General features: G+C 70.7%; 28 protein-coding genes and 1 tRNA gene (2 of these 29 only partly in view). 20 read left to right on the top strand and 9 right to left on the bottom strand.

Annotation, left to right across the window (positions count from 1 at the left end; genetic code table 11):
- Positions 1 to 861, bottom strand: the start of a protein-coding gene (locus tag AB0B96_RS00655) for a bis-aminopropyl spermidine synthase family protein (RefSeq protein ID WP_362895294.1). The gene continues 1137 nt to the left of window position 1, outside the view; the window shows 861 of its 1998 coding nt (coding positions 1–861); its start codon is at positions 859 to 861; its stop codon lies off the left edge, out of view.
- Between the two features lie 199 nt (positions 862 to 1060).
- Between AB0B96_RS00655 and gltB the strand changes: the two genes are divergently transcribed.
- The 12 genes from gltB (at position 1061) to AB0B96_RS00595 (ending at position 26023) form a co-directional block, all read left to right on the top strand.
- Positions 1061 to 5566, top strand: coding sequence for a glutamate synthase large subunit (gene gltB, locus AB0B96_RS00650; RefSeq protein WP_362895292.1), 4506 nt, complete (start codon positions 1061 to 1063; stop codon positions 5564 to 5566).
- A 79-nt stretch (positions 5567 to 5645) separates the two neighbouring features.
- The gene (locus AB0B96_RS00645; RefSeq protein ID WP_362895290.1) at positions 5646 to 7124 is read left to right on the top strand and encodes a glutamate synthase subunit beta; all 1479 of its coding nucleotides are present in this window, start codon (positions 5646 to 5648) and stop codon (positions 7122 to 7124) included.
- A gap of 274 nt (positions 7125 to 7398) precedes the next feature.
- A complete protein-coding gene (locus tag AB0B96_RS00640; protein WP_362895288.1) occupies positions 7399 to 9204 on the top strand; it encodes a S8 family serine peptidase in 1806 nt (601 codons plus the stop codon).
- Positions 9205 to 9491: 287 nt separating this feature from the next.
- Entirely contained in the window at positions 9492 to 9911 is a 420-nt protein-coding gene (locus tag AB0B96_RS00635; protein WP_350948175.1) for a hypothetical protein, read from the top strand.
- Positions 9912 to 10249: 338 nt separating this feature from the next.
- Positions 10250 to 11680, top strand: coding sequence for a pyruvate kinase (gene pyk / locus AB0B96_RS00630; protein WP_350948176.1), 1431 nt, complete (start codon positions 10250 to 10252; stop codon positions 11678 to 11680).
- A gap of 204 nt (positions 11681 to 11884) precedes the next feature.
- The gene (locus AB0B96_RS00625; protein ID WP_362895285.1) at positions 11885 to 12292 is read left to right on the top strand and encodes an acyl carrier protein; all 408 of its coding nucleotides are present in this window, start codon (positions 11885 to 11887) and stop codon (positions 12290 to 12292) included.
- Entirely contained in the window at positions 12289 to 17151 is a 4863-nt protein-coding gene (locus AB0B96_RS00620; RefSeq protein WP_362895283.1) for an amino acid adenylation domain-containing protein, read from the top strand. Before AB0B96_RS00625 ends, AB0B96_RS00620 begins: the two co-directional genes overlap by 4 nt.
- Positions 17152 to 17236: 85 nt before the next feature.
- Positions 17237 to 18148, top strand: coding sequence for a thioesterase domain-containing protein (locus AB0B96_RS00615; protein ID WP_362895281.1), 912 nt, complete (start codon positions 17237 to 17239; stop codon positions 18146 to 18148).
- Entirely contained in the window at positions 18127 to 19164 is a 1038-nt protein-coding gene (locus tag AB0B96_RS00610; RefSeq protein ID WP_362895279.1) for an LLM class F420-dependent oxidoreductase, read from the top strand. Before AB0B96_RS00615 ends, AB0B96_RS00610 begins: the two co-directional genes overlap by 22 nt.
- A gap of 397 nt (positions 19165 to 19561) precedes the next feature.
- Entirely contained in the window at positions 19562 to 20371 is an 810-nt protein-coding gene (locus AB0B96_RS00605) for a HipA family kinase (RefSeq protein WP_362895277.1), read from the top strand.
- The gene (locus AB0B96_RS00600) at positions 20368 to 21237 is read left to right on the top strand and encodes a DUF3037 domain-containing protein (RefSeq protein ID WP_362895275.1); all 870 of its coding nucleotides are present in this window, start codon (positions 20368 to 20370) and stop codon (positions 21235 to 21237) included. The genes AB0B96_RS00605 and AB0B96_RS00600 overlap by 4 nt, the downstream gene beginning before the upstream one ends.
- 217 nt (positions 21238 to 21454) lie before the next feature.
- Positions 21455 to 26023, top strand: coding sequence for a molybdopterin-dependent oxidoreductase (locus tag AB0B96_RS00595; protein ID WP_362895273.1), 4569 nt, complete (start codon positions 21455 to 21457; stop codon positions 26021 to 26023).
- A 231-nt stretch (positions 26024 to 26254) separates the two neighbouring features.
- On the opposite strand, the gene AB0B96_RS00590 is transcribed toward AB0B96_RS00595, so the two are convergent.
- The 7 genes from AB0B96_RS00590 to AB0B96_RS00560 form a co-directional block, all read right to left on the bottom strand.
- Positions 26255 to 26464 (bottom strand): MbtH family NRPS accessory protein, encoded by a 210-nt coding sequence (locus tag AB0B96_RS00590; protein ID WP_350948187.1) that lies wholly within the window; start codon positions 26462 to 26464, stop codon positions 26255 to 26257.
- Positions 26461 to 32103 (bottom strand): SDR family NAD(P)-dependent oxidoreductase, encoded by a 5643-nt coding sequence (locus AB0B96_RS00585; RefSeq protein ID WP_362895271.1) that lies wholly within the window; start codon positions 32101 to 32103, stop codon positions 26461 to 26463. Before AB0B96_RS00585 ends, AB0B96_RS00590 begins: the two co-directional genes overlap by 4 nt.
- Positions 32104 to 32305: 202 nt before the next feature.
- Entirely contained in the window at positions 32306 to 37546 is a 5241-nt protein-coding gene (locus tag AB0B96_RS00580; protein ID WP_362895269.1) for an amino acid adenylation domain-containing protein, read from the bottom strand.
- Positions 37547 to 37855: 309 nt separating this feature from the next.
- A complete protein-coding gene (locus AB0B96_RS00575; RefSeq protein ID WP_362895267.1) occupies positions 37856 to 41017 on the bottom strand; it encodes an amino acid adenylation domain-containing protein in 3162 nt (1053 codons plus the stop codon).
- The gene (locus AB0B96_RS00570; protein WP_362895265.1) at positions 41014 to 47961 is read right to left on the bottom strand and encodes an amino acid adenylation domain-containing protein; all 6948 of its coding nucleotides are present in this window, start codon (positions 47959 to 47961) and stop codon (positions 41014 to 41016) included. Before AB0B96_RS00570 ends, AB0B96_RS00575 begins: the two co-directional genes overlap by 4 nt.
- A 146-nt stretch (positions 47962 to 48107) precedes the next feature.
- Positions 48108 to 48722, bottom strand: a complete 615-nt coding sequence (locus tag AB0B96_RS00565; RefSeq protein ID WP_362895263.1) for a GNAT family N-acetyltransferase — start codon at positions 48720 to 48722, stop codon at positions 48108 to 48110.
- Between the two features lie 346 nt (positions 48723 to 49068).
- A tRNA-Leu gene (locus tag AB0B96_RS00560) sits at positions 49069 to 49145 on the bottom strand.
- Positions 49146 to 49258: 113 nt separating this feature from the next.
- Here AB0B96_RS00560 and AB0B96_RS00555 point away from each other — a divergent pair.
- The 6 genes from AB0B96_RS00555 to AB0B96_RS00530 all read left to right on the top strand — a co-directional run bounded on the left by AB0B96_RS00555 (position 49259) and on the right by AB0B96_RS00530 (position 55377).
- Positions 49259 to 49861 carry a response regulator gene (locus AB0B96_RS00555; protein WP_362895261.1) on the top strand — a complete coding sequence of 201 codons (603 nt, stop codon included), beginning with the start codon at positions 49259 to 49261 and terminating at the stop codon, positions 49859 to 49861.
- 340 nt (positions 49862 to 50201) lie between these two features.
- Positions 50202 to 51371, top strand: coding sequence for a branched-chain amino acid ABC transporter substrate-binding protein (locus AB0B96_RS00550; RefSeq protein WP_362895820.1), 1170 nt, complete (start codon positions 50202 to 50204; stop codon positions 51369 to 51371).
- A 218-nt stretch (positions 51372 to 51589) separates the two neighbouring features.
- Entirely contained in the window at positions 51590 to 52558 is a 969-nt protein-coding gene (locus AB0B96_RS00545; RefSeq protein ID WP_350948194.1) for a branched-chain amino acid ABC transporter permease, read from the top strand.
- Entirely contained in the window at positions 52555 to 53724 is a 1170-nt protein-coding gene (locus tag AB0B96_RS00540; RefSeq protein ID WP_350948195.1) for a branched-chain amino acid ABC transporter permease, read from the top strand. Before AB0B96_RS00545 ends, AB0B96_RS00540 begins: the two co-directional genes overlap by 4 nt.
- Positions 53725 to 53804: 80 nt before the next feature.
- Positions 53805 to 54569, top strand: a complete 765-nt coding sequence (locus tag AB0B96_RS00535; RefSeq protein ID WP_350948283.1) for an ABC transporter ATP-binding protein — start codon at positions 53805 to 53807, stop codon at positions 54567 to 54569.
- Positions 54559 to 55377: an ABC transporter ATP-binding protein gene (locus AB0B96_RS00530; RefSeq protein WP_362895258.1), complete on the top strand. Its 819-nt coding sequence runs from the start codon at positions 54559 to 54561 to the stop codon at positions 55375 to 55377. Before AB0B96_RS00535 ends, AB0B96_RS00530 begins: the two co-directional genes overlap by 11 nt.
- A gap of 284 nt (positions 55378 to 55661) precedes the next feature.
- Here the strand turns inward: AB0B96_RS00530 and AB0B96_RS00525 are convergent, their stop codons facing one another.
- On the bottom strand, positions 55662 to 56231 hold the full coding sequence (locus AB0B96_RS00525) for a DUF4352 domain-containing protein (RefSeq protein ID WP_362895256.1): 570 nt from the start codon (positions 56229 to 56231) through the stop codon (positions 55662 to 55664).
- Positions 56232 to 56501: 270 nt separating this feature from the next.
- On the opposite strand from AB0B96_RS00525, the gene AB0B96_RS00520 reads away from it, so the two are divergent.
- A complete protein-coding gene (locus AB0B96_RS00520) occupies positions 56502 to 57335 on the top strand; it encodes an ABC transporter substrate-binding protein (protein WP_362895254.1) in 834 nt (277 codons plus the stop codon).
- 3 nt (positions 57336 to 57338) lie between these two features.
- Positions 57339 to 57671 carry the beginning of an amino acid ABC transporter permease gene (locus AB0B96_RS00515; protein ID WP_362895252.1) on the top strand. The gene runs 516 nt beyond the window's last position, so the window shows 333 of its 849 coding nt (coding positions 1–333); its start codon is at positions 57339 to 57341; its stop codon lies off the right edge, out of view.

The following is a 57671-nucleotide window of genomic DNA, read 5'->3' as shown; positions in this document are numbered from 1 at the left end:
GGCCAGCGAGGTCAGATCGTGGTCGCCCACGCACAGCAGCCGGGCGCCGTCCAGCCAGAAGCGGGCGTCCAGCAGCAGCGCCCGCCTGACCACGGTCTCGCCGGTCGCGGCGACGTGGTCCAGCGTGTGGCGGCCCCGGGGAGCCTTGGCGATCAACTCGTCCATGCGCGCGACCAGGTCGGCGCGGTCGGGGAGCAGGTGGGCGACCGGGTCCGCCGGTGCGAGGGTGCTCGCTCGCGGCCCGGCCGGTGCGGTACCGACCGCTCGTGGTGCGGCCGGTGTGACGTTGCTTACGCGCGATCCGGTCGGTGCGGGGCCGTCCGCTTCTGATCCGGCCCGGGTGGGGCCGCTCGCCCGCGGTCCGTCCGGTGAGGGGGCGCCCTCCTCCCGTGCCGGGGCCGACCAGGCGGGAGGGGCCGGGAGCCTGAAGCGGTCGCCCGATCGCTCCAGTTCGCCGTCCACCTCGCGCAGCAGCGCCTCGATGGTCCGCCGCGAGGTCGCGGTCTCCCTGACCAGATCGGCGAGTGTCCACCAGCGACCGCCGCCCAGGGCGGTCAGCGCGTTCCTCAGCCGCCTGCCGTCGACACCCGCCCGTGCGACGAAAGCCTCGACTCCACCGCCGTTCTCGTCCTCGGCCTCTCCTTCGGTGCCGGCTCCACGCCCGGCCCCGGTTCCGGCCCCGGCTCCCGTCCGGGACCCACGCCCGGCCCCGCTCTCGGTTCCGGCTCCCGTCCCGGCCACCGTTCGGTCGCCGGTCCCGGCGGAGGCGCCGGGGGGGCCGGAAACGCCGGAGACATCTGAAGTGCCGCTGCCTGTCAGACCGGTGGAGGCGCCCAGGCCGGTGGGATCGGTCGGTTCCATTGGGCCACCCTAGGGCCAGGACCTGGAATGTTGTGCCATCGCGGTGTGTTTAATGAACCGGGCGAACCTGCACTAATTCGGCGGGATCTCACCGGGTAGGCAGGTATCCGGCAGGGTACGGTAATCTCTACCCACCACGCAGCAGGGCCAACGTCGTCCCTTGCTTGTTCGAGAGAAGCAAGACGACGGGAGGGATTCAATGCCTGCTGCCCACCTCGGCTTTCCCGAGCCTCAGGGCCTGTACCACCCCTCGCACGAGCACGACGCCTGTGGTGTCGCCATGGTCGCGGACGTTGCCGGTCGCCGTAGCCACGGCATCGTCGCGAAGGCCTTGACCGCGCTGTGCAACCTTGATCACCGGGGGGCCCAGGGTAGCGAACCGGACACCGGCGACGGGGCCGGGATCCTGACGCAGATCCCCGACGTCTTCTTCCGCGTGGTGGCGAACTTCCCCCTGCCCACGGCCGGCTCCTACGCCGCCGGTATGGCCTTCCTGCCCGCCGAGGAGCGGGCCCGTGAGGCCGCCGTGCGGCTGATCGAGGAGATCGCCGCGGAGGAGGGCCTCACGGTCCTCGGCTGGCGCGACGTTCCCACCACCCCCGACCTTCCCGGGCCGAGCGCCCGCGCGGTGATGCCGTTCTTCGGCCAGCTGTTCGTGGCGTCCCCCGACGGTGAGAGCGGTCTTGAGCTGGACCGGCTCGCCTTCTGCCTGCGCAAGCGGGCCGAGCACGAGGCGAAGGTCTACTTCCCCTCGCTGAGCTCCCGGACGATCGTCTACAAGGGCATGCTCACCCCGCTGCAGGTCGAGCAGTTCTTCCCCGACCTGAGCGACGAGCGCTACGAGACCGCGATCGCGCTGGTCCACTCGCGTTTCTCCACCAACACCTTCCCCTCCTGGCCGCTCGCGCACCCGTACCGCTACGTCGCCCACAACGGTGAGATCAACACGGTCAAGGGCAACCGCAACTGGATGCGCGCCCGCGAGGCCATGCTGGAGACGGCGAACCTGCCGGGCGACCTGTCGCGGCTCTTCCCGATCTGCGACCCGGCCGGTTCCGACACCGCCTCCTTCGACGAGACGCTGGAGCTCATCCACCTCGCGGGACGCAGCCTGCCGCACGCGGTGCTGATGATGATCCCCGAGGCGTGGGAGAGCCACACCGAGATGGACCCCGCGCGGCGGGCGTTCTACGAGTTCCACTCCACGATGATGGAGGCCTGGGACGGCCCGGCCTCGATCACCTTCTCCGACGGAACCCTGGTCGGCGCGGTACTCGACCGCAACGGCCTGCGCCCCGGACGGTTCTGGGTCACCGCGGACGGCCTGGTCGTGCTCGCCTCCGAGGCGGGCGTGCTGGACATCGCCCCCGAGGACGTGGTCCGCAAGGGCCGCCTGCAGCCCGGCAAGATGTTCCTGGTCGACACCGCGCTCGGCAAGATCATCGAAGACGACGAGATCAAGGCCGAGCTGGCGGCGGAGCTGCCTTACGCCGACTGGCTGCACGCCGGTCTGGTCCGCTTCGAGGAGCTGCCCGCCCGCTCGCCCGAGGGTCTGTCGCACGAGACGCTGATCAAGCGGCAGCAGACCTTCGGCTACACCGAGGAGGAGCTGCGGATCATCCTGGGGCCGATGGCGAGGACGGGCATCGAGCCGATCGGCTCGATGGGCACCGACACCCCGGTCGCCGTGCTCAGCGAGAAGCCCCGGCTGCTGTTCGACTACTTCAGCCAGCTGTTCGCGCAGGTCACCAACCCGCCGCTGGACGCGATCCGCGAGGAGCTCGTCACCTCCCTGGCCAGCACCATCGGCCCCGAGGGCAACCTGCTCGCCCCGGGTCCCGCCTCCTGTCGCCAGCTCGTGCTGCCGTACCCGGTGCTCGACAACGACGAGCTCGCGAAGATCATCCACATCAACGACGAGGGCGCGCTGCCGGGCTTCCACCCGCACGTGGTCTCGGGCCTGTACGAGGTCGCGGGTGGCGGCGAGGCGCTGCTGCACCGCATCGAGGAGATCCGCGCCGAGGTCTCCTCGGTAATCGAGGGCGGGGCGCGGATCATCGTGCTGTCCGACCGCGGCTCCTCCGACGTCCTGGCGCCGATCCCCTCGCTGCTGCTCACCGGTGCCGTCCACCACCACCTGATCGCCGAGAAGACCCGCACCAAGATCGGTCTGGTCATCGAGACCGGCGAGGCGCGCGAGGCGCACCACATGGCGCTGCTCGTCGGCTACGGGGCGGGCGCGGTCAACCCGTACCTCGCCATCGAGACCGTCGAGGACATGGTCGACTCCGGCGTCCTGAAGATCGACAAGCACAAGGCCGTGCGCAACCTCATCAAGGCGTACGGCAAGGGCGTGCTGAAGGTCATGTCCAAGATGGGGGTCTCCACGGTCGCCTCCTACACCGGGGCGCAGATCTTCGAGGCGCTCGGGCTGAGCCAGGAGGTCGTGGACGTCTGCTTCACCGGGACCACGTCCCGGCTGGGCGGCGTCGGCTTCGACGTCCTGGCCGAGGAGGCCGCGCAGCGTCACCTGCGCGCCTACCCCAGGGCCGAGAACGCCCACCGCCGCCTCGAGGTCGGCGGTGAGTACCAGTGGCGTCGCGAGGGCGAGCCGCACCTGTTCAACCCCGAGACCGTCTTCAAGCTGCAGCACGCCACCCGCTCGCGCCGCTACGAGATCTTCAAGGAGTACACCGGCCTGGTGGACTCCCAGGCGGAGAAGCTGATGACGCTGCGCGGCATGTTCAAGCTGCGGGAGGGCGTCCGCGAGCCGGTGCCGATCGACGAGGTCGAGCCGGTCAGCGAGATCGTCAAGCGGTTCTCCACCGGCGCGATGTCGTACGGCTCCATCTCGATGGAGGCGCACGAGACGCTCGCCATCGCGATGAACCGGCTGGGCGGCAAGTCCAACACCGGTGAGGGCGGCGAGGACCCCGAGCGGCTGCACGACCCGGTGCGCCGTTCGGCCATCAAGCAGGTGGCCTCCGGCCGGTTCGGTGTGACCTCCGAGTATCTGGTCAACGCCGACGACGTGCAGATCAAGATGGCCCAGGGCGCCAAGCCCGGTGAGGGCGGTCAGCTGCCCGGCCACAAGGTCTACCCGTGGGTCGCCAAGACCCGGCACTCCACCCCGGGCGTCGGTCTCATCTCGCCGCCTCCGCACCACGACATCTACTCGATCGAGGACCTCGCCCAGCTCATCCACGACCTGAAGAACGCGAACCCGGCCGCCCGCGTGCACGTCAAGCTCGTGGCCGAGGTCGGGGTCGGAACGGTCGCTGCGGGCGTGTCCAAGGCCCACGCGGACGTCGTGCTCATCTCCGGTCACGACGGCGGCACCGGCGCCTCCCCGCTCACCTCGCTCAAGCACGCGGGCTCCCCCTGGGAGCTGGGCCTGGCCGAGACCCAGCAGACGCTGCTGCTCAACGGCCTGCGCGACCGCATCGTCGTGCAGGTGGACGGCCAGCTCAAGACCGGCCGCGACGTGATCATCGCCATGCTGCTCGGCGCCGAGGAGTTCGGCTTCGCGACCGCGCCGCTGGTCGTCTCCGGCTGCGTGATGATGCGCGTCTGCCACCTGGACACCTGCCCGGTCGGCGTGGCCACCCAGAACCCCGAGCTGCGCAAGCGGTTCACCGGCAAGCCCGAGTTCGTGGTCAACTTCTTCGAGTTCGTCGCCGAGGAGATCCGCGAGTATCTCGCCGCGCTGGGTTTCCGCAGCATCGACGAGGCCGTCGGCCACGCCGAGCTGCTGGACACCACCCCGGCCGAGAACCACTGGAAGGCCTCAGGACTGGACCTGGCGCCGATCCTGCACCAGCCGGAGCTGCCCGAGGGCGCCTCGCTGCGCCGTACCGTGGAGCAGGACCACGGGCTCGCCAAGGCGCTGGACAACACGCTGATCCAGCTCGCCGAGGGTGCGCTCAAGGGGGGTTCCAGGGTCACGCTCGACCTGCCCATCCGCAACGTCAATCGTACGGTCGGCACCATGCTCGGCCACGAGGTGACCAAGCGGTACGGCGGAGCGGGCCTGCCCGACAACACCATCGACGTGCGTTTCACCGGCTCCGCGGGCAACTCCTTCGGCGCCTTCCTGCCCAGGGGCATCACGCTGAGGCTGACCGGCGACGCCAACGACTACGTGGGCAAGGGCCTGTCCGGCGGCCGGATCTCGGTCCAGCCGTACGACGCGGCCCCGCTCGACGGGCACATCATCGCCGGAAACGTCGGCCTGTACGGCGCGACCTCCGGCGAGGCCTTCATCCGCGGCGTCGTGGGGGAGCGGTTCTGTGTCCGCAACTCCGGTGCCACCGCGGTGGTCGAGGGTGTCGGCGACCACGGCTGTGAGTACATGACCGGCGGCAAGGTGGTCGTCCTCGGCCCGACCGGCCGCAACTTCGCGGCGGGCATGTCGGGCGGCGTCGCTTACCTGCTCGACCTCGACGCCGAACGGGTCAACCGGGAGATGGTCGAGATCGAGGAGCTGGAGGAGGCCGACTCCGAGGCGCTGCGCGAGATCGTCGAGGCCCACCTCACCGAGACGGGCTCCACGGTGGCGAAGGCACTCCTCGCCGACTGGGACCCGTCCCGCTTCAGCAAGATCATGCCGACGGACTACAAGCGGGTCCTGCTGGCCGCCGAGTCCGCCCGGCTGGAGGGCCGCGACATCGACGAGGCCGTCATGACCGCCGCGGTCCAGGGGTGACGCCGATGTTCGCGATCACTCATGCCGTCCGGTTTTTCCAGTCATTTCAGGCTTTTCAGGGATAAGGGAGGTACGACCGATGGCTGACCCCAAGGGTTTCCTCGCTCACGGACGCGAGCTGCCGGCGCGCCGCCCGGTGGACGTGCGCATCCGCGACTGGCGCGAGGTCTACGAGGACTTCCCCAAGCCCGCGCTGACCAGGCAGGCCGCGCGCTGCATGGACTGCGGCATCCCGTTCTGCCACAACGGCTGCCCGCTGGGCAACCTGATCCCCGAGTGGAACGACCTGGTCTACCGGGACGACTGGCAGGAGGCGATCGAGCGCCTGCACGCCACGAACAACTTCCCCGAGTTCACCGGACGCCTGTGCCCGGCTCCGTGTGAGGCGGCGTGCGTGCTCGGCATCAACTCCGACCCGGTCGCGATCAAGCGGGTCGAGGTCGAGATCATCGACCGTGCCTTCGACGAGGGCTGGGTCACCCCCCAGCCCGCCGCCACCAAGACCGGCAAGCGCGTCGCGGTCGTCGGCTCGGGCCCCGCGGGCCTGGCCGCAGCCCAGCAGCTCACCAGGGCCGGGCACGACGTGGTCGTGTTCGAGCGGGCCGACCGGATCGGGGGCCTGCTCCGCTACGGCATCCCCGAGTTCAAGATGGAGAAGCGGCACATCGACCGCCGTCTCGCCCAGATGCGGGCCGAGGGGACCGAGTTCCGTACCGGCGTCAACGTCGGCGTGGACATCACGGCGGCACAGCTGCGCGAGGAGTTCGACGCGATCGTCCTGGCCGGTGGCGCGACCCAGTGGCGGGACCTGCCCGTCGCCGGGCGCGACCTGAAGGGCGTCTACCAGGCGATGGAGTACCTGCCGCCCTCCAACAAGGTTCAGGAGGGCGACTTCCCGGTCTCGCCGATCAGCGCCGAGGGCAAGCACGTCGTCGTGATCGGCGGCGGCGACACCGGTGCCGACTGCATCGGCACCGCGATCCGGCAGGGGGCCGCCTCGGTCACCCAGCTGGAGATCATGCCCCAGCCTCCGGCGAGCCGTCCGGGCAGCCAGCCGTGGCCCACGTTCCCCATCCTGTTCAAGATGGAGAGCGCCCACGAGGAGCTGGCCGACGGTGACGGCGCCCGGGTCTACGCGGTCTCCACCACCGAGTTCGTCGGCGACGCCGAGGGCAACGTCAGGGCGCTGCGCCTGGTCGAGGTGGAGGGGCCCGCGGCCGGGTTCAAGCCGGTGCCCGGCTCCGAGCGGGAGATCCCGGCCGAGCTGGTCACGCTGTCGATGGGCTTCGTGGGTCCGGAGAAGAAGGGCCTGCTCGAAGAGCTCGCCGAGGTCGCCGGTGGCGAGTTCTACGACGCCAGGGGCAACGTCGCGAGGGACAAGGGCTACATGTCCTCGGTCGACGGCGTCTTCGTCGCCGGGGACATGGGCCGCGGACAGTCGCTGATCGTGTGGGCGATCGCCGAGGGCCGCTCCGCGGCCTCGGCCGCCGACCGCTACCTCACGGGCCAGACGGCCCTTCCGGTGGCGATCCCGCCGACGGCGCGGCCGCTGGTCTGAGTGGAAGCTGGCCTGACATGTCATGACCGGTCTGGGTATGTCATGGTTGATCCATGCGTACCCGGGCCGGTTCATGCATGTCAGGGCCGGTTCATGTGCTCCATCGCTGGTTTGGTCAGGCCACGGTTGGTCTTCGGCACCCCCCGACAGTTCGGCATTCCGGATGTCTTACCGACTGCTTCAGGGAAAAATGCGCAGAGCGGGGTTTCGAATTGCTTTGGCGTACATATGCCTGAAAGATAAATTTCTTGATCGGGTCAGGTGCGGAGGATCGATGAATCGCGGGACCAGAAGCCTGACGGGCGCGGCGACGGCGCTCGCCCTGGCGGCGACCCTCACGGCGGGAGCCCTGGGCGGCGAGGCCACGACCGGCGCGGGCCAGACCCGCGAGTACCTGGTCTTCTACGCGGACGGCGCCCGCGACCGGGCGATCGACGCGATCGACGCGAGCGGCGGCACCGTCCTGTCGACCGACACCAGGATCGGTTACGTCCTCGCGGACGGTCCCGGCACGGGCTTCGTGGAGAGCCTGGCCGGCAGTGACGCCGTCGAGGGAGTCTCCTCCGACCGCAGGATCGGCTTCGCCAGTGCGATCCGCGCCGCCGCACCCGCGGCCGGGGCCTCCGCGGGCGGGTCCGCCTCAGAAGCCGGGATCTCCGGCACCGGGGCCACCTCCGGGACCTCCAGCGCCGGGACCGCTCCCGGGACGGTCTCCGGCGTGGGAACCCCGCTCGCATTCCCCTCCGCAGAAGCCCTCGGGCAGGCGGGCACCCGCCGCTCCGCCGACACACCGGAGCCGCTCGCCGGGCGGCAGTGGGACATGAAGATGATCGGCGCCACCGCGGAGGGCTCCTACGCCACCGAACCCGGTGACAAGCGGGTGCTGGTCGGCGTCATCGACACCGGCATCGACGGCAAGCACCCCGACATCGCCCCCAACTTCAACCGCGCCCTGAGCCGCAACTTCGTGACCGACCGACCCAAGGACCCCAACGGCAACGTCCTCGACGGCCCCTGCGAGTTCAAGGACTGCAAGGACCCGGTGGACTGGGACGACGACGGCCACGGCACCCACGTGGCCAGCACCATCGCCTCACCGATCAACGGCCTGGGCATCGCCGGGGTGGCACCCCAGGTGTCCCTGGTGAACCTGCGCGCCGGTCGCGACTCGGGCCTGTTCTTCCTCAAGCCCAGCGTCGAGGCGCTCACCTACGCCGCCGACGCCGGGATCGACGTGGTCAACATGAGCTTCTACGTCGACCCGTGGCTGTTCAACTGCAAGGCCAACCCGGCCGACTCCAAGGCGGAGCAGCTGGAGCAGCGCGGCATCATCACCGGCATGCAGCGCGCCCTCGACTACGCGCGCAAGCGCGGGGTCACCCTCATCAGCGCCATCGGCAACGGCGCCACCGACCTCGGCAAGCCGAGCAAGGACGAGAGCAGCCCCAACTATCCCAAGGGCAGCGAGCACACCCGCAAGGTCGACAACTCCTGCCTCAACGTTCCCGCCGAGTCCAAGGGTGTGATCTCGGTCACCTCGGTGGGGCCGACCGGGCGCAAGGCGTACTACTCCGACTACGGCGTCGAGCAGGCCGACCTCGCGGCCCCCGGCGGGGACGAGTTCGACGGCAGCAGCACGTACGACCCCACCAAGGGCATTCTGGCCGCCGCGCCGGAGAACGCGCTCAAGGCCAAGGGACAACTCACCGCCGACGGCACGCCGAAGTCCGACTCGATCATCCGGGAGTGCGAGGGCGGCACCTGCGCCTACTACCAGTACCTCGTCGGCACCTCCATGGCCGCACCGCACGCCACCGGTGTCGCCGCCATCCTGATCAGCCGGTTCGGCAAACCCGGCAAGGGCGGCCTCACGATGCCCCCCGCGGACGTCCAGCGCCAGCTGTACTCCACGGCCACCAAGAAGGCCTGCCCCTCACCGCGCGGGTACGCCTACAAGATCGACCTCGCGTTCGTGGACGAGGTCCACAAGTGCGAGGGTCCCAAGAAGCGCAACGGCTTCTACGGCCGCGGCCTCATCAGCGCCGAGAACGCCGCCAAGGCCGAGCCGCTCGCTCCCTGACAGCCTCCCTGACGGCGCGGGGGCGCCCAAGGCGCCCTCACCCCGTCTCGGCCCCTGGGTGAGGGGCCGAGACGGGGTGAGGGCGGTCGCCTCGCGGTTCGGCCTCGGCGGAAGCGTCATCCCGGGCACAGGCCGGATCTCCCCAAGAGACGATCAACAGACGGGTGAAGGGGACGAAAGGGGGAAGAAGAACGACTCCGGTTCCATCCCGTCGCTCTTGTCACCGTGAGGATCATCGGCTTCCTCCTCGCGCCTGAAGGCGGGTTCTCCACGCAGAAAGGACTCATATGAGGTTCCTGTCGCGTCCGCACCAGCTTCCGCCCCGGATCGCCGCCGGTTTGATCATTCTGAATTCGGGACTGACCAAGAGAACCGCGGGGGAGGAGAGCGCGAAGGGATTACACGGGATGGCCTCCGGGACCTACCCGTTCCTCAAGGACATGGACTCGGTGAAGTTCACGAGGCTGCTCTCCACGGCGGAGATCACCCTCGGTACCGCCCTGCTGGTCCCCGTGGTGCCGCCGCTGCTGGCGGGCGCCGCGCTGACCGCCTTCGCCGGAGGGCTGCTCGGCCTCTACCTCAAGACGCCGGGACTGCGGGAGGAGGGCAGCCTGCGTCCCTCACAGCAGGGCATCGCCGTCGCCAAGGACGTCTGGCTGCTGGGCATCGGCGCCGGGCTGGTCGCGGAGGAGATCGTCCGCGACTGACCCGGGAATCCGCCGGCCGGTCCGGGGTTCCGGCGCTCGGCCCGAAGCCGCCGTTGCCGAGGCGGAGGCGCGGTGACCGTCTCGAAACTCCGGGCGGCCGACGCGGAGGCGCGGTGACCGCTCGGAAGTCGTGATCGGTCCGGTGCCCCGATGACCGACCAGGCTCGGGGCACGCTCGCGGGTGCCCCGTACTCCTGGGACGGCTGACCTCAGGAGTGAGCGCGAGGGACGATTCGTAACCTGCCGTTCATGCTAGGTGGCTTTGTGTCACCGAATTTTTCATCGGCGCTACGGCTAACGTCGCGACCAAGTGGTCTGTACCAATTAGGGTGGGATCCGTGACTCGTCGCGCGAAAATCGTCTGCACTCTCGGCCCCGCCACCTCATCTCCCGAACGCCTCCGCGAACTCATCGCGGCCGGGATGGACGTGGCCCGTTTCAACCTCAGCCACGGCAGCCACGAGCTGCACAGGGAGGTTTACGACAGGTTGAGGGAGGCGGCCGCCGAGCTCGGGCGTGGCGTAGGTCTGCTGGCCGACCTCCAAGGCCCCAAGATCCGGGTCGGTAAGTTCGAGGAAGGTCCCGTCCGTCTCGGCTTCGGTGACGTCTTCACGATCACCACCGAGGAGGTCCCCGGCGACCGTGACCAGGTCTCCACGTCCTATCTGGGGCTTCCCAAGGACGTCAGCCCCGGCGACAGCATCCTGGTCGACGACGGCCGCGTCCGGCTGGAGGTGACCCGGGTCGACGGCCAGCGCGTCACGACCCGCGTGGTCGTCGGTGGCATGATCTCCGACAACAAGGGCCTCAACCTCCCCGGCGTGAACGTCAGCGCCCCCGTCCTGACCGACAAGGACGAGACCGACCTGCGCTGGGCGCTGCGCGCCGGCTTCGACCTGGTCGCCCTCTCCTTCGTCAGGCGTCCCTCCGACGCCGACGTGGTGCGCAACATCATGGAGCAGGAGGGCATCCGCCTCCCGCTGCTCGCCAAGATCGAGAAGCCGCAGGCCGTGGAGCGGCTCCCGGAGATCATCGAGGCCTTCGACGGCATCATGGTCGCCCGCGGTGACCTCGGTGTCGAGCTGCCGCTGGAGGAGGTGCCCATCGTCCAGAGGCGCGCCATCGAGCTCTGCCGCGAGAAGGCCCGCCCGGTCATCGTCGCCACCCAGATGCTGGACTCGATGATCACCTCTCCGCGTCCCACCCGCGCCGAGGCCTCCGACGTCGCCTACGCCGTCATGGACGGCGCCGACGCGGTCATGCTCTCCGGGGAGACCTCGGTCGGCAACTACCCCATCGAGGTCGTCGAGACGATGAGCCGCATCGCCACGACCGCGGAGAAGAGCTCCCTGCAGGCCACGCACAGCCTCGACCGGCTGCCCGAGACCACCGGTGGCGCGATCGCCCGTGCCGCGGCGGAGGTCGGGGCGATCGTCGGCGCCAAGGCGCTGGTGGCGTTCACCATGTCCGGTGAGACGGCCCGCCGTCTGGCCCGCTACCGCTCGCCGATCCCGCTGCTCGCGTTCACCTCCGCCCGCCACGTCCGCAACCAGCTCGCGCTGACCTGGGGTGTGGAGACCTTCGAGGTGCCGTTCGTCCACCACACCGACGACATGGTCCGTCAGGTGGAGGCCTCGCTGCTCGCCAACTCCCGCCTGGAGAAGGGTGACAAGGTCGTCATCGTCGCCGGTTCGCCTCCCGGCACCGCCGGCTCCACCAACGCCCTGCGCGTGCACACCATCGGGGCGGCGGTCTCCAACCCCGCCTGATCCTCACCCGATCCGCGAAAACGCGTACGGCCACCGCTTCGGCGGTGGCCGTACGCGTTTCCGGGGTCTTCCACGCGTTCGGCGATCCAAAAAAGCCGAAAAATACGCTCTTGTCGTGTCCGAATAGGTGTCAGAAGATCGGTGCACGGCATGCCCGAAAAGGGGCTGCCCGGTGAACCAGACAAATTTCACGAAAGGCGCCGGATGATCCAGGGCAGTCGGCCGGTGGGAGCGGAGCGGCAACACGAGGAGGACGAGGGGCGGCCTCCAGGCCAACCGGGTCGCCCGGGGCAGCGGGTGTCGGCCGCCGACACGGTCGCGGGAATGATCGAGGCCCGCCTGGGCCGGACGGTCGACCCCGACGAGAACTTCTTCGAAGCCGGGCTCAACTCGATGGCGCTGGTCGAGCTGCACGCGGACATCACCGGGGCGCTCGGTATCGACATCCCGGTCACCGCGATGTTCGCCCGGCCGAACGTACGGGCGCTCAGCCGCCTCGTCGCGGGCGCGCAGGAACCCGTCAGGAGCGAACCCGCGCGCCCGCGCCCCACGGGAGGCAGCCGCAGGGATGTGCGCGCCCGTATCCGCAGGGACGGCGGGTCGTCTCGGTGACGAGGACCGCGCCGATCGCGGTGATCGGTATGGGCCCGCGTGCCCCGCTCTCTCCCGGTCCCGTCCCGATCGAGGTCGTCGAGGCCACGATGGAGAACGCCGGACACGGCCCCGCGCGCCCACCGGGCGTGCTCGCCGTCCACGACACGGCCGAGGCCGCCTGCCTCGCCCTCGCCCTGGGGATCTGCGACCTCGCGATCACCGTCTCGGGGCCGAGCCTCGGCGCCGTCGCGGAACGGGGAACCGCGATCGCGCTCAGGCGCCTGGACGACGCCCTCCTCGACGGCGACCTCGTACGCGCCGTGATCGAGACGACGACCGACCCGGGTGCCGATCCGGCTCTCGACGTGGTCGCCGACACGGCGACCACCCCGGTGACCGACCGGGTCGCCGACACAGCGACCGGCCCGATGACCGCTTCCCGGCCCGGCACCGGTCCCGCCCGCAGCGGGCCCGGCGGCCGATCGCCGACAGGAGGACCGACCGCGCGTCCGCGTGATCCGTTGACGGTGAAGGACGGCTTCCCGCCGGTCCACCTCCCCGCGGACCACCGGCCCCGCGTCGTCGCCTGGTCGGGACGGCACCGACAGGAGGCCGACGCCGTACGGGAAGGCCTGGCGGGATTCTTCGCCACCCTCGCCCCCGACCGGTTCGCCGACGCCGTGGCCGTCCTCCAGCGGGGCCGCACCCCGCATCCCGTACGGGGCGCGATCGTCGCGACCACCCCCGCCGAGGCGTCCGCCGCCCTCGCCGCCGCGCGGACGGCCTCTGCCGAGGAAACGGCCGGGCACGAGCCGCCTTCCCGCGACGCGGCCTGGACGGGTGTGCGGTTCGTCTTCCCCGCCGGCGGCGCCGGTCGGCTGGGGGCCTCGCTGTACGGGGTCGAGCGGCTGTTCAGCGAGACGATGGACATCTGCCTGGAGGCTTTCGAGCGGCACGGCGTCGACTTCTGCGACGCCTGGCTCGCCGGGGAGCGCGACGACGACCCGGTGACGTTCGCGGTCACCTACTCCCTGGCGGCCACCCTGACCGGCTGGGGTGTCACCCCCGGAGGGTGCACGGGGGAGGGGGTCGGAGAACTCACCGCCGCCGCCTTCTCGGGAACGCTCGAACTGGACGAGGCGATCGCCAGGGTGGCCGCCGCCGACGCGGCGCCGGAGCGGGTGCCCGGATACGCCTTCCACGAGGTGGAGGCCCGTCGCGGGACGGTCGCGGGGCAGGACCCCTCGTCCGAGGCGGGAGCGGGACCGAAGGCCGGTGGCGCACGAGGCGCGCCGTCCCTCCTGCTCGGTGCGGCGGGGACGGGGACGGCAGGGACGGCAGGGACGGCAGGGACGGCGGGAATATCGCCGGGCGAGGAGACGATCCGCTGCGGGGACGACCGCCGGGGTCTGCTCACGGCGCTCGCCCGGCTGTGGACGCTCGGCTGTCCGGTGGACTGGGTCGCGCTCGACCCCGACCACCCTCTGCAGCGACTGCCCGTCCCCGGCGGGCACCGCCCCGCCGAGGTGACGCCCGTTCCCGTACCGGCTCCCGAAGTGCGGGAACGCGGGAATGCGTCGCCGGCTCCCGAGGCGCGGGAACGCGAGAGCGCGTCACGGCTCCCCGAGGGCCTGCCGGAGCCCGCGGAGCCACTGCGCAGGCCCGAGGCGGTCCCGTACTCGTTCTGGGTGCTGGAGCAGCTCGCCGGGTCGAGCGGGGTGTCCAACCTGGCGGTGGCGTTCAGGACCCGGCAGCCGCTGCGCAGGCTCCCGCTGCAGATCGCGGTGAACCGCCTGCTCAAGCGGCACCCGGCGCTGCGCCTGCGGTTTCCCGAGGTGGACGGCGCGCCCGTACGGCACCTCACCGCCCCGAAGGACGCGCAGATCAAGCTGGTGAACGGCGAGACCACGCCGGAGACGCTCGTCGCCGACCTGCAGAGTTTCCTGGACGAACCCTTCGACCTGGGCCGCGACCTGCTCTTTCGGGCCGGGCACTTCGCGCTGCCCGACGGCGGAGGGAGCGTGGTCTGCCTGGTCGCGCACCACATCGTGATCGACGCCACCTCGATGCAGTTCCTCGTCGAGGAACTGGGCGGTTTCTACGACGCGCAGACGAGCCAGGAGCCGCTCCCCGCCGCGCTCGCGGGCACCGCGCCCATGCTGGAGCCCAAAGCGGCCTCCCGGGAGTCGCTGGACTACTGGCTCGACAGGCTCGGGGACGTCGACCCGGCCGCGATGGTGCTCCCCGGCAGCAGGCCGTCGCCCGCCCGGCCCACCTTCGCCGGGCACACCTGCTCCTGGGAGGTGGACGCGGACACGCGCCGGGCGCTCGACACGCTGCGAACCGGCCTGCGCACCACCGACAACATCGTGCTCGCCGCCGCGTTCATGCTCACCCTGCGCGCGCACGGCGCCGGTCCCGAGCTGGTGGCCGCGATGCCGGTCACCACCAGGACGGCCGCGATGCGCGGACATGTCGGCTACGGCGTCAGCACCCTGCCGATCCGGGTGCGCGCCGATCCGGAGGAGGGGTTCGCGGCCCTGGTCAGACGGGTCGAGGACGTCTTCTTCGAGGGCGTAGAGCACGCGGACGCCTCGGTGGAGGCGGTGCTGGTCGAGCGCGGGCACGGCACCGGCGACTGGAGGGTGCCGCTGTTCCGGCACATGTTCAACTACCGGCCGTGGACCGACGACCAGGTGAGCATCCTGGGCTCCGTCCCCGAGTACGTCGAGGACCTGTTCGACCGCAGCCGCCTGGACCTGCAGTGCATCGCGGTGCAGGAGCCCGGCAGGCTCACGCTCAGGGTCTGGCACAGCACGGAGGTCCACGACGAGGCAGAGATCGCCGCGTTCGTCGCGCGGATGACCGCGCTGCTGCGGCGGGCCGCGAAGGACGCGCACCGGCCCCAGCGGGAGCTGGACTCCCTCTCGGCGGACGACCGGAGGCTGCTCGACCGGCTCAACGACACCGCGCGGACCTGGGAAGGACCGGCCACGTTGCTGGAGCGGATCGTCACCCGCACCGGGAGCCTCGAAATCGGCGACGGGCAGGTCGGCCGCGAGCGCGGTGCCGGGGCGGTGACCCGTGACGGTCTCCCGGAGGTCGTGCGCGGGAGCGATGCCCAGGCGGTCATCGGTGACGGCGATCCGGAGGCCACCCGCGAGCCTCGCACCGTGACGGCGATCCGTGACGGCGACCGAGAGGTCACCTACGGCGAGCTGCTCGACTGGGCGGCCTCCGTGCGGGACACCCTCGTCGCGCACGGCGCGGGCCCCGGCGACATCGTGGCGCTCGGCCTGAGCCGTTCGGCGGAGATGGTCGCCGCCGTGCTCGGCGTCTGGGCGGCCGGAGCCGCCTACCTGCCGCTGGACCCGCACCAGCCCGAGCTGCGCCTGGCCTACCAGGTGGAGGACTGCGGTGCCCGCCTGGTCGTCGCCGACTCCGAGGCTCCCTGGGCGGGGGAGACGCCCGTGCTCCCCATGCCGCAGGCCCCCGCGTCCGGCGCCGAGGCGGATCAGGGGTCGCGAAGACCGCTGGACGCGGCCGAGGTCTCCGCGACGATCTCCGGGGAGTCGATCGCCTACGTGATCTACACCTCGGGGTCCACCGGCAGGCCCAAGGGAGTGGCCGTCACCCACGGCAACCTGGCCAACCTCGTCCTCGACTTCGCCGACCGGCTGGGAGCGGGCGCGGCCGACGCGGTGCTGTGGTCCACCACGACCTCCTTCGACATCTCGGCCCTGGAGCTGATGCTCCCGCTCACCGTCGGCGGCACCCTGGTCGTCGCCTCCGACGACGACCAGCTGCAGCCGCGCAGGTTCCTGGAACTCATCGCGGCACGGGACGTACGCGTCGTGCAGGCCACCCCGACGGCGTGGCGGCTCATCGCCCCCGAGGCGCGCGACGAGCTGGCCGGGCGCGTCGTGCTCTGTGGCGGAGAGCCCATGCCGGCCGCGCTCGCCACGGACCTGCTGGGCCTGGGCTGCCGGTTGTTCAACGTCTACGGGCCGACCGAGACGACCATCTGGTCCACCGCCGCCGAGATCCTCGGCCCCCCGGCCGATCCGGTGCCGATCGGGGTGCCGCTCGCCAACACCCGGATCTTCGTCAGGGACGCCGACGGACGCGAGGCCCCGCCGGGCGTGCCCGGTGAGCTGTGCGTGGCGGGCGACGGGGTGAGCGCAGGGTACGTCAACCGTCCTGAGCTGACCGCGGAGCGGTTCGGCGAACATCCCCGCCATGGGCGCTTCTACCGGACAGGGGACATGGCCAGGCTCAGGCACGACGCGACCCTGGAACTCCTCGGCCGCGACGACCGCCAGATCAAGCTGCGCGGACACCGCATCGAGCTGGGCGAGATCGAGGCGGTGCTGCACCACCACGACGCCGTCAAGGTCGCGGCCGTCATCGTCCACGACGAGCGGCTGGTGGCGTTCGTGCAGCCCACGGACCTGCCCGACGGGGAGACCGAGGCCGCGCTGAGGGAGGAGCTGTGGAGGTACGCGGGGACGCGGCTGCCGGACTACGCGGTCCCCTCGGGGATCGTCCTGGCCGGGGAGTTCCCGACGACCGCGAACGGCAAGATCGACTATCGGGGGCTCACCGTCCCCGAGGACGCCTCCCCGTCCGCCCCCCGTGCCCCGGCGAGCTCGGAACTCGCCGAGGGGGTGCTGCGGCTCTGGCGGGAGGCACTGCGCCGCCCGGGACTCGGTGAGCACGACAACTTCTTCCTCAACGGGGGGCACTCGGTGCTCGCCGTACGGCTGATCGCCCCACTGGAGGAGCTCGCGGGCCGGGCGATCAACGTCCGCGCGGTCTTCGACCATCCCACCCCGGCCGAGCTGGCCGCGTTCATCCAGGAAGGGGCGGGTTCGTGACCTCCATCCCCGTCGTACGGCTCCCGGCCTCCTGCGCGGGGCCGGGCTCCCCGGAGTCCGGCGTCTCGGCACCGGAAGGAACGCGATGACCGCGCCGTGGTTCGTACCGGTGGGGGAGCGGCAGGGGGACCGGATCCGCCTGTACACCTTCCCCAACGCGGGCAGCGGTCCCGCCTCGCTCACCGACCTGGCCGGACGTTTCCCCGACGAGGTCGACGTGTGGTCGGTGAACCTCCCCGGCCGCCAGGCCAGACTGGCGGAACCGCCCGTCGAGGACCTGGACGCGCTGGTCGACGTCCTGGCCCGCGACCTGCTGACGAACGCCCGCGAGCCGTACGCGCTGTTCGGCTACTGCAGCGGCGCGCTGCTGGCCTACCTGGTCTGCCGTCGCCTCACCGAACTCACCCCGGCCTCCGGGCCGTCCGGAACCGTACCCCCAGGGTCATCCGAGACCGTGAGCCCGAAGTCGTCCGGACCCGTACCTCCGGAGTCGTCCGGGCCCGCCGTACGCGCAGAAGGCCCGCCACCGGAGTCCGCCGGACCGGATCCAGCGGCCGAGCCGGGAGGGCGGTGGCCCCAGCGGCTGCTCGTGGGGTCCTTCGCCGCGCCGGACGTCACGCTCCTGCTGCGCAGGCTGCCCGCCCTGCCTTCGTGGCTGTTCTGGGACCAACTGATCGAGCTGGGCGGGGTTCCGGCGGAGGTGGCCGAGCGCGAGGTGCTCAGGCCGATCCTCGAACCCGCACTCCGCGCCGACTTCGGGATGCTCGCCCGATACCGGCACCGGCAGGGGCCGCCGCTGCCCGTACCCGTCACCGTCCTGTACGGCAGCCGCGACGGCTCCATGTCGCGCGGCGGGCTGCTCGGCTGGCGCAGGCAGAGCGTCTTTCGGCTGTCGATGCGCGAGCTCGACGCCTCACACTGGCTGGCGGAGGAGACCCCCGACCTGCTCGCCACCGTCATCGCAGAGGAGATCGGATGCGTCTCGGTTACAGCATGAGCTACTGGGGCGGTGCCGGGCTCGGCCCCGCCGACCACCTCACCCTGGTCCGCGAGGCCGAGAGGCTGGGCTACGAGTCGGTGTGGGCCGCCGAGACCTACGGCACCGACCCCGCGAGCCTGATGGCGTGGATCGCGGGCCGGACCGAGCGGATCGCGCTGGGCACGGGCGTGCTGCAGATGTCGGGCCGCAAGCCCACGGTGGCGGCGATGACGGCCGCGACCATCGACCAGATCTCCGGCGGCCGGGCCCGGCTGGGCGTGGGTGTGTCGGGACCGCAGGTCGTGGAGGGCTGGCACGGTGAGCGTTTCGACCGGCCGGTGGCCCGCGCCCGCGACTACCTGTCGGTGCTGCGTCTCGCCCTGGCCGGACGCCCGGTGAGCTACTCGGGCGAGACCGTGACGCTGCCGCTCCCCGGCGGGCAGGGCAAGGAGCTGTCCCTGGGCGTCTCCCCGGTCCAGAAACACCTTCCCGTCTATCTCGGCGCGATGGGCCCGCAGACGACCGCGCTCGCCGGGGAACTGGCCGACGGCTGGCTCGCGATCCACTTCCCGCCCGAGCACCTCGCCGAGCGCACGGCCCAGCTGCGCGCCGGCGCGGCACGGGCGGGCCGCACCCTGGACGGCTTCGACGTCGCCCCGATGATCCTCACCCTCGTCGACGACGACGAGGAACTCGCCTTCGACATGATGCGGCCGATGCTCGCCCTCTATCTGGGCGGCATGGGCTCGCGCCGTACCAACTTCTACAACCGTCTGGCCCGCTCCCTCGGCTTCGAGAAGGAGGCCGAGGCGGTCCAGGAGGCTTTCCTGGGCGGGCGTCAGGGCGAGGCGATGTCGCTGCTCCCCGACGGCCTGGTCGACGCGATGACGATGTGCGGGCCGCCCGGCAAGCTCCGCGAACGGGTCGCCGCCTACCGCGAGGCGGGCGCCACCTCCCTCGTCGTCGGCCTGGTCACCCCGACCCTCCGCCTCCGCCTGGAACAACTGGAACTCGTCGCCGACCTGGTCACCTGAGTTCCCATCGGATCCGCCGGGATCGTACGACCCATGGCAGAGGATGCGCCTGCCTCAGGTTGCCCTCCAAGCGGGATGCCGTCACTGATGCAATCGACCATTCTTTCGATTATTTACCCATTTAGAGTGTTAGATATATCGCTTGGATAATCTGTGTTTTTTCGTGGCGACTCTTGAGGGTTACATCGTCCGTTCGGATCGACAAAAATCATGATCTAACGTGCTGAAAAAGAAAAAAATGTGGATCGACCGAAATTTGATGCGCTCTCGCCTGCGGTTAATTCGAAAAGGTGAGGCCAGTGGATTCTTGTATGGCAAAATCAGGTGACGGGTCACCGCTGCTGTTCTATGGTTACGGCAGGCCAAGCCCTTCGGGTCGATTAAGAAAAGGGCGGTCGTGTTGGCTGAGCTTGAGGACTGGGTTGGGCTGGTCAGCAGTCGAGACGACAGCTTCAACGATTTGATTATGACCATGCCCTTAAGTCCGGGTGGGAACACTTTCGCGAGCCCGTTTCTGGCCGTTGCCAATGATGATCGCCGTTATTGGGTCAAATGCGTTGACGCCTGCGAAGCTCACACCAGGATGTCGGTGGCTATCGAGTATGTGGTGTCGAGTGTTGGTCGACTGATCGGCGCGCCTGTGTGTGACAGCAGCCTCATCCGCATTCCTGAGGAATTCGTCGGCTGGCCGGTAGGGCAAGGACACCTTGAAGCAGGGCTCGCACACGCCAGCCTCGCCATCCCCAATGCGATCGAACGCCGTCTCGTCTTGGCCTCCCGTTCGCGAGACGACAACCAGAGGCGACAGGTGGCCGTGTATGCGTTATGGGACTGGTGCTTCGGCTGCGACCCGCAGTGGCTGTACGACCTCGAAAACGACGAAAGCATCTACAGCCATGATCATGGCCTGTACTTTCCGGCGAACGATGGACAGTGGAAGAAGCCCTACCTGATCCAGTGTGCCGACGAACCCAACGAGCTCCCCGACGCCTCGGATGGTCTCAGCGAGGAGGCGGTCGAGCAAGTGGCGGCAGCACTTGAGAAAATCAACCGTGATGCTCTCGTCAACGTCCTGCGTGGCGTGCCAGCATCGTGGCCAGTTAGTGACGACGATCTGGAGGCACTCGGCTGGTTCCTTGAGTACAGGGCACCTGCTGTTGCCGATCGCGTTCGAGCACTGATGGGAAGGGAGGCCGAGTCAAGATGAGCCGTTACCTATATTCGATCATCAGGTGTCTTCCCGATCCACGCACGGGCGAGTTCGTCAACTACGGGGCGATAGCCGGAGATCCCGTCACGGGGGACTGGGAGATCCGTCAACTCAGCAAGACTGACCGGATACGCAAGTTCGCGCCTGTCGCGGTGCTGGAGATCGCCGGTAGCTTCATGCTGCAACTTGGTGCGGACATCGACGCGCATCGCGCGCTCATGGAAGAGGGTGGCGAACCTCTGGGCGAGGAGTGGTTGCAGAGGCTACACCACGACCATCGCAACGTTGTTCAGCTCAGCCCGCCGACGCCGATCCTGGCTGACAACGCCCGCGAGGCGCTGGAACGCGTGTTCCAACACGTGATCATTGATCCTGTCACCCAACCCCGCCTGGGAGTGACAAAGGACGTCCTCACTCGTCGGTTGCGTGATGTCTACCATCGTGCGGACATCGACGAGTCGTTGATACACCACCGTCCCCATGTGTTCGTCGGCGCTCATGTCAACTACACGATGGACTTTGCGATCGCGAACGGTCGCGCGGTGCAGTTGACGCAGGCATGGTCGTTCAGGCGATCGAGCTTGGATGGGGTGTCCATGCAGGTCAAGGCGTGGGGATACGCCATAGACAGACTCCGTCAGGGCGATGAGGCTCGGGTGATCGACTCGAACAATCAGCGAGTCAGCACAATCGACAGGAACGTGGACCTGCAGGTGGTCATCGCTCCCCCTGAGACATCGGCGCAGGAACATGTCTTTGAGGAAGCTCAGGAAATTTTCGCCAGCCTGGCCGCTCAGGTTCACTCACTCGATGACGTCGAAGCTGTGGGCGCTCGCGCCGAGATGCTTTTGAGGCGTTTGTAACCGACGCCCTTCTCGCCCCGGCCGGGTTCACCGCCGGCGTCGCGTGGCCGGGGGAGATCGGCGGTGATGTGGATGTAACAGGCGGACGTGGACAGATGTGACATCTACGTAACGCCTGTTTCTTATGTTTCCGTCGTTGGATCCGCCCGATGCGGCTTTGGTGTCCCCGCTGTTCGGCGGAGGGCGTCACGGGCCCCTGCTCAGGGAGAAGGGACCTATGGCGGCGTCAGAGAAAGTGAAGACGGTCTGCTCGTACTGCGGTGTCGGCTGCGGGATCGTCCTGGAGGTGGACGGGCGGCGCCGGGTCGTCAAGGCCTCCGGTGACAAGAGCCACCCGGCCAACGCCGGTCGGCTGTGCACCAAGGGGGCGACCACCGCGGACATGCTCGCCGCCCCCGGCCGCCTGGAAAGCGGGCTGGTCAGGCCGGATCGGGGCGCCGAGCCCGCGCCGACGAGTGTGGACGCGGCGATCGGCGAGACCGCTCGCGGGCTGCGGCGGATCCTGGACGAGCACGGGCCGGACGCCCTGTCGTTCTACGTGTCCGGTCAGATGACGCTGGAGGCGCAGTATCTGGTCAACAAGCTCGCCAAGGGCTTCGTCGGCACCAACCAGATCGAGTCGAACTCCCGGCTGTGCATGGCCAGCGCGGGCAGCGGCTACAAGCTGTCGCTGGGGTCGGACGGCCCGCCGGGCTCCTATGAGGACTTCGACCGCGCCGACCTGTTCTTCGTGATCGGCGCGAACATGGCCGACTGCCATCCGATCCTGTTCCTGCGGATGATGGAGCGGGTCAAGGCCGGTGCCAAGCTCATCGTGGTCGATCCCCGCCGTACCGCCACCGCCGACAAGGCCGACCTGTTCCTGCGGATCAGGCCGGGCACCGACCTCGCCCTGCTCAACGGGCTGCTCCATCTGCTGGTCGAGGGCGGCCACGTCGACCACGAGTTCGTCGAGCGGCACACCGAGGGATGGGAGGCGATGCCGGACTTCCTGCGGGACTATTCCCCCGAGACGGTCGCCGACCTCACCGGTATCCCCGAGGACGACCTGCGCCGGGCGGCCGAGTGGATCGGCGCGGCGGGGGAGTGGATGAGCTGCTGGACGATGGGGCTCAACCAGAGCACGCACGGCACCTGGAACACCAACGCGCTGTGCAACCTGCACCTCGCCACCGGCGCGATCTGCCGCCCCGGCAGCGGCCCGTTCTCCCTGACCGGTCAGCCCAACGCGATGGGCGGACGCGAGATGGGCTACATGGGGCCGGGCCTGCCGGGCCAGCGCTCGGTGCTGGTGGAGGAGGACCGCCGTTTCACCGAGGAGCTGTGGAATCTGCCGTCCGGCACCCTGCGCACCGAGGTCGGCCAGGGGACCGTGGAGATGTTCTCCCGTATGGCCGAGGGCGAGATCAAGGCGTGCTGGATCATCTGCACCAACCCGGTCGCCAGCGTCGCCAACCGCAGGACCGTCATCGCGGGCCTGGAGGCCGCCGAGTTCGTCGTCACCCAGGACGTCTTCGCCGCCACCGAGACCAACGCCTACGCCGACGTGGTCCTGCCCGCGGCCATGTGGGCCGAGACAGAAGGCGTGATGGTCAACTCCGAGCGGAACCTCACCCTGCTGCGGCAGGCCGTGGAACCTCCGGGACAGGCGCTGCCCGACTGGCAGATCATCGCCCGCGTCGCCTGCGAGATGGGCTTCGAGGACGCCTTCTCCTACACCTGCGCGGAGGAGGTGTTCGAGGAGATCAAGCGGGCGTGGAATCCCAAGACCGGCTACGACCTGCGGGGCGTCACCTACGAGCGGCTGCGCGAGACCCCCGTCCAGTGGCCGAGCGCGCCCGACGGCGGTGAACGCAACCCCGTCCGCTACCTCAACGACGGCACCAGCCAGGCGACGCTGACCCGGCCCGACGGCAGCCGTCCGCGTCTCGCCTTCGCCACCCCGAGCGGCAGGGCCGCCTTCCTGCCCCGACCGCACCTGCCCGCCGCCGAGCTGCCCGACGACGCCTACCCGTTCCTCCTCAACACCGGCAGGCTGCAGCACCAGTGGCACACCCTGACCAAGACGGGAAGGGTCGCCAAGCTCAACAAGCTCAACCCCGGGCCCTTCGTCGAGATCAACCCGCGCGACGCCGCCGAGCAGGGCATCGGCGAGGGCGACCTGGTGGAGATCGCCTCCCGGCGCGGCAGGGCCGTGCTGCCCGCCCGCCTGACCGACCGGGTCATGCCGGGCAACTGCTTCGCGCCGTTCCACTGGAACGACCTGTTCGGCGAGTATCTCAGCGTCAACGCGGTCACCAGCGACGCCGTCGATCCCATCTCGTTCCAGCCCGAGCTCAAGGTGTGCGCGGTCTCCCTCACCAGGATCGCCTCCGAGGCGTCCCCCGTGGCTCCCGAGCACGGGGCCTCCTCGGTTTCCGGGCACGCGGGGAGGGTGGGATCCCCCGCCGTCCCCGAGCACGCCGGGACTGCCGCGTTCCCTGGGTTCCCTGCGGTTCCGGGGTACGCGGGGGCGTCAGCGTTCTCAGCGGTCCAGGGACACCCCGGAACCGCGCCGGAGAGTTCCCGGCCTGCCCGGATCGCCGCGCTGGCCGGTCTGCTCGGGGTGGCCGACCTGACGCCGCCGGTGCTCGCCGACCACGAGCGCCGCTACATGGCCGGTTTCCTGTCGGCGCTCGACGGCGCGGCGTTCGCCATGGAGGGAGCGGGGTCCGCTCACGACGGTTCGGCGTCCGCGGGTACGCTCGTGCCGGTCCTGCCGGACCACGCCCCCGTCGATCCCGCCCACGCCCCGTGGATCAACGGGGTGCTGGCCGGGATGTTCTCCCGGACCCTCGCGCCGCCACCCGGGCGAGCGAGCGGCGATCCGGTGCCGCCGACGCGCGACATCGTCGTCCTGTGGGCCTCCCAGACCGGAAACGCCGAGGAGTTCGCCGTCGCCAGCGCCGACAGGCTGACCGGCGCGGGGCGCGCCCCCCGGCTGATCAGCATGGCCGACTGCGCTCCGGACAGCATCCCCCGTGGCGCGGACCTGCTCGTCATCTCCAGCACCTTCGGTGACGGCGAGGCCCCCGACAACGGCGTCGGGTTCTGGGAGGCCCTCATCGGGTCCGGCGCGCCCCGGCTCGACGGCGTGCGCTACGCCGTACTCGCCTTCGGCGACTCCAGCTACGACGACTTCTGCGGTCACGGCCGGCGGCTCGACCAGCGCCTTGAGGAGCTGGGCGCCCAGCGCCTGGCACCCCGGGTGGACTGCGAGCCCGACGACCACTCGCGGGCCCTCGGCTGGCTTGAGCGGTTGCTCACCGCCCTCGCCGAACCTTCAGTCCCCTCCCCGACGACACCTTCCGCCTCCTCCCCGGCGAGTTCGGCGCCCGAGCCCACGCGCGCGGGGCCGGGAACGACGCTCTCACCTTCCGATCCGGCCCTCTCGGGCCACGGATCGACACTTCCGGGACTCGATCCGTCTCCCTCGGATTCCGGTCCGATGCCGGGCTCCGGTCCGATGCCGGGCTCCGGTCCGATGTCAGGTCCCGGACGCACGTCAGGTCCGGGTCCGATGTCAGCCGCCGGCTCGACGTCGTCCGGGCCTGAGCCGACGTCCCCGGGTCTCGGGGTGACGCCAGCGGAGCCGGGGGCGGTGCCCTCGGGCACCGAGTCGTCGACGGGGTCCGGCAGGGCCGCGCCGTTCGGCGCGCCCCTGGCCGGTAACCGGCTGCTCAGCCTGCCGGGGTCGGCCAAGGAGGTGCGGCGGTTCACCTTCGACACCGGGGGCGAGCTGACCTACCAGGCCGGCGACGCGCTCGGGGTGCTGCCGGTCAACGGCGCCGACCTGGTCGCGGAATGGCTCGCCGTGACCGGCCTCGATCCCACGGACATCGTCGAGATCCCCGACGTCGGCCCCCTCCCGTTCGGTGAGGCCCTGCGGAGCCGACTGGAGATCACCAGGATCACCCCCGGCCTGCTCAGGTTCGTCGCCGACCGTACCCGCGACCGCGACCTCACCCGGTTCCTGCGTCCGGGCAACGGGGGCGAGCTGGCGAAGTGGACGTGGGGCCGCCAGGCCGTCGACGTGGTCGGTGAGCTTCCCGTCCGGGCCACCGCCCAGGAGTGGGCGGACGTACTCAAACGCCTGAAGCCGCGCCTGTACTCCATCTCCTCCAGCCCGCTCGTCGACCCCGACCGGGTGAGCCTGACGGTCTCGGTCGTCCGGTTCGAGAACCCGCGGGGTACGGAGCGCAGGGGGGTGTGCTCGTCCTTCCTCGCGGACAGCCCTGAGCACACCCCGGTGCCCGTCTTCGTCCAGCGCAACAGGCACTTCCGCCCTCCCGCGGATCCGGCCGCGTCGATGATAATGATCGGTCCGGGTACGGGCGTCGCGCCCTTTCTCGGTTTCCTTGACGAGCGCCGGGCACTGGGGCACTCCGGCCGCAACTGGCTCTTCTTCGGCGAGCAACGCCGCTCCACCGACTTCTACTACCGCGACGAACTCGACGCGTCGTACCGCGCCGGGCTGCTCACCCGGCTGGACCTCGCCTTCTCCCGCGACCAGCGCGCCAAGGTCTACGTCCAGGACCGCATGCGCGAGCACGGCGGCCGGCTCTGGTCCTGGCTTCAGGACGGCGCCCACCTGTACGTCTGCGGCGACGCCAGCCGGATGGCCAAGGACGTCGACCGGACCCTGCGCGAGATCGCCGTCACCCACGGCGGCCTCGGCGACGACGAGGCCACCCTCTACGTCAAACAGCTCGCCGCGAGCAGACGCTACGTGCGCGACGTGTACTGAGCCCTCGCCGCCCTCGCCGCCCTCGTTTTCGCGAGGGCCGATGCCCGGACCACCGGGGGAAGCGGGACATCCGAGATGCGCCGACCGGTGCGGATCGACCGGTCGGCGCGCTCGTCGGTATGAGCACGCCGATGTCGTGGACGGCGGACTCGGGTTCGAAGCGGGCGGGAACCACGTTCGTTCCCGCCCGGAACCCGGAGGAGAACGGGAAGACGTCCGCCCCCTATTCGGTCATCCCGCCCCTCCCGCGTTCATCGCCTCGCGCAGGCTGCGCGGACGCATGTCGGTCCAGACCTGCTCGATGTGGGCCAGGCACTCGTCCTTGGTGCCGGTGAAGCCCGCGTCGTGCCAGCCGTCCGGATTGTCGCGGCCCGAGGGCCAGATGGAGTACTGCTCCTCGTCGTTGAGGACGACCTTGGTGTCGGGAAGGGATTCGGTCACTGCTGCTCACTCCTGCGGGGGAGACGGGGGATCGTGGACTGGGTGGACTGGTTCGCGGCCGGGGCGGTCTCCGCCGCCGGCGTGGTGGCACGGGCCTGCTCGATCAGCGAGGTGACCCCGGCCACCGTGGGCTCCTCGAAGAGGCTGCGCATCGGCAGCCGCACGCCGAGCTCCTTGCGGATGAGGGCGATGAGCTGCACGGCGATGAGCGAGTTGCCGCCGAGCTCGAAGAAGTCGTCGTCGACGCCGATGCGCTCGCCGCCGAGCACCTCGCTCCACAGCCGGGCGATGGCGGCCTCGACCTCACCGCGCGGCGCCACGTAGTCGTCGGTCGCCGAGCCGGTACGGGGACGGTCCGACACGGCGGCCGGGTCCAGCTCCGTCTCGACCGTCTCCTGGGTGACCGACCCGACACCGGCCAGGTAGGCGGCGATCGGGGTCGCGGCGATCACCACCTGCGCGCCGAGCGGGGTGGCGAGCAGCCGGTGGAACGCCTCGGCGCCCTCGGCGGGGCGGATGCCGACCGCGTCGGGTCCTCCGGCGGCCGTCGTGACCTGGCCGCCGGAGTCGGGGGCGGCGACGGTGCCGGTGCCGGCCCGCTGGGCTCCGGCGTCGGCCGTCACCCCGGCCACCACGGCGTCGGTGTTGATGCGGCGCAGCACGTAGTCGGAGATCTCGGTGACGATCGTGCCTTCGGAGTCGATGAGCGTCACGTCGACCGCGAGCACCTCGTCGGTGCCGCTGTCGCGGAAGCGCATGTGGCTCCAGAACCTGCCGGGCAGCCGGTCCCTGACGGTGATGCGGCCGTAGCCGAGCGGCAGATAGTGGCCGACGACGTCGACCCAGGTGAAGGAGGTGGCGCTGTCGAGCAGTGCCGGGTGCAGGCCCCAGCCGTCCAGGTCCTCGGACAGCTCCTCCGGCAGATCGAACAGTCCCAGGGCCTCGTTCTGGCCGATGTACCACTTCTGCATGTGACCCCAGTGGGGGCCGAGCGTGAGCAGCCCGGACAGCGGCACCCCGCCCTGCTCGTCGGACGCGAGGGTGCAGCGGTCGATGATCGCCGCCACGTCGGCGTGCCCGGCGGATCCGGCGTCGACCTTGGCCGCGGTGCCGCGCGCGTGGGTGCGCTGCTCGCCGCCGATGACGCTGCGCACCTGGAAGTCGGCGCCGTCCGTTTCGGTGCTGAACGTCACGCGTATCTCGGCGGAGGCGCCGTCGGCCACCGAGAGCGGTTCGACGAACACCACGTCGCGCAGCTCGATGGCGCCGGTGCCGGGCAGCACCACCTCTCCGGCACAGCGGGCCAGCTCCAGGTGACCGGTGCCGGGCAGCACCGGCACCCCGGAGATGCGGTGCCCGTCGAGCGCCCAGTGGGTGTCGGGGGAGAGGCTGCCCCCGGCCCAGCCGAGCCCTTCGCCGTCGGCCTCGTGCCAGGCGGACAGCACGGGGTGGTCCACGGCCCTGATCCGGTCGCCGCGCTGCAGCGCCACGAACCCGGCGGGCGCGGCGACCTCGGCCGCCATGCCGACCTCGAGCCACTTGCCCCAGTTGGCGGAGACGACCGTGGCCGCGCCCCAGCCGTGCTCGCCCCTGGCGTGCGCGTCGAGGAAGTTGTTGGCCGCGCAGTAGTCGACCTGGCCGAATCCGCCCGCGACCGCGGTGATCGACGAGCAGAGCACGACGGCCTCCAGGTCGAGGTCGCCGAAGGCCTCGCGCAGCGCGAGCGTGCCGATCACCTTGGGTGCGAGCACCTCCTCGGCGGCGGCCCGCTCCTTGATCTCGGCCATGCCGCCGCCGGGCAGTCCCGCGGCGTGCACGATCACGTCCACCCGGCCGAACCCGGCGACCGTCTCCTCCCGCACCCTGCGCATGTCGGCGGGGGAGGTGACGTCGGCGGCGAGCACCAGGACCTCGGCCCCGGCCTCCTCCATCCTGCGGATCGCGGCGATCGCCCGGCCCGCGCGGCCGGTCTCGTGCGCGTCCCACTCCGCCCGGTCGGGCAGCCCGGTCCTGGACAGCAGGACCAGCCGTACCCGGGCCCGCGCGGCGAGGTCCTCGGCGAGCGAGACACCGATGCCACCCAGGCCGCCGGTGATCAGGTAGACCTGTCCGTCCCGGGGGCCCGCCTGCCCGCCGACCTCCGGTGAGGATGTCCCGGCCGCGGACACCTCCAGCTGCTCGTAGTGCTGCAGCCAGCGGCGGCCACCCCTGATGCTCACGGTGGGCAGCAGTCCCGCCTCGTCCGGTTCCGGCCTCCTGCCCAGCTCCGCGGCGGCGTGCCTGACCCAGTCGCGTCCCTCGACGTCGACGTGGCGCACCCGCAGCCACGGCGTCTCCAGCGGCACCACCCGGGGGAACCCGGCGAGGGTCGCGTGCTCGGGGCGGAGCAGGTCGCCGCCGGTGACGTCCTGTGCCCCCGAGGTGAGCAGGGTCAGCTCCACCCCGCCGGTGGAGTCGGCGGGCTGCGCCGAGGTCAGCGCCTGCACCAGCGCGAGCACGCTGAAGAAGCCGCGGTCCTGCGCCCGCCAGGTCCCCTCGGCACCGGCGGCCGGCTCATCGCCGACGGTCCACGCGTGGACCACCCGCCCCGGCACCTCGCCCACGGCCGCCAGCAGCGCGTCGTAGTCGGCGCGCTCGGCGGGACGGACGGTGTAGACGCCGTCGGAGCGCTCCGCGGAGAACCCGTCGCCCGGCCTCACCTCGACCACCTCGGCCCCCGTCGCGCGCAGCGCGTCCACCAGGGCGGCCGAGCCGTCGTCGGCGAAGACCAGGGCGCGGGTGACCGGCGACAGGGGCGCCGGCCCCGGCGGGACCTGCCGCCACACCGGCACGCTGAACCAGCGGTCCAGCGGCAGGTCCTCCTCGACCGGCGCGTGGTTGGCCACGCCGCCGACGAACGCCCCGTGCGGGTCGGGGTCGATCCAGGCGCGCCGGCGCTCCCACGGGTAGGTCGGCAGCGAGACCCGGTGCCCCTCCTCGCCGAACGCCTCCAGCGCGACACCGTTCACCCACAGGGTGCCGTACGCGGCCGACAGCACGCCCACGTCGCCGGCGGCGTCCTTGGGGCCGGGCAGGGAGGGCAGCGGCGCGACCGCGCCCGGCGGGGTCTGCGCCCTGGCGAGCCCCGCCAGCTGCTTGCCGGGGCCGCACTCGATCATGATCCAGTCGCCCTCGGCGAGCAGGGCCGTCACGCAGTCGCCGAACAGCACCGGCTCGCGCATGTGCCGCGCCCAGTACGACGGGTCCGTCGCCTCGGCCGCGGTGATCCAGGTGCCGGTCACGTTCGACAGGAACGGCAGGCTCGGCGCCGACCGCTCGACACCGGCGACCAGCGCGCGGAACTCACCCAGGATCGGGTCCATCATCGAGGAGTGGAAGGCGTGCGAGGTACGCAGCTCCATCCGGCCGATGCCCTCCTCCTCCAGCATGTCCGCCAGCTCGGCGATCGAGGCACCAGGACCGGCCACCACACACGTCCCGGGGCCGTTGACGGTCGCCACCGACACGCCGTCGGGCAGCAGCGGCCCGATCTCGTCCGGTGCGAGCTGCACGGCGAGCATCGCTCCGGCGGGCATGCTCTGCACCAGGCGTCCCCTCGCGGCCACCAGCCGCAACGCGTCCGGCAGGCTGAAGACCCCGGCCACGGTCGCCGCGACGTACTCGCCGATGCTGTGGCCGATCATCCCGGCGGGCTCGACGCCCAGCGAGCGCCAGAGCGCGGCCAGGGCGTACTCCACGGTGAACAGGGCGGGCTGGGTCAGCGCCGTCTGCCGCAGCCGCTCGCCGGCCTCCTCGCCGGTGGCGAAGATCAGCTCACGCAGGTCCTCGCCCAGCACGGGTCGCAGGATCTCGGCGCACTCGTCGACCGCGTCCCTGAAGACCTCCTCGGCGCGGTACAGCTCGGCGCCCATGCCCGCGTACTGCGACCCCTGCCCCGAGAACAGGAACGCGATGCTCGGGGTGCGCCGGGAGGCGGCACCGGAGATCGTCCGCTTGGGGTCGCGGAGCGCGGCGATCGCGTCGGCGACGTCGGAGGCGACCACCGCGCTCCTGCGCGACAGTTCCCTGCGCCCCACCCGCAGGGTGTGGGCGACATCGGCCAGGTCGACGCCGGGGTGGGCCTCCAGGTGCGCGGCGAGGCGCTCGGAGGCGGCGGCGAGCGCGGTGTCGGTCCTGCCCGACAGCCGCAGCAGGTGCGCCGGGCGGGGGTCACGCTCCTCGCGGACCGGTGCCGGAGCCTCCTCCAGCACGATGTGCGCGTTGGTGCCGCCGATGCCGAACGAGCTGACGCCCGCGCGCCGGGGGAAGCCGTTGCGCTCCCACTTGGTGGGCGTCCCCGTCACGTAGAACGGGCTCCTGGGGAAGTCGATCTTCGGGTTGGGGCTCTCGTAGTGCAGCGTGGGCGGGATCAGACCGTTCTCCAGGGCGAGCACCGCCTTGATGATGCTCGCGATGCCCGCCGACTGGCCCAGGTGTCCGATGTTGCTCTTGACCGAGCCGATGCCGCACCACTGGGTGTCGTCGGTGTCCTGGCCGAACACGCTGCTCAGCGCCGCGACCTCGATCGGGTCGCCCAGCGCGGTGCCCGTGCCGTGCGCCTCGACGTAGGTGACCGTGCGCGGGTCGACCCCGCCCACCCCGAGCGCCTGGGCGATCACCGCGGCCTGGCCGTCCATGCTGGGCGCGGAGAACCCGACCTTGCCCGCGCCGTCGTTGTTGATCGCGTTGCCCAGGATGACGGCCCGGACGTTGTCGCCGTCCTCGATCGCCTCCGACAGCCGCTTCAGCACGATCACACCGCCGCCGCTGCCCCAGATCGTCCCGGCCGCCTTGGCGTCGAAGGCCCTGCAGTGGCCGTCGGGGGAGACGATGCCGTCCTCGTCGTACACATATCCCTGGCCCTGCGGCAGGTCGAGCATCGCGCTGCCCGCCAGGGCCATGTCGCACTCGCCGTTGCGCAGGGCCTCGGCGGCGACGTGGATCGCGACCAGCGAGGTCGAGCACGCGGTGTGCAGGGTGTAGCTCGGGCCACGCAGGTCCAGTTTGTACGACGACAGCGTGGCGCAGTAGTCGACGTGGTTGCCGACCATGACGGCGAGCCAGCCCGCGTTCGCGTGGGCCTGCGCGTTGCTCCTGATGTTGATCCACTGGTAGAAGTCCGAGCCGGAACCGGCGTAGACGCCGATCTCGCCCGGATACCTGAACGGGTCGTAGCCCGCGTCCTCCAGGGCGGTGTGCGACAGTTCGAGGAAGAGCCGGTGCTGCGGGTCCCGGATCTCCGCCTCCCTGATCGACATGCCGAAGAACGCGGCGTCGAACCCCTGGTGGTCGTCGAGCATCATCGCGGCCGGTACGAAGTCGGGGTCGTCGAGAACGTGGTCGGGCACGCCGAGCGCGCGCTGTTCCTCACGGGTGAAGTGCGTCAGCGACTCGACGCCGTCGGCGAGGTTGCGCCAGAACTGCCTGGCGTCCCCGGCTCCGGGCACCCGGCACGAAAGGCCGATGATCGCGATCGGTTCGACGGTGGGCTCCTCGGCCATGCGGGGGTCCCTTTCTTCCTTGCCGGTCGCGGTCGGCTCCGGCGCGGGGGGTTGGACGGGCATCAACTCGGTCTCCGGCGGGGTCGCCGGTTCGGTCACCGGCTCGACGGTCTGCCGGGGCGCCGGTCGGGTCAGCGGGTCGGTTCGTGGCTCGGTTCGCGGTGCGGGACGTCGTGCGGTCGCCGGTCGGGGCGCCGCCCCGGTCGCGGGAGAGGGCGGGGGGACGGGGTCCGGTCCGGCCGCGAGGGCCGGAGGGGGGCGGACGTCGGTTCGAGGTCGGATACGGGGGATCGTGCGGTTGTCAGCTCGGCTTCCTTGAGCGGTCCTTGAGGCGGTCTCGCCGTACGGCGAGCCGCCGTGCGGCGCGGTCGAGGCCGGCGGTGGGGCCTGCGCCGTCGAGGTGCGCGGCGAGGGCGCGGATGGTCGGGTGGCGGAACAGGTCCACGATCGGGATCTCCCTGCCGAGGGCCTTGCCCAGGCGGGCCTGGACGGCGGCGATCGCGAGCGAGTGGCCGCCGATCTCGAAGAAGTTGTCGGCCGCCCCCACCCGAGGCACGCCGAGCACGGCCCGCCACACCTCGGCCACGGCCCGCTCGGTCGGGCCGGACACCTCCCCGCCCGCCTCGCCTCCCGGCCGGGACACGGGCCGGCGCAGCGCGGCGCGGTCGACCTTGCCGTTGGGGGTGAGCGGGAGCGCGGGAACCACGAACACCTCGGCGGGCACCGCGTGCTCGGGCAGTACCGCGCGCAGGTGGTCGAGCAGCCCCGGCGGGGCCGGACCCGGCCTGCGCGGCACCGCGTAGGCGTGCAGCACCGTCTCGCGCCGCTCGTCCCGGTCGGCCACCGCGACGGCGGCGCGGACCTCGGGGTGGGCCGACAGGGCCGCCTCCACCTCGCCCAGCTCCACCCGGAAGCCGCGGATCTTCACCTGGTCGTCGCGCCGTCCGGCGATCGTCACGGTCCCGTCGGGGTTGAGGCGGCCGAGGTCGCCGGTGGCGAAGGCGTCACCGGTGAAGCGGAGCCGGGTGAGTTCGGCGTCGAGATAGCCGTTCGCCAGGTTGGCGCTGCGGACGACCACCTCGCCCAGCTCACCCACCCCGGCCCGGCCACCGTGCTCGGCGGTCACGACCAGCTCGCTGCCCTCGATGCCGCGTCCGGCGGGGACGGGTTCGGCGCTCTCACGCACCCCGGTGGGGATCTCGTACCAGGCGTGGGCCTGCGGGGTCTCGGTGGTGCCGTAGAAGGCCACCAGCCGGGCGGCGGGGACGAGGCGGCGCAGCCGCGCGGCGTCGGCGTGGGTGAGCCGGTCGCCGCCGGTCGCCACCAGCCGCACCTCGGGCAGCACCGCGCCGGTCCCGCAGAGCATCCTGGCCAGCTGCGGGGTGAGGTGCGCCACGGTGACGCGGTGCTCGCGCAGCCACGCGACCAGCCGGACGGGGTCGCGGAGCAGTTCGCCCTCCGGCACGCACAGCCGGGCGCCGGTGGCGAGCGGTACGAACACGTCGCGCAGCGCGGGGTCGTGCGCCAGGCCCGACAGCAGGGCGAAGCGGTCGGCGGGGGTCACCGCGAAGGTCGCCGCGTACCAGGCGACGAAGTGGGCGAGCGGCCCCTCACCGGTCACCACCGGCTTGGGGTCGCCGGTGGTCCCCGAGGTGAGCGAGAGGTAGCCCCGCTCGGGGTGCGGCGTGGTTCCCGGCGGCGAGGTCTCCGGGAGCGCGATCTCCGGAAGACCCGACAGAGGGGGCGCGCCCGGACAGCGCAGTGCCGCCACGGCGCCGGCGGCGGCGGCCTGGCGGGCCAGCACCGGAGCCGGGTGCGCCGGGTCGAGGATCACCCAGCGGGCCCCGGCGGCCAGCACTCCCAGCAGCAGCCCGGGAAGCTCGGGGACCCGCGCGGCGAGCACCGCGACCGCCTGGCCGGGTTGCACCCCGGCCGCGCGCAGTGCCGAGGTCGTACGGTGGCGCAGCATGGTGAGCTCCGCGTGTCCCAGGGTCCGCCCCGCTCCCTCGGCCACGACGTCGCCGTGCAGGGTGTCCAGCGGCCCGGGACCGTCCCAGACCGGCAGCGCGGCGGCCGGTTCTCCCGGGGTGAGCCGGGCCTCGCGCGCCGCCTGTCCCGGGTCGGCGAGCAGGTCGCCCAGCAGGTGCGCGTAACCGGCCAGCAGGGCGTCCATCCTGGCGGCGGAGAACAGGTCGGGGTTGTAGACGAGCTGCAGGGCGTATCCGTCGCCGCGCTCGCTGACGTACATCGTCAGGTCGAACAGCGCGCCAGGCAGCCCGGCGGGCAGCGGTTCGGTCACGCACCCGGGCAGGTCCAGCTTGGCCTCGGCGAAGTTGTACATGTTGAACAGCACCTGCGTCACCGGGTTGCGTCCCAGGTCGCGCGGGACGCGCAGCGCCTCCACGACGCGCTCCAGCGGTACGTCGCCGTGGGAGACGACCTCGGCGAGCTCGTCGCGGCAGCGCCTCACGTGCTCCTCGAACGAGACCCCGGGGTCCTGACGCAGCCGTAGCGGCAGCATTCGCACGCACATGCCGATCAGCGACTCGAACGCGACGTGCCCCCGGTCGGCGTACGGGGTGCCGACGAGCAGGTCCCGCTGCCCGGACAGCCTGGAGAGCAGCTGCGCGAAGGCGGCGAGCAGCACCGGGTACGGGGTGACCCCCAGCCGGACCGCGAGCCTCCTGACACGATCTGCGGTCTCGGTGTCAATCTCCGCTGTTCGGAGCGCTCCAAAAAAAGTCTGGACGGGAGGGCGCGGGGTGTCCCTGGGCAGGTCGAGCACCATCGGGGCGTCCTTCAGGTGCTCACGCCACCAGTCGACCCCGTCGCCGTCCGACCGCTCCCTCGCCCAGCGCGCGTAGTCGGCGAAGGACGCACCCGTCGGCCCCTGGAGGTCGCCGCGGTAGGCGGCACTCAGGTCCCGGTAGAAGACGTCCTGGGACCAGCCGTCGAAGACGATGTGATGCGCGGTCACCGCGAGCACGTGGTCGTCGTCGGCCAGCCGGATCAGCCTGGCCCGCAGCAGCGGATCGCGCGCCAGGTCGAACCGGGTCCGCGCCTCCGTCTCCAGAATCGTTTCAAGAGCTTTCTGCAGTGCGGTCTCCAGAGCCGCCTCCGGTGTGCTCTCCGGAGCGGTCTTCGGCGTGGTCTCAGGAACCGCTTCCGGCTCGCGCTCCGAAGCCGGTTTCGACGTGCTCCCCGGAGTCGTCTCCGGAGCGGCCTCGGGATGGGCGAGCGCCGAGAGGTCGTCGAGCGGGAGCGGCACCTCGCCCGGCGGGACGACCGACACGTGGGGCACGCCGTCGCGGGAGGTGATCCGCCAGCGCAGCGTCTCGTGCCTCGCCACCACCGACTCCAGGGCGCTGCGCAGCGCGCCGTGGTCCAGCGGGCCGCGTAGGCGCTCGGCCATCGCGATGTTGTGGGCGGGGGTGTCGGGGGCGAGCCGCTCCACGAACCACATGCGTCGTTGCGCGGGCGACAGCGTGGGGGGCGCCGAGCCCGCCGAGCTCGCCGAAGTCCTCGCCGACGGGGTCTCTCCCGCCGGCGCGGCGTCCTGCGCGCCGGCGTTCTCGACGCCGGACGAGAGGATGTTCTCGACGTCGGAGAAGGGGGCGTTCTCGACACCGGACGAGAGGGCGCCGTAGGTGCGGGCCGTGTAGACGTCCTCGACCGAGACGTCCCTGCCGAGTTCCGCCCTGATGGCCGACACCAGGCGCATCGCCCGCAACGAGTGCCCGCCGCGCTCGAAGAAGTCGTCGTCGGGGCCGGGGGGAGGCGCGTCGAGCACCCGTGCCCAGATCCCCGCCAGCCCCGAGAGCTCCGAGAGCCCGGTCGCGCCGCCGGCCGTACCCCCGGCCGTGTTCCCGGCCGTGTCCCCGTCCCGGTCGCCGGTCGTGTTCCGGGAGGTGCCTGAGGATTGCCCGGCGAGGTCGCGCAGGGCGGCGAGGTCGACCTTGCCCGAGGAGTTCAGCGGCAGGGCGGGCACGTGCACCACGCGGGTGGGCAACATGTAGATCGGCAGCCGTCCCGCGCAGTGCACCCGCAGGGCCGCGAGCCCGGGAGCGTCCAGCGGCGCGACGTAGGCGACCAGCTCGCCTGGGGCGTCGACCACCGCCTGCGTCACCTCTGGGTGCGCCCGCACCACCGACTCGACCTCGCCGATCTCGACCCGCTGTCCCTGGATCTTCACCTGCCGGTCCAGCCGCCCCATGAAGGCGATCCGGCCGTCCGCCTGCCAGGCGACGTGGTCGCCGGTGCGGTAGAGCCGCGCGCCGGGCGCGGACTCGAAGGGGTCGGGTACGAACCTCTCGGCCGTCATGCCGGGCAGGCCCAGGTAGCCGCGGCTCACCTGAGGCCCGCCGATGTACAGCTCGCCGGGGACGCCGACGGGACACTCGCGCATGTCCTCGTCCAGGACGTGCGCCCGGCAGCCGCGCAGGGGGTGCCCGATCGGCAGCGAACGCTCCCAGGTCCCCGACAGCTCGGTGCCGACCACGCAGACGGTCGTCTCCGTGGGGCCGTACCAGTTGTGGAAACGGGTGTGCGCCGACCAGCGGGCCACCTGCTCGGGACCCGGCGGCTCCCCGGCCGTGATCAGGTCACGCAGGTGCGGCAGCCGTGCCGGGTCGACCAGCGGCAGCAGCGCGGGCGGGATGAACCCCCAGGTGACGTCGTGCGCCTCCAGGAACCGCTGCAGCCGCGCCGGGTCGGTCCTGTCCTCGTCCGGCACCAGCTGCACGCAGCCGCCCACGGTGAGCGGCGCGAGCATGTCGAGCACCGAGACGTCGAAGCCGAGTGCGGAGAACGCGATCGACCGGCATGTGCCGTCCAGGCCGAAGTGGGCCGTCGCGGCGGAGGCGAACGCGACCGCGGAGGCGTGGCTCACCACCACGCCCTTGGGCCGCCCGGTCGATCCGGACGTGTACAGAACATAGGCGGCGTTCCCCGGCAGCGCAGGACCGCCGCCGACGTTCTCGCCGCTTCCCGTCCCCGTTACGGCAGAGGGCCCGGAGGCGGTTCCGGAAGTAATTTCGGACACGGCCGCGACGCCCGTCTCCGGCTCGACCAGGGGGCGCCCGCATCCGTCCAGCATCGTGCGGCCGTGGCCGTCGGCCACGACGACCGCGATGCCCGCGTCGTCGAGGACCTCGTCGAGTCGCCGGCGTGGATGCGCGGGGTCGAGTGGGACGTACGCGCCGCCCGCCATCATGATGCCGAGGGCGGCGACGGTCATCAGCGGTGTGCGCCTGGCGCAGAGCCCGACCCGATCCTCAGGGCCCACCCCGAGGGCACGTAATCGCAGCGCGAGCGTGGTGGCGGCGTCGACCAGTTCGCGGTAGGTGAGGCCGGCGTCCCACTGGCGGATCGCCGGCGCGGAGGGCGTACGCGCCGCCTGGGCGACGATCAGGTCGCACAGCAGCGCGTCCGGGGCGATGTGGGGTGGCCCGGTCGTCCAGGCGACGGGCGCGGGAGCCGGTGAGGTGAATGACGGACCGGGCAAAGAGGCGGACGACGAGTCCCCCCGCATCGCTTCGAGCATCCACCCCCCATAGCCCCAAACAGGGTTTTTGCCCTGCCAAGTATTCACAAGCTATAAGCCAGGTCATTCCTATTATTTGCGTCATCGGACAGTCAAGGATTGAAAGTTAAACGTGTGGCGTAATGCCGGTTTCGGCCGTAGGGGAAGATCTTCGAGCGTCGTGACGCTCCGGGATCGCCGCAGTTGGTGGCGATCCGGTGAACGGAAGGTGACCTACCGCTTCCGTGCGTCGTGAAGCGTCTCACTCCGTGGACACCGGCCGTGGCCGGAGGCTACCAAGAGCAAGTGTCCTAAATGCCTATTTCGGTCCTAGTTCACCCCGCCGTCATTGTGGTCGTACTCCTCGGCGATCCGCTCGGCCTCCTCGTCCGTGAGCCGGTCGATCTCGGCGGCCAGGCACTCCTCGACCACCAGCGCGAGCCCGCGGACCGAGCGCGTGGTGAACAGGGCGTTGAGCGGCAGGTCGACGCCCACCGTCGAGCAGATCCTGGCGACGACCTTGGTACCGAGCAGCGAGTGCCCGCCGACGTCGAAGAAGTCGTCGTCGATCCCGATGCCGCTCCTGCCCAGCACCTCGCACCAGATCTCGTGCACCAGCTCCTCGCTCGCCGTGCCCGGTCTCGTGGGTGCCGCCGGGACCTCCTCGGAGACGGGGGAGGGCAGCGAGGCGCGGTCGAGCTTGCCGTTGGGCAGCTTCGGGAAATCCCGTACCGGCACGAAGAGGCTCGGCACCATCGTGGCGGGCAGCCGCGTCGCCAGGAACGCCCTGAGCTCCCCGGCCGTCGCCTCCGCGCCCCTCTCGGCGCCCGCGCCCGTCTCGGCGTCCGTGTCCATGTCCAGGTACGCGACCAGCGCCCGGCCGCCGGGGGCGTCTTCCCTGACCGCGGCGACCGCCCGGCGCACCCCCGGGTAGGCCGTCAGCGCCGCCTCCACCTCGCCCAGCTCGATCCGCACCCCTCGCACCTTCACCTGGTCGTCCGCGCGTCCGAGGAACTCCAGGGTGCCGTCGGGCAGCCGCCGCACGAGGTCACCCGTCCGGTAGAGACGCCCACCCCGGCCGAACGGGTCGGGGACGAACCGCTCGGCGGTGAGCCCAGGCCGCCCCCGGTAGCCGCGGGCGACCCCGTCGCCGCCCAGGAACAGCTCCCCCACCACACCGGAGGGCACCGGCTCCATCGCCTCGTCCAGCACGTACGCGGTGGTGCCCGCGACCGGCATGCCGATCGACATCGACTCCGTGCCCTTCGGCACCCGGTGCGCGAACGACCAGATCGTCGTCTCCGTCGGCCCGTAGAGGTTCCACAGCTCGTCGGTGACCCGGTGGATCCGCCCGGCGAGCGACACCGGGAGGGGCTCCCCGCCGCTGAACACGCGCGGCAGCCCCGCGGGCAGCCGTTCCAGGATCTCCTCCAGCACCGACGGCGGCGCCTGCACCGTCGTCACCCCCGCCTCCGCCACCAGCTCGCCCAGCCGGCCCGTGCCGTACGGGGGAGCGAGCACCACCGCGCCGCCCGCCGTGAGCGGGCCGAAGATCTCCAGCGCCGCGATGTCGAACGACAGCGAGGTGAGCAGCAGCATCCGCTCCCGCTCGGTGAACCCCAGGGCGGTGACCAGGTTCACCACCCCGCGGTGCGGCACCACCACCCCCTTGGGCACCCCCGTCGACCCCGAGGTGTAGATCACGTAGGCGGGCGAGTCCGGGGAGACGGGGTCGGGGACGAACTCGGACGTTCCGCCCGAGGGCATCGCGTCGAGCAGGATCGCCGGGGGATGGTTGGACGGCAGCCGCTCCACCAGCGTCGCGCGGGTCAGCAGCAGACGGGTCCCCGAGTCGGCCAGCATGAGCCCCAGCCGCTCCTTCGGATACTCCGGGTCGAGCGGCACGTAGCAGCCACCGGTCTTCAGCACCGCGAGCAGCGCCACGATCAGCTCGGCGCTCCTCGGCAGGCACACGGCGACCGGGCTCTCCGCCCCCACCCCGCGCTCGCGCAGCCGCCGGGCCAGCGCGTTCGCCCGCTCCTCAAGCCGCCCGTAGGTGAGCGTCCCCTCCGAGGAGACGACCGCGGGGGCGTCCGGCGTCCGCCGCGCACGCTCGGCGATCAGCTCGTGCAGGCAGCGCTGCGGGTAGGCGGCCTCGGGGCCGTGCCAGGAGGACAGCAGACGGGCACGCTCGGCCCCGTCCAGCAGCGGCAGCCGGGAGATCGGCAGCCCCGGGTCGTCGACGGCCGCGCCGAGCAGCGTCAGGTACGCCGACACCAGGCGGCGGATCGTGTCCTCGTCGAACAGGTCCGTGCTGTACTCGACCCAGCCCTCCAGCCTGCCGTCCGGATTGTGGAGCTCCATGGTGAGATCGGCCTTGGAGGTGCCGTTGCCGTACCGGCCGCGCGCGTCCACCGCGATCTGGTTGAACCCCACCTGGAACAGCGGCGTCCTGCCGGGGTCGCGGGGCGGGCTCACCGCCTCCACGAGCTTCGCGAACGGCACGTTCTGGTGGTCGAACGCCTCGAGCACGGTCGTGCGGACCCGGTCCAGCGCCTCGTCGAACGCGGGGTCGCCGCCCAGGTCGGTGCGGAGCGGCAGCGTGTTGACGAACATGCCGATCAGCGCGTCCAGCTCCGGCAGCTCCCGGCCGGCGACGGGGGAGCCCACCACGACGTCATCGCGCCCGCTCCAGCGCGCCAGCAGCACCGAGAACGCGGTGAGCAGCACCGTGAACGGCGTGGTGTTCCGCCCTCTCGCCAGCGCGCCCACCCGCTCGGTGAGCTCCTCCGGCACCGCGAAGTCCAGCACCGAGCCGGTGTATCTCATCTCCGCGGGGCGCGGCCGGTCGGACGGCAGCTCCAGCGGTACGCTGCCGCGCAACCGCTCCCGCCAGTAGGCCAGGTCGCCGTCCAGTTCGCCGCCGCCCAGCCGGTCGCGCTGCCAGACCGCGTAGTCGGCGTACTGGATCGCCAGCTCGGGCAGCTTGGGGTCGCGGTCCTCGCGCAGCGCCTGGTAGACCTCCACCAGCTCCCGCCACAGGATGGTCGACGACCAGGCGTCGAAGATCGTGTGGTGCAGGACGAGCAGCAGCCGGCACTCCTCGCCGCCCATCGTCACCAGCCGCACCCGCCAGAGCGGGGCCTCGTCCAGCCGGAACGGCGCGCGCGCCTCCCGCGCCGCGACCCGCTCGAACTCCTCGGCCGCCTCCCGTGGGGGCAGCCCGGAAAGGTCGGTCCTGGCCACCGAGACCGGCACCCGGTCCGCGATCGTCTGCACGACCTGCTCGTCGCGCAGCTCGAACGACGTCCGCATCGACTCGTGCCTGTTCGCGAGCACCGCCAGGGCCCGCTCCAGGAGATCGGGGTCCACCGGCCGCAGGTCGGTCGCCTCCAGGCGGACGGGGATGTTGTACACGGCCAGGTCCGGCAGGAGCTCGTGCAGGAACCAGATCCGCTCCTGGGCGAACGAGGCGGGAAAGACGTCTGTCACACCTTCTCCTTGAGACACTCACGAAGCTGTTCCGCGATCACGGGCAGGGCGGCGGTCTCGCCCAGGGTGGCCAGCCAGTGCCACTGCTCCAGGGCGTGGCAGAGCCGGTAGAACGCGAGGCGCTCCGGCCAGTCGCCGGGCAGGTCGCCGTACCCCTCAAGCAGGTACCGCCGACGTTCCGCGTCACCCCTGACCGCGAAGTAGTCGGTCCGCGCCAGGTCCATCAGCGGGTCGCCGCCCAGCGCGTTCTCCATGTCGATGACCCCCGTCATCCGCAGCGGGCTACCGGGGCCTTCGCTCCCGGCGACCATGACGTTGCGCTCGTGGAAGTCGTTGTGGCACAGCACGGGCGCGTCGCAGCGCGTCAGGAGGTGGCGGTCGCGCCGCACGTGGGCGCTCAGCTCCGCGTGCAGCTCGGGATCCCCGCCGAACTCGACGAACTGCGCGAGCCTCAGGTCCAGCTGCCCGCCCACGTACGCCTCGTTGGAGCTCTCCTGCGGCCCGTCGATCGGCCCGAACCTCTCCACCCGAACCCCGTGCACCGCCCGCAGCGTGCGGCCCATCTCCCGGTACAGACCCGCGATCTCCTCAGCCGAGAGCCCGCCGGAGACCTCCGACAGCGGACGGCCGGGAACCTTCGTCATCACCGCGTACGCGTGCGGCAGGTCGCGTCGCGAGACGTCCCAGTGCACCATCTCGGGACAGGAGGCGCCGCTGCCGCGCAGCAGCTCGTAGACGTGCACCTCCTTGTGCAGCCGCGCCGTCAGCACATCGGGGTAGATCTTCACGATGAGGTCGCGGTCGGCGCACCTCACCTCGTACACCGCGCTGATCTCCCCGCCGGTGCGCAGCACGACCTCCCGCACCTCCGCGTCCGGATACGGGGTGCGCAGCAGCACCTGCGCGCGTTCCGGCGACAGCGGCATGGTGATCGCCTTGGCGAACGCGGGGGCGGTCCAGGCCACGCTCACCCGGTTGCCCGCCCGCTCCCGCAGGATCTGGGCGCCGACCAGGTCGTCCGCCGGGGCGTCCGGCATCTCGTCGTCGAACGTCGACAGCACCCGCGTGCGCATCGAGATCAGCACGTGCACCGCGATGCCCAGGCCCAGCACGATGTACATGAGCGCCACGCCACGGCCGGGCCCGACGCCGATCACCGAGCCGACCGTCGGTGCGAGCGCGCCGCCGGGCACCAGCAGCGGGTTGAGCAGTCGCTCGCCCAGCGGCGCGACCACCGCCATGCCGATCGGCAGCGTCGACCACGACACCATCTGGTTGAGCGACTGCACGCGGCCGTGGAAACGCTGGGGCACCTTCGTGTGGATGATCGTCAGGAAGGTGCCGTTCACGATCGACAGGCAGCCCCACAGGCCGAACGCCCCGATGCCCACCACCCACGCCGAGGGCCGCAACCCGGTGATCACCGCGAAGACCGAGAGTCCCAGCGTCGCCAGCATCACCCCGCGCATCCGCCGCCGCTTCGGCCCGCCCCACAGCGCGATCACCATGCCGCCCAGCGCCCCACCCAGGCCGCCGACGAAGGAGATCTGCCCGGCGACGGTCAGCGTGGAGAACGACAGCACCAACGGGGTTATCGAGAGCAGCAGCGCCGCGAGCATCACGTTGAGCGAGGCGAAGTAGATCATCGCCGCCCGCAGGTGGCGGTTGCCGATCGACATCCGCAATCCCTGCGCGATCTCCTTCGAGAGCGGTTCCCTGGGCGAGTGCGCCATCGTGTCGGGGAAGCGGATGAGCAGCAGGGCGCCCAGCACCAGGAGGAAACTCGCCACGTCGACGACGAGGATGCCGCCCAGGCCGATGCCGGACAGCAGCGCGACGGCCAGCAGCGGTGCGGCGAACTGCGCGGTGCCGATCACCATCTGCACCACCCCGGCCGCGTGCCCCATGTACTCCTTGGGGACGAGCTGGGGGAGCGCGGTGGTGAAGCCGAGCCGCTGGAAGATCAGCGCGATCGACAGGCACGCGGTGAGCGGATAGATGTGCCAGATCTCCAGCGTGCCCGTCCAGAACAGGGCGCCCAGGACGAGCTGGGTGCCCCCGGCCATGCAGTTGCCGAGGATCATCATCGAGCGACGGCTCGACCGGTCGACGATCGCCCCCGCGAGCGGCGCGATCACCACTCCCGGCATGATCGACAACGCGACGAACAGGGCGAAGTCCACCAGTGACCCGGTGGTCAGGTAGATCCACACCGGGATCGCGAAGTCGGTGACCGCGGTGCCCACCATCGACACCAGCTGGAACCCCGCCACCACCAGGAACCGCCGCAGGCTCGGCGGCGGCGCCTTCATCCGTGTCCCGCCCTGTGTCCCGCCCTGTGTCCCGCCCTGTGTCCCGCCCTGTGTCCCGCCCTGTGTCCCGCCCTGTGTCCCGGTCCGCGCCGTGGCTCCGGCCGGTTTCTCCCGAGCGGCCGGTCTCTCCCGTGCGATGGGTCGCTCGGGAGCGGATGCCTCCCTGGGAGCGGTGGTCTCCTCCTTCGTGGCGGACGGTTCCCCGGGCGCGGCGGCGTCCTTCTCCGCATCCGGGGCGGGGGGCAGGACGGAGACCTCCTCGACCCACCAGCCGGCCCCGGGACCCCGCGAGGGCCGGTCGAGCGTGCCGGCCGCGCCGTACCCCATCGCGATGTGGGTGTTGGTGAGGATCTCCGACAGCTCCGCAGCACGATATTTCAGGAAATAGTGGCCCGCCTCGTCCAGGATCACCAGCGCCGTGGTGTCACTCAGGAAGTGCCACTCCCGGTAACGCTCCTGGTAGTAGTCGGTCGTCGGGTCCTGCTCGCCCACCACCGAGATCACCGGTGCCCGCAGCCGCTCCACTCGTTCGGCCAGCACCCGCGTGAAGATCTCCTCCGCGATGAGGGTGTCACGCCGCTGGTTGCGCACCATGAACCGGATCTGCTCGTCGTCGAGCCCGGAGATGTCGGTGCCCATCGACCTCATCCGGTTCTCGTACACCCGGTCGCCGCGCAACCGATCGTAGCGCGTCAGCCGCGCCAGCGGCCCGGCGATCCTGCCCCTGGGCTTGGCGAACGGGAAGATCGCCCCGATGTACACCGCCTCCAGCGCGCGGCCCCGCTCCTCCAGCCGCCGCGCCACCTCCACCACGAGCGCGCCGCCGATGCCGCAGTGCCCGTACAGGGCGAGGGGGCCCTCGACGTTCTGCAGGATCTCGGTCACGCACAGGTCCGCGACCTCGTCGATCGGCCTGGTCTCCTCGTCGGGCAACCCGGGGTCGTGCCCGGGGAAGGCGAGCGCGTGCAGCGAGCACCCGTCGGGAAGCGCGTCGGCGAGCGGCTGGAAGATCAGCGGACTGCCGCCGCCGTACGGTATGCACACGTACGTCATCAGCGCGGGTCCCGGCCTGGTCAGCTCGTACAGCAGGCTGCGCGGCCCCGCGGGACCCGCGGGCCGCTCCACCAGGGCCGCCAGTTCGCGCACCGTCGGATGCTTGAACAGGTCCATCACCCCGACCGCGCGCCCGCCGACCACCGGCAGCGCCTTGCGCATCCGCGCCACCGCCTGGATCGCGACGAGCGAGTGACCGCCCAACTCGAAGAAGTCACCGTCGGCGCCGACCGACTCCACGTCGAGCAGTTCACGCCAGATGTCGGCGATCGCCCGTTCCACCGGCGTCCGCGGCTCGGCACCTGCTCCCGCCGCCTCGGCAACCCGCCGCTCCGGCGCGGGCAGCGCTCCGCGATCCAGCTTGCCGTTCGGGCTCAGCGGCAGCGCGTCCAGCACCACGAAGGCCGAGGGCACCATGTGCTCGGGCAGCGTCACCTTCAACGCCCGCCGCAACTCCGTCCCGTCCAGCACCGTCCCGTCCAGCACCGTCCCGCCTGGCGCCGTCCCGCTCGCTCCTGTCTCGCCCGGCGCCGTCCCGTCCGGCGCCGTCCTGTTGGCTGCGGTCCCGCTCGGTTCCGCCCTCGCCGGATCGTCCCCTGTCGTGCCGGCCGTCGCGACGGTGGGCACCACGTACGCGACCAGCCGCCTGTCGCCCGGCGCGCCGTCCTCCCGCACCGTCACCACCGCCTCGCGCACCCCTGCGAGCCCGCGCAGCACCGTCTCGATCTCGCCCAGCTCGATCCGCTGCCCGCGGATCTTCACCTGGTGGTCGATCCGCCCCAGGAACTCGATCGCGCCGTCGCGGCGGAGCCGCACGAGGTCGCCCGTCCGGTACAGGCGTGCCCCCGCCGTCCCGAACGGGTCGGGTACGAACCGCTCCGCCGTCAGGCCGGGCCGGGCGTGATAGCCCACCGCCACCTGCGTCCCGCCGATGTGCAGCTCACCGGGAACCCCGAAGGGCACCGGCCGCAGGTGGCGGTCCAGCACGTACAGCGAGGTGTTCCGCACCGGGTGCCCGATCGGCACCGTCGCGTCACCCGGGCGGCACCGCCACAGGCTCACGTCGATCGCCGCCTCCGTCGGCCCGTACAGGTTGTACAGCCCCGTCCCCGGCAGCCGCGCGAAGAAGCGTTCGGCCACGTGCGCCGTGAGCTCCTCGCCGCTGCACACCACCCGGCGCAGCGACCCGCACGCCTCGACGCCCTCCTCCTCCAGGAACGCCGCGAGCATCGAGGGGACGAAATGCGCCGTCGTCACCCCGCGGTCCACGATCAGGTCCCGCAGGTACGCCGCGTCCCTGTGCCCGCCGGGACGGGCCAGCACCAGCCGCGCGCCCGTCACCAGCGGCCAGAAGAACTCCCACACCGACACGTCGAAACCCGCCGGGGTCTTCTGCACCACCGCGTCGTCGCCGGTCAGCCCGTAGACGTCCTGCATCCAGCCCAGCCGGTTGCGGATGCCCCCGTGCGTGTTGGGCACCCCCTTGGGCCGTCCCGTCGACCCCGAGGTGTAGATCATGTACGCCGCGTCGGCCGAGGTCGCCGACGGCTCCACGGGCGTGTCCGGCCCGTCCAGCGGATCGTCCAGGACGACCGTCGTCATCCCGCCGTCCCGGGGCATCCTCGCGGCCTCCGCATCCGCGAGGGTGTCCACCGAGCCGGCGGGAGGCGCGCCCCCCGGATCCTCGGGGATTACGTCGAGCACCGCCCGCTGCGCGAGCAGCACCGGCACCGCCGCGTCGGCCAGCATGAACGCCAGCCGCTCGGGCGGATACTCCGGATCCAGCGGCACGTACGCACCCCCGGCCTTCACCACCCCCAGCAGCGCCACCACCAGCTCGACCGACCGCTCCGCGCACACCGCCACCAGCGAGCCCGGCCCCACCCCCAGCCCGCGCAGCCGGTGCGCGAGCCGGTTGGCCCGCGCCTCCAGCTGCGCGTACGTCAGGTGTTCGTCCTCGAACTCCAGCGCCACCGCCCCCGGCGTCCTGGCCACCTGCGCCTCGAACATCCCGCCCAGCGTCGCCCCGTCCGGGTACGGCTCCCCGGGACCCGCCGCGCACGCCAGCACCCGGTCCCGCTCCTCGGCGGGAAGGACGTCCAGCTCCGAGATCCGCGCCGCCGGAGTGGCCGTCACCGCTCCCAGCAGCGTCTCCAGCTGCGCGGCCATCCCCTCGATCGTGGCCGCGTCGAACAGGTCGCGGTTGTAGACGAAGAGCCCGCCCATCCCGTCCGGCTGCTCGCTCAGGAACAGCTCCAGGTCGAAACGCGTCGCCCTCGCCTCGAAGTCGAAGGGCTCCACCGACAACCCCGGCCAGCGCGTCCCCTCCCTGCGCCCGTAGCTCTGCAGCGCGAACACCGCCTGGAACACCGGAGACCTGCTCACGTCCCGCTCGATGCCCAGCTCCCCGACCAGCTGCTCGAACGGCAGCTCCTGGTGCTCGTACGCCTCCGTCGTGGTCCGCCTGACCCTCTCCAGCAGCTCCAGGAACCCCGGGTCGCCCGACAGGTCCGCGCGCATCGCGAGCACGTTCACGAACATGCCGATCACGCTCTCCAGCTCCCGCCGGGGGCGCCCGCCCACCGGGGAGCCGATCGCGAAGTCGTCCTGGCGCGCGTACCGGCCGAGCAGCACCTGGTAGGCCGCGAGCAGAACCATGTACAGGGTCGCGCCGGACTCCCGTGCCAGCCGCGTCAGCCCTTCCACCAGTTCCGGTCCCAGCGTGAAACCGTGCGAGGCTCCCGCGAACGTCTGCTCGCCCCGCCGTCGCCCGTCCAGCGGAAGCTCCAGCGGCACCACCCCGGCGAGCCGCGACCGCCAGTAGGCCAGGGCGGCCTCGGAGACCGGCCGTTCCCGCTGCCACAGCGCGTAGTCGCCGTACTGCAACGGCGGCCCGGGAAGCTCCGTCCCCGCGTAGCAGGCCCCCAGCTCGTCGGCGAGGATGTCGGTGGACCAGCCGTCACCACAGATGTGGTGCAGCGCCACCAGCAGCACGTGATCCTCGGCGCCCGCGGTGTCCTCCGCGGTCCCGCCTTCTCTCGGCTTCCCGGCTTTCGCCGCGTCCGGAGCGCCAGGGGGGTCGGCGTTCCCGCCGCCCACCCGTACCAGCAGCGTCCGCAGCAGCGGCCCCCGCGCCAGGTCGAACGGCAGCGCGGCCGCGTCGCTCACCAGCCGTATCGCGGACCGTTCGCCGTCCGCCTCGGCCCTCTCCAGCGGTACCTCGACCCGCTCCTCCACCACCGCGGTCGGGCGCCCGTCCTCGTCGGGGGGGAAACGCGTCCGCAGGCTCTCGTGCCTGGCGACCACCGCCGCGATCGCCCGCTCCAGCGCCGCGACGTCCAGCGGCCCCGTCAACCGCAACGTCATCGGGATCGTGTACGCGGCGGTGCCGGGAGCGAACTGGTCCATGAACCACAGCCGCTCCTGCCCGAAGGACAGCGGCGCCCCCCGCCCCGGGGGGCGACGGGGGATCGTGAACACCGGGTCCGGCGCGCGGCGGCGCAGCCGTTTCTCCAGTAGTGCTCGCTTGGCGTCGGAAAGCTGGGTGCTGCTCAGGGATTGGCCAGGCGAGGACGTCAACGTGGCTCACTTTCGGGGGGTGGGGCTGAGACGGGCTCCGCGGCCGGGGAGCGCGTCGGATCTCTCCAGACCGCTTACCTTTCCTCGTGATTAATGACATTCATACATATCTGTCGGACCGAGTCGAGATCAACAACACACACGACTTATCCGCGAGTCTGGGGCTCCTCGTACTCCCATGTCCGCAACATGATTGATCGTCCCTTTTCCTCCGTGGGGACCGGTGGCGCGTCGGTGAGGTGGTACCCCGCCGCACGGGCCACCGCCACGCTCGCCGCGTTGGCGTCCTCGATCTCCAGCAGCAGCCGTGAGACACGCACCGTCCTCCTGGCGAACTCCGTCATCACCCGTACCGCCTCCGAGGCGAGCCCTCGCCCTCGGTAGGCGGCTCCCAGGCTGTAGCCGATCTCCGCGACGTCCAGACCGAGCCCGCTCATCATCAGCAGCACCTCGCCGGCCGGCTCGCCTCCGTCCACGGTGATCGCCAGTTGTATCCGCTCCCCGGACGCCCGCCGCTGCCTGGCACGCTCCAGATAGGCGCGCGCCGCCTCGAAGTCGAACGGAGAGACGAGCGGCGTCCAGTACGCCACCTGCGGGTCGTCGAACAGCTTCACCATCGCCGTCAGGTCGCCGTCCTCCCACTCCCGCAGCACCACCCCGTGCCCGCTGAGCCTCACCCGCTCCGGAAGACGCACCCGCCCGGCACCGAACCCGACGCCGAGTTCACCCCGCCCGGCCTGGCCGTTCCCCGCAGCTTCCATGCCGCCACCTCTCGTTACGCCGTCTGACACGACTTGCGAGCAACCTACTCCGCCCGCGGAGCCCGCATTCGTGCCTGGGAAGCCGAAGTCGGTGGTACGCCGTCTCCCGCCGGTCCCTCCAGGACGCCTCGGGCCTCGGAGTGCCGGTCCGCGAAGGTGGACGGAGGGCGGGGCCGACGGTTTTCGCGGGGGCGGGCGGGAGCGCCGGCTCGCCCACTCGCCCGGAGGAGGGCTCCGGGGTTTTCACAGGAGACGGGCGGGGTCACCGCCCCAGGTGGTTTTCCGGCGTCTCGACGCCGCGCGGGAGAAGTCCGCATCGGCCGACCTCGGACGGCCGAGTCGAACATGGTGCCCCGAGTGGGATTCGAACCCACACTGAATGGATTTTGAGTCCATCGACTCTGCCGATTGGTCTATCGGGGCATTTTTCCGTTTTTGTCCGGATCTTACGTACCAGTGAAGAGCTTACCTAGAAGTAGATCACTCTCGGGCACCGGCGTGGTCTCAATCTAGCGGACGTCGGTACTCTCTTGCTCGTGAGTACGCAGCGGCGAGTGGTGATCGCGGAAGACGAGGCGTTGATCCGCCTCGACCTCAAGGAGATGCTGGAGGAGGAGGGGTATGCGGTCGTCGCGGAGGCCGGAGACGGGGAGTCCGCGGTCAAGCTGGCGATGGAGCAGCGGCCGGATCTGGTGATCCTGGATGTGAAGATGCCCATCCTGGACGGGATCTCGGCGGCCGAGCAGATCGTGTCGCAGCGGATCGCGCCGTGTCTCATCCTCACCGCCTTCTCCCAGCGGGACCTGGTCGAGCGGGCGAGGGACGCCGGAGCGATGGCGTACCTCGTGAAGCCGTTCACCAAGTCGGACCTGGTTCCGGCGATCGAGATGGCGGTGAGCAGGCATCAGGAGATCGCCGCGCTGGAGCGGGAGGTCGGGACGCTCTCGGAGCGGCTGGAGACGCGCAAGCTGGTGGAGCGGGCCAAGGGGCTGCTGATGGAGCGCCACGGGTGGAGCGAGCCGCAGGCGTTCCGATGGATCCAGAAGGCGTCGATGGATCGCAGGCTGAGCATGCGACAGGTGGCGCAGATCGTGGTGACCGACGGAACGGAGCCCGAGACGCAGGCCCCTGAGGCCTGATCGGGCGTTTTGACCCTTTTTGGGGTAGAGGGTCGTCGGGTGGCCGCAGGACGCGCCTCAGGGGCGCCGGAGGGCCTCCGGACGGCCGGGGTGACCCCCCGCGGAAGCCGTGAGGTCGCCAGTGACCACGGCTTTTGTGTCTGATAGCCGAAAAGGATCGGTGTAATAACGAAGCGGTAACGGTGGGCCGTCCTGTATCGACCCGTGACATCCGCTAGTTGTACTAACCGACACAACCCCTGGCCACCCGCCAGGGAAGGGTATCTGTGAACTCGGTCCTGACGAGGGACCGGGCGAAAGGAAGGCAACCTTGCGGCTTAAGACTGCACGCCTCGGTGGAGTGCTTGCCGCCGGTGTGGCGCTCACCCTCGGTCTCGCTGCCTGTGGCAGCGGTGGTACGGAGGCCACGCCGGCTGAGGGTGGCTCCAGTGCTGCCGCCCCCGGTACCGTCAAGATTGGCTTCATGGGAGACCTGACCGGCGCAAACGCCGGCATCGTCATTCCCCCCAGGAACGGTGCGAAGCTCGCCATTGACGAGTACAACAAGACCAACCCGGCTGTGAAGATCGAGCTGGTTGAATATGACAGCCAGGCGGACCCGTCGAAGGCCGTCGCCCTGGCTCAGCAGGCCATCAAGACCGACAAGATCGTCGCGATGATCGGCCCCGCGTTCTCCGGTGAGTCCGCCCAGGTGGCTCCGGTGCTGGAGGAGGCGAAGCTGCCGAGCGTCTCGGCCTCCGCCACCAACGCCGCGCTGTCGACGAACGGCTGGAAGTTCTGGCACCGCGTGCTGCCGAGCGACAGCGTCCAGGGCCCCGGCATCGGCGCCTTCATCGCGGAAGGCGTCGCCGCGAAGAAGGTCTTCGTGATCGACGACAAGTCCGAGTACGGCAAGCCGCTCGCCGACGCCGTCAAGGCGGAGCTCGAGGCCAAGGGCGTGAAGCCCGAGACCGACTCGCTCGACCCGGCCGAGAGCGACTTCTCCTCCGTGGTGAACAAGGTCGCGGCGTCCAAGCCCGAAGCGATCTTCTTCGGTGGTTACTACGCCGCGGGCGGCAACCTGCTCAAGCAGCTCCGCGACAAGGGCGTGACCGCGAAGTTCCTCTCCGGCGACGGTTCGCTGGACAAGGGCCTGATCGACGGCGCCGGTGCCGACAACGCCGAGGGCGCCCTGGTGGGCTGCCCCTGCTACATCGCCACCCCGGACGTCACCGACGAGAAGGTGAAGGGCTTCGCCGACGCCTACAAGGCCGCCTACAGCGCCGACCCGGCCATCTACGCGGCCGAGGGCTACGACGCCGCGACGGTCTTCGTCGAGGCGATCAAGGCGGGCAACGTCACTTCCGACAAGATCAACGAGTTCATCGCCACGGTGGACTTCGCGGGTGTCTCGAAGCAGGTCAAGTTCGAGGCCAACGGTGAGGTCTCGGCGAAGGACATCTACATCTACCAGGTCAAGGACGGTGCCATCGGCCTGCTGGGCAAGGCCAACGAGGCCAAGCTGGGCTAGTCGAGCGCTGAAGGAGATTTAGGTAGCCGACGCGCGGGGAGCGGGAACGCCGCGAATGCGTTCCCGCTCCTCTCGCGCCTCCAGAGAATCCGCGGGATTCCGCTGAATCCACGAGATTCCGCAGAGTCCACGGGATTCCGCCGAATCCACGAGATTCCGCTGGAGGCGGTGTGCTACCCGGACGTGCAGGCGACCCCCGCTAGAAGTGGTAAACCCTAGTGCTCAATGACTTCATCAATCTGTTCTGGCCGGCGACGATCGACGGCCTCTCCTTCGGATCGATCTATGCCCTGATCGCGCTCGGCTACACGATGGTGTACGGCGTGCTGCGGCTGATCAACTTTGCGCATTCCGAAGTCTTCATGATCGGGACCTTCGGTGCGATGCTCGTACCGTTCGTGTTCGGCATCAACTCCCCCCTCACGGGCATCGCGCTGGTCGGCCTCGTCGTCGCGATGATCCTGGCCGGCATGATCGCCTCGGCGACCGTCGCGGTGGGGCTGGAGCGCATCGCCTACCGGCCGCTGCGCAAGCGCGGCGCCTCCCGGCTGGCGGCGCTGATCTCGGCGATCGGCGCCTCGATCTTCCTGCAGGAGCTGTTCGCGCTCCTGGTGATCCCGAACGTCTTCAACCGTCCCGAGCAGGGCAGGATCCAGATGGCCCTGCCCCGCATCATGGAGCGGACCGAGCTTTTCTCGATCTTCGGCCACACGGTCCGGGTCGACCAGGTCTTCGTCATCGTCGCCGCCATCGGCATGATGATCGCGCTGGACGCCCTGGTGAACCGGACGAAGATCGGCCGGGGTATCCGCGCCACCGCGCAGAACCCCGAGGCGGCCGTCCTGATGGGTGTCGACATCAACAGGGTCGTGCGGATGACCTTCCTCGTCGGTGGCAGCATGGCCGGCGTGGCGGGAGCGCTCTACCTGATCTCATATGAGAACACGCACTACTACGTCGGATTCCTCTTCGGTATCAAGGCGTTCACCGCGGCGGTCCTGGGCGGTATCGGTAACCTGCGAGGCGCTCTGGTCGGCGGAATCACGCTCGGGCTGGTGGAGAACTACGGAGCCATCTTCTTCGGCTCCGACTGGAAACACGTGATCTCCTTCACCATCCTCATCTTGGTCCTGATGTTCCGCCCCACCGGCATCCTCGGTGAATCACTCCAGCAGGCGCGCGCATGAACCAGAAGAATCCCCTGGCAAGTTTCCGTACGGGTCTCGGCCGCTTCGGTGACGTCATGCACGATCGCTGGCAGACCACACCTGGCTGGCAGCGCTGGATCCTCTATGTGCTCCTGATCGTCGCGGCGCTGCTGCTGCCCTCGGAGAGCCTCGCCCCCTTCATGTCGCCCTACACCGACTGGGCGAGCATCCTGTTCTTCCCGATCGGGACGTACGTGGTCCTGGCGATCGGCCTGAACGTGGTGGTCGGCCAGGCGGGCCTGCTCGACCTGGGCTTCGTCGCGTTCTACGCGGTCGGCGGCTACGCGATGGCGCTGCTCGGCACCAGACTGGGCTGGAACTTCTGGCTCATCATGCTGGTCGGCATCGGGATCTGCGCCCTGTCGGGCCTCACCCTGGGCGCTCCGACACTGCGGTTGCGCGGTGACTATCTGGCGATCGTCACGCTGGGCTTCGGTGAGATCATTCGCATCACCGCCCGCAACACCGACGAGATCGGCGGCCCGAACGGCATCCGCGGCATCCCGCACCCGCCGAGCGTCGAGGACTTCCACTTCCTGGGCTTCAACTTCTCCGAGGTGTTCGGGGTCGATCCATTCAAATACGGCGTGCTGGACCCGCGGCCCTACTACTACCTGCTGGTCGCGCTCGCCGTCGTTGTGATCATCCTGGTGAAGCGCTGGGAGAAGAGCCGGGTCGGGCGTGCCTGGGCGGCGATCCGTGAGGACGAGGACGCGGCCGAGGTCATGGGCGTGCCGACGTTCCGCTTCAAGATGCTCGCCTTCGCCATCGGTGCCTCCATCGGTGGCCTGATGGGCGTGCTGTGGGCGGCGAAGGCCATCTCGATCAACCCGAACGACTTCCAGTTCCTGCTGTCGGCGACGATCCTGGCCGCGGTGGTCATGGGCGGCGCGGGCAACCTGCCGGGTGTCATGCTGGGAGCCTTCGTGGTGGCGTGGCTGCCCGAGCGGTTCCGCGGCCTGCAGGAATACCGCATGCTGATCTTCGGTGCGGTGCTCGTGGCGCTGATGATCTTCCGTCCGGAGGGTCTGCTGCCATCGCGCCAACGCAAGGCGGAGCTGAAAGAGGGGTCAGGCGGGATGGGTACGCTCGGAGCCGAGGTTCCCGGGCCCGAGTCGCACGGTGAGGAGGTGGCTTCCAAGTGAGCACCGAGGTGAATCCGGCCGAGGTGAATCCGGAAGGTAAGAACTCCGAGGCGGTCCAGGCGGAACGCGCTGGTCGCGCCATGCTGGAGTTGAGGGGCCTCGTCATGCGGTTCGGCGGTGTCACGGCACTGCGCGAGGTGAACCTCACCGTCAACGAGGGAGAGATCTTCGCCCTCATCGGCCCGAACGGCGCGGGAAAGACCACGGTCTTCAACGTGGTGACCGGCGTCTACCAGCCGACCGAGGGCGAGGTTCGCTTCCTGGACGAGAAGATCAGCGGCATCAAGCGGTTCAAGATCACCAAGCGGGGCATCGCCCGCACGTTCCAGAACATCCGGCTGTTCCACAACATGACGGCGATCGAGAACGTGATGGTGGGCGCGGACGCGCACCACAAGTCGGGCATGGTCAGCGTGGCGCTGGGGCTTCCCTGGCACCGCAGGGCCGAGAAGGACGGGCGCAGGCTCGCGATGGAGCTGCTCGACTTCGTCGGCATCTCGCACCGCGCCAACGAGCACGCCAAGAACCTGCCCTACGGTGACCAGCGCCGCCTGGAGATCGCCCGCGCGCTCGCGACCAACCCGAAGCTGCTGCTGCTCGACGAGCCCGCCGCCGGTATGAACCCGGCGGAGAAGGTGGCGCTGCAGCAGCTGATCCGGGACATCCGCGACGCGGGCCGGACGATTCTGATCATCGAGCACGACATGAGCCTCATCATGGGCATCAGCGACCGCATCGCGGTGCTGGACTTCGGCCAGAAGATCGCCGATGGCCTGCCGGACGAGGTGCGGACCGACCCCCGGGTCGTCGAGGCGTATTTGGGAGCTCCCGCCGATGCTTCTTGAGGTCAAGGACATCCGTGTCCACTACGGCAAGATCGAGGCGCTCAAGGGCATCTCGGTCGAGGTGAACGAGGGCGAGATCGTCACGCTCATCGGGGCGAACGGGGCGGGCAAGACCACGACCCTGAAGACGATCTCGGGCCTGCGCGGCCTGACGTCGGGGAGCATCGTCTTCGACGGCAAGGACATCAGCAAGATGCCCGGCCATCAGCGGGTCATCGCGGGTCTGGGGCAGTCGCCCGAGGGCCGGGGAGTGTTCCCCGGCATGACGGTGCACGACAACCTGCTCATGGGCGCCTACACCCGCTCCGGAGACTTCAGCGCCGACCTGGCCGAGGTCTACGAGCTGTTCCCTCGCCTGGCCGAGCGCAGAAACCAGATGGGCGGCACGATGTCCGGCGGCGAGCAGCAGATGCTCGCCATCGGCCGCGCGCTGATGGCCAAGCCCAAGGTGCTGCTGCTCGACGAGCCGTCGATGGGCCTGGCGCCACTGCTGGTGCAGCAGATCTTCGAGATCATCGAGGAGATCAACCGCCGGGGCACCACGGTGCTGCTGGTGGAGCAGAACGCCCAGCAGGCGCTGAAGCTGGCCCACCGCGCCTACGTCCTGGAGACCGGGAAGGTGGTCAAGAGCGCGCCCGCGGACGAGCTGCTCAACGACCCCGCCGTGCAGGCCGCCTACCTGGGCGGCGGCGCGGAGATCGACCTGGAGGCGGAGGCGCAGGCACAGGCCGCTCCGGCGGCCTCGGCTCCGGCTCCCGCTCCGAAGGGGAGCCCCGCTCCCAAGGAGAGCAAGGAAGAGCTGACCTGAGGCCGTGATTCCACGGCCCACCCGGGCCTGAGGGCACCTGACGGGCCCGTCGCGCACTCCGCGCGGCGGGCCCGTTCGTGTGAGCACGGCGAGGAGCAGCCGGGGAGCCTCCCCTGCCTGCGGGAAGCCCGCGGGAAGTCCACGGCTCCCCGCGGGAAGCCCGTCGGGGAGCCGCGGGGAGAACGTCAGGGCGTCTCGGGCTTGAAGGCCCCTTCGCACGGGCCCCTGGGCCACACAGGCCCCTGGGCCGCTCCGCGCGGCGCCGGGGTGGGGGCGGGGCCGGCTCAGGGCAGCGGCACCTGCACACCGTCGGTGCTGCCGCCCACGCCGAGAGGCGGGTCGCCGAACAACCGGATCGCGGAGACCTTCGCCTCCTTGGGGATGTCGTACCAGAGGTCCAGCTCGATCCTGACCTGGGCGCCGAGCGGGAGCTCGTCGGGCTGCCGCTTGATGGCCTGCGCGAACTTGTCGACCGTGTAGGTGGCGCCGTCGGCGGCGACGAGCTTCTGCCGCTTGGCGTCGAAGCGGGAGTTGGTGCGGCCGGGGTTCTCCACGAGGATCCGCACGACCACGTACTGCCCCTTCGCCTGCCACTCGGCGTGGCTGCCGAAGAAGCCGCTCAGGCCCTTCTGCAGGCCGATCACCTGGAACCGGGTGTCACCGTCGGTGACCGGCGCGGCCTTGACGGCACTCTCACCCGGCCGCACCGGGCGCGGCGGGAGCTCGTATGTCGGGGTGGGCGTGGCCTGGGGGGAGGCGGGGTTCGCCTGGGGTGCTCCCGAGCAGCCGGACAGGCCGGACAGGAGGAGGGCGGCGAGGGCGGCACCGGCGATCGGTTTCAGGGGATCACGCACATCCGGCAAGGTAGTCGAGGTAGATCCTCTGGTTCAACGGCTCCCCGGATCACGGTTGCCGATCGGGCAAGTACCGGCGCCCGGATCCGCGCGGGGGCAGGGTATCGACCAGGAACCCTTGACCGCGGTTGTTGTCCGAATTGTGTCGTAGTGGTGATCTGCATGATTATGCAGGTGATGAAGCATGACCTGCACTGAGGTATCCATACAAGAAGCGACATTGACCGTAAGGAGGCCTTCGTGGGCCTGAGTTTTGTTTCCCGTCGTGCGATGGCGGTGGGTGCCATGGTCGTCGCCGGTGCGCTCGGCCTTTCGGCCTGCGGCGGTGGCACGTCCACCACCGCCAGCCCAAGCGATGGTGCCTCGGCAAGTGCTCCCGCGGCCGCGGAGGGCCCCAAGCTCGTCACCCCCGGCAAGCTGACCACCTGCACCAACCTTCCGTACGAGCCCTTCCAGTTCAAGGAGGGCGACAAGGTCGTCGGCTTCGACGTCGACATCGTCGACCTCGCCGCCAAGAAGCTCGGCCTGACGCAGGAGATCGTCGACATCGACTTCGCCGTCATCAAGAGCGGTGCGGCGATGGCCACCAACAAGTGTGACGTCGCCGCCGCCGGTATGACGATCACCGAGGAGCGCAAGGCCAACATCGACTTCTCCGTGCCCTACTTCGACGCCACGCAGGCTCTGCTGGCCAAGAAGGGGACCGGCGTCACCACCCTCGACGACGTGAAGGCGAAGAACCTCAAGCTCGGCGCCCAGGCCTCGACCACGGGCCTCGACTACGTCAAGGGGAAGGGCTTCGACCCCAAGGAGTTCGCCGACTCTCCCAAGGAGCTGCTCGGCCTGCAGTCCGGCCAGGTCGACGTGATCGTCCAGGACCTCCCGGTCGTCCTGACCTGGCTGAAGAAGCCCGAGATCGCCGACAAGTTCGAGCTGGTCGCCAGCCTCGACACCGGCGAGCAGTACGGCGTCGGCCTGAAGAAGAACGCCGACCCGATCCTGCTCAAGGCGATCAACGACTCGATCACCGAGGCCAAGGCCGACGGCACCTACGAGCAGATCTTCGTCAAGTGGTTCGGTAAGAAGCCCGGCGAGCTCGGTTAATCGATGACCGACCAGCCAAAGACGACAGAGCCCGCTCCTGCCGGGGGCGCCCCCGGCAGGAGCGGGCTCAGCCCCCGCAAGAGGCAGCAGATCAGCAGGGCCGTCCAGTACGTCGTACTGGCGGCCGTGGCGGTCTTCCTCGCCCTGCGCATCGAGTGGGGCAAGCTCGGTGAGAACTTCACCAAGCTCGACGTCGCCGAGCAGACGCTTCCCGACCTGTTCACGGTCGCGCTGAAGAACACGATCATCTACTCGGTCGGCGGTTTCGTCTTCGCCTTCCTCCTCGGCTTGGTGCTCGCGCTGATGCGGCTGTCGTCGGTGCGTCCCTACCGGTGG

The sequence above is a fragment of the Streptosporangium sp. NPDC049046 genome (assembly GCF_040649155.1).
GTDB lineage: Bacteria > Actinomycetota > Actinomycetes > Streptosporangiales > Streptosporangiaceae > Streptosporangium.
This window is presented reverse-complemented; position numbering and strand designations above follow the sequence as displayed.

Coding starts and splice junctions, on each gene's coding strand:
- gltB (WP_362895292.1), top strand. CDS start 1,061: ATGCCTGCTGCCCACCTCGGCTTTCCCGAGCCTCAGGGCCTGTACCAC.
- AB0B96_RS00645 (WP_362895290.1), top strand. CDS start 5,646: ATGGCTGACCCCAAGGGTTTCCTCGCTCACGGACGCGAGCTGCCGGCG.
- AB0B96_RS00640 (WP_362895288.1), top strand. CDS start 7,399: ATGAATCGCGGGACCAGAAGCCTGACGGGCGCGGCGACGGCGCTCGCC.
- AB0B96_RS00635 (WP_350948175.1), top strand. CDS start 9,492: ATGAGGTTCCTGTCGCGTCCGCACCAGCTTCCGCCCCGGATCGCCGCC.
- AB0B96_RS00625 (WP_362895285.1), top strand. CDS start 11,885: ATGATCCAGGGCAGTCGGCCGGTGGGAGCGGAGCGGCAACACGAGGAG.
- AB0B96_RS00615 (WP_362895281.1), top strand. CDS start 17,237: ATGACCGCGCCGTGGTTCGTACCGGTGGGGGAGCGGCAGGGGGACCGG.
- AB0B96_RS00610 (WP_362895279.1), top strand. CDS start 18,127: ATGCGTCTCGGTTACAGCATGAGCTACTGGGGCGGTGCCGGGCTCGGC.
- AB0B96_RS00600 (WP_362895275.1), top strand. CDS start 20,368: ATGAGCCGTTACCTATATTCGATCATCAGGTGTCTTCCCGATCCACGC.
- AB0B96_RS00595 (WP_362895273.1), top strand. CDS start 21,455: ATGGCGGCGTCAGAGAAAGTGAAGACGGTCTGCTCGTACTGCGGTGTC.
- AB0B96_RS00580 (WP_362895269.1), bottom strand. CDS start 37,546: ATGCTCGAAGCGATGCGGGGGGACTCGTCGTCCGCCTCTTTGCCCGGT.
- AB0B96_RS00565 (WP_362895263.1), bottom strand. CDS start 48,722: ATGGAAGCTGCGGGGAACGGCCAGGCCGGGCGGGGTGAACTCGGCGTC.
- AB0B96_RS00540 (WP_350948195.1), top strand. CDS start 52,555: ATGAACCAGAAGAATCCCCTGGCAAGTTTCCGTACGGGTCTCGGCCGC.
- AB0B96_RS00535 (WP_350948283.1), top strand. CDS start 53,805: ATGCTGGAGTTGAGGGGCCTCGTCATGCGGTTCGGCGGTGTCACGGCA.
- AB0B96_RS00530 (WP_362895258.1), top strand. CDS start 54,559: ATGCTTCTTGAGGTCAAGGACATCCGTGTCCACTACGGCAAGATCGAG.
- AB0B96_RS00520 (WP_362895254.1), top strand. CDS start 56,502: ATGGCGGTGGGTGCCATGGTCGTCGCCGGTGCGCTCGGCCTTTCGGCC.